This is a genomic window from Aeromonas sp. 84A, assembly GCF_051919345.1.
GTDB classification, from domain to species: domain Bacteria; phylum Pseudomonadota; class Gammaproteobacteria; order Enterobacterales; family Aeromonadaceae; genus Aeromonas; species Aeromonas veronii.
Genome location: NZ_JBQBEW010000001.1, coordinates 2,637,261 through 2,694,616 on the forward strand (window position 1 = coordinate 2,637,261; position 57,356 = coordinate 2,694,616).

General features: G+C 58.2%; 51 protein-coding genes and 1 pseudogene (1 of these 52 only partly in view). 33 read left to right on the top strand and 19 right to left on the bottom strand.

The window, feature by feature from the left end; translation table 11 throughout:
• Window positions 1-551: the end of a serine/threonine transporter SstT gene (sstT, locus tag ACTG20_RS11995; protein WP_005345324.1), read on the top strand. 700 nt of this gene lie to the left of the window's left edge; the window shows 551 of its 1,251 coding nt (coding positions 701-1,251); its start codon lies beyond the left edge, outside the window; it ends in the stop codon at window positions 549-551.
• Window positions 552-1,124: 573 nt separating this feature from the next.
• Here the strand turns inward: sstT and ACTG20_RS12000 are convergent.
• From ACTG20_RS12000 to pabB, 3 genes are all read right to left on the bottom strand, one after another.
• Window positions 1,125-2,423 carry a serine/threonine transporter gene (locus ACTG20_RS12000; RefSeq protein WP_005345325.1) on the bottom strand — a complete coding sequence of 433 codons (1,299 nt, stop codon included), beginning with the start codon at window positions 2,421-2,423 and terminating at the stop codon, window positions 1,125-1,127.
• A gap of 216 nt (window positions 2,424-2,639) precedes the next feature.
• Complete coding sequence (locus ACTG20_RS12005; RefSeq protein WP_047440268.1) at window positions 2,640-3,206, bottom strand: CoA pyrophosphatase; 567 nt, start codon at window positions 3,204-3,206, stop codon at window positions 2,640-2,642.
• 42 nt (window positions 3,207-3,248) lie between these two features.
• A complete protein-coding gene (gene pabB, locus ACTG20_RS12010; protein ID WP_439987885.1) occupies window positions 3,249-4,532 on the bottom strand; it encodes an aminodeoxychorismate synthase component I in 1,284 nt (427 codons plus the stop codon).
• Between the two features lie 294 nt (window positions 4,533-4,826).
• Here pabB and ACTG20_RS12015 point away from each other — a divergent pair, with 294 nt between their 5' ends.
• Window positions 4,827-6,353 carry a fumarate hydratase gene (locus tag ACTG20_RS12015; protein ID WP_194494796.1) on the top strand — a complete coding sequence of 509 codons (1,527 nt, stop codon included), beginning with the start codon at window positions 4,827-4,829 and terminating at the stop codon, window positions 6,351-6,353.
• Between the two features lie 203 nt (window positions 6,354-6,556).
• On the opposite strand, the gene ACTG20_RS12020 is transcribed toward ACTG20_RS12015, so the two are convergent.
• Window positions 6,557-7,135, bottom strand: a complete 579-nt coding sequence (locus tag ACTG20_RS12020) for a PhnA domain-containing protein (protein ID WP_005333203.1) — start codon at window positions 7,133-7,135, stop codon at window positions 6,557-6,559.
• A gap of 183 nt (window positions 7,136-7,318) precedes the next feature.
• Here ACTG20_RS12020 and ACTG20_RS12025 point away from each other — a divergent pair, with 183 nt between their 5' ends.
• From ACTG20_RS12025 to ACTG20_RS12040, 4 genes are all read left to right on the top strand, one after another.
• Complete coding sequence (locus ACTG20_RS12025) at window positions 7,319-8,539, top strand: methyltransferase (protein WP_194494795.1); 1,221 nt, start codon at window positions 7,319-7,321, stop codon at window positions 8,537-8,539.
• A gap of 307 nt (window positions 8,540-8,846) precedes the next feature.
• Window positions 8,847-10,310: a chitinase gene (locus ACTG20_RS12030; RefSeq protein ID WP_194494794.1), complete on the top strand. Its 1,464-nt coding sequence runs from the start codon at window positions 8,847-8,849 to the stop codon at window positions 10,308-10,310.
• Between the two features lie 466 nt (window positions 10,311-10,776).
• Window positions 10,777-11,163, top strand: a complete 387-nt coding sequence (locus tag ACTG20_RS12035) for a GFA family protein (RefSeq protein WP_194494793.1) — start codon at window positions 10,777-10,779, stop codon at window positions 11,161-11,163.
• Between the two features lie 31 nt (window positions 11,164-11,194).
• Window positions 11,195-11,803 carry a histidine phosphatase family protein gene (locus ACTG20_RS12040; protein ID WP_194494792.1) on the top strand — a complete coding sequence of 203 codons (609 nt, stop codon included), beginning with the start codon at window positions 11,195-11,197 and terminating at the stop codon, window positions 11,801-11,803.
• A 133-nt stretch (window positions 11,804-11,936) separates the two neighbouring features.
• Here ACTG20_RS12040 and ACTG20_RS12045 read toward each other — a convergent pair whose 3' ends face one another.
• Both ACTG20_RS12045 and smrB read right to left on the bottom strand, forming a co-directional pair.
• Window positions 11,937-13,232, bottom strand: coding sequence for a sensor domain-containing diguanylate cyclase (locus ACTG20_RS12045; RefSeq protein ID WP_194494791.1), 1,296 nt, complete (start codon window positions 13,230-13,232; stop codon window positions 11,937-11,939).
• A gap of 57 nt (window positions 13,233-13,289) precedes the next feature.
• Window positions 13,290-13,814, bottom strand: a complete 525-nt coding sequence (smrB, locus tag ACTG20_RS12050) for an endonuclease SmrB (protein WP_005333198.1) — start codon at window positions 13,812-13,814, stop codon at window positions 13,290-13,292.
• An 82-nt stretch (window positions 13,815-13,896) separates the two neighbouring features.
• Here smrB and prmB point away from each other — a divergent pair, with 82 nt between their 5' ends.
• Window positions 13,897-14,832: a 50S ribosomal protein L3 N(5)-glutamine methyltransferase gene (prmB, locus tag ACTG20_RS12055; RefSeq protein WP_149152917.1), complete on the top strand. Its 936-nt coding sequence runs from the start codon at window positions 13,897-13,899 to the stop codon at window positions 14,830-14,832.
• Between the two features lie 12 nt (window positions 14,833-14,844).
• A pseudogene (gene aroC, locus ACTG20_RS12060) lies at window positions 14,845-15,932 on the top strand (chorismate synthase).
• A 111-nt stretch (window positions 15,933-16,043) separates the two neighbouring features.
• Here aroC and ACTG20_RS12065 read toward each other — a convergent pair.
• Window positions 16,044-16,874 carry a substrate-binding periplasmic protein gene (locus ACTG20_RS12065; RefSeq protein ID WP_194494789.1) on the bottom strand — a complete coding sequence of 277 codons (831 nt, stop codon included), beginning with the start codon at window positions 16,872-16,874 and terminating at the stop codon, window positions 16,044-16,046.
• Between the two features lie 348 nt (window positions 16,875-17,222).
• Here ACTG20_RS12065 and ACTG20_RS12070 point away from each other — a divergent pair, with 348 nt between their 5' ends.
• Window positions 17,223-18,623: a DEAD/DEAH box helicase gene (locus ACTG20_RS12070; protein WP_194494788.1), complete on the top strand. Its 1,401-nt coding sequence runs from the start codon at window positions 17,223-17,225 to the stop codon at window positions 18,621-18,623.
• Window positions 18,624-18,741: 118 nt separating this feature from the next.
• Here the strand turns inward: ACTG20_RS12070 and ACTG20_RS12075 are convergent, their stop codons facing one another.
• The 5 genes from ACTG20_RS12075 to cra all read right to left on the bottom strand — a co-directional run bounded on the left by ACTG20_RS12075 (window position 18,742) and on the right by cra (window position 23,673).
• The gene (locus tag ACTG20_RS12075; RefSeq protein ID WP_088868985.1) at window positions 18,742-19,392 is read right to left on the bottom strand and encodes a hypothetical protein; all 651 of its coding nucleotides are present in this window, start codon (window positions 19,390-19,392) and stop codon (window positions 18,742-18,744) included.
• 116 nt (window positions 19,393-19,508) lie between these two features.
• Window positions 19,509-19,895 (bottom strand): MAPEG family protein, encoded by a 387-nt coding sequence (locus ACTG20_RS12080; protein WP_194494787.1) that lies wholly within the window; start codon window positions 19,893-19,895, stop codon window positions 19,509-19,511.
• 225 nt (window positions 19,896-20,120) lie between these two features.
• Complete coding sequence (locus ACTG20_RS12085; protein WP_439987679.1) at window positions 20,121-20,678, bottom strand: hypothetical protein; 558 nt, start codon at window positions 20,676-20,678, stop codon at window positions 20,121-20,123.
• A gap of 257 nt (window positions 20,679-20,935) precedes the next feature.
• Window positions 20,936-22,129 (bottom strand): aromatic amino acid transport family protein, encoded by a 1,194-nt coding sequence (locus ACTG20_RS12090; protein ID WP_439987680.1) that lies wholly within the window; start codon window positions 22,127-22,129, stop codon window positions 20,936-20,938.
• 557 nt (window positions 22,130-22,686) lie between these two features.
• On the bottom strand, window positions 22,687-23,673 hold the full coding sequence (gene cra, locus ACTG20_RS12095) for a catabolite repressor/activator (RefSeq protein ID WP_021230150.1): 987 nt from the start codon (window positions 23,671-23,673) through the stop codon (window positions 22,687-22,689).
• Window positions 23,674-23,969: 296 nt separating this feature from the next.
• Between cra and fruB the strand changes: the two genes are divergently transcribed.
• The 3 genes from fruB to fruA are packed head-to-tail and all read left to right on the top strand — an operon-like array spanning window position 23,970 to window position 27,780.
• Window positions 23,970-25,070: a fused PTS fructose transporter subunit IIA/HPr protein gene (fruB, locus tag ACTG20_RS12100; protein ID WP_439987682.1), complete on the top strand. Its 1,101-nt coding sequence runs from the start codon at window positions 23,970-23,972 to the stop codon at window positions 25,068-25,070.
• Window positions 25,070-26,059 carry a 1-phosphofructokinase gene (gene pfkB / locus ACTG20_RS12105; RefSeq protein WP_439987683.1) on the top strand — a complete coding sequence of 330 codons (990 nt, stop codon included), beginning with the start codon at window positions 25,070-25,072 and terminating at the stop codon, window positions 26,057-26,059. The genes fruB and pfkB overlap by 1 nt, the downstream gene beginning before the upstream one ends.
• Window positions 26,056-27,780: a PTS fructose transporter subunit IIBC gene (gene fruA, locus ACTG20_RS12110; RefSeq protein ID WP_194494781.1), complete on the top strand. Its 1,725-nt coding sequence runs from the start codon at window positions 26,056-26,058 to the stop codon at window positions 27,778-27,780. The genes pfkB and fruA overlap by 4 nt, the downstream gene beginning before the upstream one ends.
• Before the next feature lie 731 nt (window positions 27,781-28,511).
• Here the strand turns inward: fruA and rne are convergent.
• Window positions 28,512-31,604 carry a ribonuclease E gene (gene rne, locus ACTG20_RS12115; protein ID WP_194494780.1) on the bottom strand — a complete coding sequence of 1,031 codons (3,093 nt, stop codon included), beginning with the start codon at window positions 31,602-31,604 and terminating at the stop codon, window positions 28,512-28,514.
• 413 nt (window positions 31,605-32,017) lie between these two features.
• Here rne and rluC point away from each other — a divergent pair, with 413 nt between their 5' ends.
• Both rluC and ACTG20_RS12125 read left to right on the top strand, forming a co-directional pair.
• Window positions 32,018-32,962: a 23S rRNA pseudouridine(955/2504/2580) synthase RluC gene (gene rluC, locus ACTG20_RS12120; RefSeq protein ID WP_206692014.1), complete on the top strand. Its 945-nt coding sequence runs from the start codon at window positions 32,018-32,020 to the stop codon at window positions 32,960-32,962.
• Entirely contained in the window at window positions 32,962-33,624 is a 663-nt protein-coding gene (locus tag ACTG20_RS12125; protein WP_194494778.1) for an HAD-IA family hydrolase, read from the top strand. The genes rluC and ACTG20_RS12125 overlap by 1 nt, the downstream gene beginning before the upstream one ends.
• A gap of 101 nt (window positions 33,625-33,725) precedes the next feature.
• Here ACTG20_RS12125 and ACTG20_RS12130 read toward each other — a convergent pair whose 3' ends face one another.
• On the bottom strand, window positions 33,726-34,307 hold the full coding sequence (locus ACTG20_RS12130) for a Maf family protein (protein WP_194494777.1): 582 nt from the start codon (window positions 34,305-34,307) through the stop codon (window positions 33,726-33,728).
• A 119-nt stretch (window positions 34,308-34,426) separates the two neighbouring features.
• Here ACTG20_RS12130 and yceD point away from each other — a divergent pair, with 119 nt between their 5' ends.
• The 15 genes from yceD (at window position 34,427) to ACTG20_RS12205 (ending at window position 46,595) form a co-directional block, all read left to right on the top strand.
• Window positions 34,427-34,948: a 23S rRNA accumulation protein YceD gene (gene yceD, locus ACTG20_RS12135; protein ID WP_194494776.1), complete on the top strand. Its 522-nt coding sequence runs from the start codon at window positions 34,427-34,429 to the stop codon at window positions 34,946-34,948.
• Between the two features lie 19 nt (window positions 34,949-34,967).
• Window positions 34,968-35,135: a 50S ribosomal protein L32 gene (gene rpmF, locus ACTG20_RS12140; protein ID WP_005300935.1), complete on the top strand. Its 168-nt coding sequence runs from the start codon at window positions 34,968-34,970 to the stop codon at window positions 35,133-35,135.
• Between the two features lie 9 nt (window positions 35,136-35,144).
• Window positions 35,145-36,164, top strand: a complete 1,020-nt coding sequence (gene plsX / locus ACTG20_RS12145; RefSeq protein ID WP_194494775.1) for a phosphate acyltransferase PlsX — start codon at window positions 35,145-35,147, stop codon at window positions 36,162-36,164.
• Between the two features lie 7 nt (window positions 36,165-36,171).
• Window positions 36,172-37,131: a beta-ketoacyl-ACP synthase III gene (locus ACTG20_RS12150; protein ID WP_040065495.1), complete on the top strand. Its 960-nt coding sequence runs from the start codon at window positions 36,172-36,174 to the stop codon at window positions 37,129-37,131.
• Window positions 37,132-37,202: 71 nt separating this feature from the next.
• The gene (gene fabD, locus ACTG20_RS12155; RefSeq protein ID WP_064337924.1) at window positions 37,203-38,138 is read left to right on the top strand and encodes an ACP S-malonyltransferase; all 936 of its coding nucleotides are present in this window, start codon (window positions 37,203-37,205) and stop codon (window positions 38,136-38,138) included.
• A gap of 13 nt (window positions 38,139-38,151) precedes the next feature.
• Window positions 38,152-38,886: a 3-oxoacyl-ACP reductase FabG gene (gene fabG, locus ACTG20_RS12160; protein WP_005351850.1), complete on the top strand. Its 735-nt coding sequence runs from the start codon at window positions 38,152-38,154 to the stop codon at window positions 38,884-38,886.
• 158 nt (window positions 38,887-39,044) lie between these two features.
• Window positions 39,045-39,281: an acyl carrier protein gene (acpP, locus tag ACTG20_RS12165; protein WP_005300909.1), complete on the top strand. Its 237-nt coding sequence runs from the start codon at window positions 39,045-39,047 to the stop codon at window positions 39,279-39,281.
• 82 nt (window positions 39,282-39,363) lie between these two features.
• Window positions 39,364-40,605, top strand: coding sequence for a beta-ketoacyl-ACP synthase II (gene fabF, locus ACTG20_RS12170; protein WP_124929459.1), 1,242 nt, complete (start codon window positions 39,364-39,366; stop codon window positions 40,603-40,605).
• 68 nt (window positions 40,606-40,673) lie between these two features.
• Window positions 40,674-41,480: an aminodeoxychorismate lyase gene (gene pabC / locus ACTG20_RS12175; RefSeq protein ID WP_194494774.1), complete on the top strand. Its 807-nt coding sequence runs from the start codon at window positions 40,674-40,676 to the stop codon at window positions 41,478-41,480.
• Window positions 41,470-42,471: an endolytic transglycosylase MltG gene (gene mltG, locus ACTG20_RS12180; RefSeq protein ID WP_005333156.1), complete on the top strand. Its 1,002-nt coding sequence runs from the start codon at window positions 41,470-41,472 to the stop codon at window positions 42,469-42,471. The genes pabC and mltG overlap by 11 nt, the downstream gene beginning before the upstream one ends.
• On the top strand, window positions 42,471-43,097 hold the full coding sequence (tmk, locus tag ACTG20_RS12185; protein WP_194494773.1) for a dTMP kinase: 627 nt from the start codon (window positions 42,471-42,473) through the stop codon (window positions 43,095-43,097). Before mltG ends, tmk begins: the two co-directional genes overlap by 1 nt.
• The gene (holB, locus tag ACTG20_RS12190; protein WP_194494772.1) at window positions 43,082-44,029 is read left to right on the top strand and encodes a DNA polymerase III subunit delta'; all 948 of its coding nucleotides are present in this window, start codon (window positions 43,082-43,084) and stop codon (window positions 44,027-44,029) included. The genes tmk and holB overlap by 16 nt, the downstream gene beginning before the upstream one ends.
• Before the next feature lie 25 nt (window positions 44,030-44,054).
• Window positions 44,055-44,834 (top strand): TatD family hydrolase, encoded by a 780-nt coding sequence (locus tag ACTG20_RS12195; protein WP_194494771.1) that lies wholly within the window; start codon window positions 44,055-44,057, stop codon window positions 44,832-44,834.
• A gap of 286 nt (window positions 44,835-45,120) precedes the next feature.
• Window positions 45,121-46,149 carry a site-specific integrase gene (locus tag ACTG20_RS12200; protein WP_320628405.1) on the top strand — a complete coding sequence of 343 codons (1,029 nt, stop codon included), beginning with the start codon at window positions 45,121-45,123 and terminating at the stop codon, window positions 46,147-46,149.
• A 161-nt stretch (window positions 46,150-46,310) separates the two neighbouring features.
• Complete coding sequence (locus ACTG20_RS12205) at window positions 46,311-46,595, top strand: RepB family protein (protein WP_194494770.1); 285 nt, start codon at window positions 46,311-46,313, stop codon at window positions 46,593-46,595.
• 226 nt (window positions 46,596-46,821) lie between these two features.
• Here the strand turns inward: ACTG20_RS12205 and rsmF are convergent, their stop codons facing one another.
• The 4 genes from rsmF to ACTG20_RS12225 all read right to left on the bottom strand — a co-directional run bounded on the left by rsmF (window position 46,822) and on the right by ACTG20_RS12225 (window position 52,217).
• Window positions 46,822-48,252, bottom strand: a complete 1,431-nt coding sequence (gene rsmF, locus ACTG20_RS12210; protein WP_439987684.1) for a 16S rRNA (cytosine(1407)-C(5))-methyltransferase RsmF — start codon at window positions 48,250-48,252, stop codon at window positions 46,822-46,824.
• Between the two features lie 144 nt (window positions 48,253-48,396).
• On the bottom strand, window positions 48,397-50,949 hold the full coding sequence (locus ACTG20_RS12215) for an MlaD family protein (RefSeq protein WP_439987685.1): 2,553 nt from the start codon (window positions 50,947-50,949) through the stop codon (window positions 48,397-48,399).
• A gap of 55 nt (window positions 50,950-51,004) precedes the next feature.
• Window positions 51,005-51,607, bottom strand: a complete 603-nt coding sequence (locus tag ACTG20_RS12220) for a paraquat-inducible protein A (RefSeq protein WP_005333132.1) — start codon at window positions 51,605-51,607, stop codon at window positions 51,005-51,007.
• Window positions 51,591-52,217, bottom strand: a complete 627-nt coding sequence (locus ACTG20_RS12225) for a paraquat-inducible protein A (protein ID WP_194494767.1) — start codon at window positions 52,215-52,217, stop codon at window positions 51,591-51,593. Before ACTG20_RS12225 ends, ACTG20_RS12220 begins: the two co-directional genes overlap by 17 nt.
• Before the next feature lie 147 nt (window positions 52,218-52,364).
• Here ACTG20_RS12225 and prpB point away from each other — a divergent pair, with 147 nt between their 5' ends.
• Genes prpB through ACTG20_RS12240 form a run of 3 tightly spaced genes read left to right on the top strand, consistent with a single transcriptional unit; the run spans window position 52,365 to window position 55,846 of the window.
• Window positions 52,365-53,252: a methylisocitrate lyase gene (gene prpB / locus ACTG20_RS12230; protein ID WP_194494817.1), complete on the top strand. Its 888-nt coding sequence runs from the start codon at window positions 52,365-52,367 to the stop codon at window positions 53,250-53,252.
• Window positions 53,253-53,262: 10 nt separating this feature from the next.
• Window positions 53,263-54,390, top strand: coding sequence for a bifunctional 2-methylcitrate synthase/citrate synthase (gene prpC / locus ACTG20_RS12235; protein ID WP_194494766.1), 1,128 nt, complete (start codon window positions 53,263-53,265; stop codon window positions 54,388-54,390).
• Between the two features lie 10 nt (window positions 54,391-54,400).
• Window positions 54,401-55,846 carry a bifunctional 2-methylcitrate dehydratase/aconitate hydratase gene (locus ACTG20_RS12240; RefSeq protein WP_439987686.1) on the top strand — a complete coding sequence of 482 codons (1,446 nt, stop codon included), beginning with the start codon at window positions 54,401-54,403 and terminating at the stop codon, window positions 55,844-55,846.
• Window positions 55,847-55,945: 99 nt separating this feature from the next.
• On the opposite strand, the gene ACTG20_RS12245 is transcribed toward ACTG20_RS12240, so the two are convergent.
• Complete coding sequence (locus ACTG20_RS12245) at window positions 55,946-56,674, bottom strand: FFLEELY motif protein (RefSeq protein ID WP_439987687.1); 729 nt, start codon at window positions 56,672-56,674, stop codon at window positions 55,946-55,948.
• A gap of 259 nt (window positions 56,675-56,933) precedes the next feature.
• Here ACTG20_RS12245 and ACTG20_RS12250 point away from each other — a divergent pair, with 259 nt between their 5' ends.
• Window positions 56,934-57,266: a polyhydroxyalkanoic acid system family protein gene (locus ACTG20_RS12250; protein WP_194494763.1), complete on the top strand. Its 333-nt coding sequence runs from the start codon at window positions 56,934-56,936 to the stop codon at window positions 57,264-57,266.
• Window positions 57,267-57,356: the final 90 nt, after the last annotated feature.

Below are 57,356 nucleotides of genomic sequence, written 5' to 3' on the forward strand. Positions count from 1 at the left end.
TGATCGTGTTCTGGAAGATCAAGCGCAACCCCTATCCGCTGGTGCTGACTTGCCTCAAAGAGAGCGGTGTGACCGCCTTCTTTACCCGCAGCTCTGCCGCCAACATCCCGGTCAACATGGCGCTGTGTGAAAAACTGCGCCTGCCTAAAGATACCTACGCTGTCTCCATCCCGCTGGGTGCCACCATCAACATGGCGGGTGCGGCCATCACCATCACTGTGCTGGCCATGGCGGCGGTACATACCCTGGGGATGGAAGTGGACATGGCAACAGCCGTGCTGCTCTCCGTGGTTGCCACCGTCAGTGCCTGTGGCGCGTCCGGTGTCGCCGGTGGCTCCTTGCTGCTGATCCCGCTGGCGTGCAGCCTGTTTGGTATCAGCAATGACATCGCCATGCAGGTGGTGGCCGTCGGCTTTATCATCGGCGTACTTCAGGATTCTGCCGAGACAGCCCTTAACAGCTCCACCGACGTGCTGTTTACCGCCGCAGCGTGCATGGCCGAAGATGAAACCTTGCTGGATGTGGCTCCGGTACCGAGCCGCGAAGCCTGATCTCGCAACGGTCAGTTTCGCAACAAACTTGCGCCCTCTTCGGAGGGCGCTTTTTATTGTCGGCTTTGCTCTCTTTTCCTCTTTGGTCAATCTCATTGGCTGATGTGCCGGACATTCTGTCGCCCTTGTCCAGGGTGCTGCCTTATCTTTATCCCTTTGAGTCGTGCTTCCTCCTTCTGTTGTGCGTCACACATTTTTGCCTGCTCTGCCAAGAGCCGATTGCTATGGCTTACCCCAGCTCTTCAAGACAATCACAGCATCACAGCATCACAGCATCACAGCATCAAAGAAGAATGGAGGTGGCTGGCTGCGGCAGATGAACCCGTCCTATCAGACACGCCATCATGGTTTGGTGAGGGGGAGTAAACGTGTTGGCGATACTGAGCTGCGGGCATGAGGGGTCATGTTGATACCCGATGTGCTCAGTCATGGTGCTGGTGAGCATGCAGATATCCAACAAGGTGAGGAGAGTAATAAGGAGAGAGCAGGGCAATCGCGGATGCAGAGATTGCAGAGATAAAAAAGCCAGCCGACTGTTCGGCTGGCTTTTTGTTATCAGTGGCAGGTGGGGGATTAACCGACCAGCTGATAGAGGATGGCGGAGATGGCGATCATCCCCATCACAGCGACAAATACGTTGCTGATATGACCCTGATATTTCGCCATGGCCGGTACGCGCTTGATGGCGTACATCGGCATGATGAACAGGATGGTAGCGATGATCGGGCCGCCCAAGGATTCAATCATGCCCAGGATGGAGGGGTTGGCAATGGCAGTGCCCCACAGGGTCAGGATGAAGAAGGCGATGATGAACATCTCGACTTTCTTGGCGTTCGGCTCTTTGCCGGACTTGCGCATGTTCTGCACGATCATCCCCTTCAGACCTTCACGGGCACCCAGATAGTGGCCGAAGAAGGAGGAGACGATGGCGACGAACGCAACCAGCGGACCGAAGTAGGAGATAATGGGGCTGGCATGCTGGTTGGCCAGATAGGAGAGCACGGCGATGTTCTGGGCCTTGGCTTCTGCCAGCTGGGCCGGTGTCAGGCTCATGACGCAGGAGAAGACGAAGAACATCACAAAGCCCAGCAGCACCATGGCGGTACGCTTGAGGATGGCATCGGCCTTCTCGACAGCCTGATCACCGTGGTCGCGGCGCTGGGCCAGGGAGAAGCTGGAAATGGCCGGGCTGTGGTTGAAGGAGAAGACCAGTACCGGGATGGTCAGCCACAGGGTAGTGGCGAAATCCTTGGCAGAGGGCACTTGCTCCAGCGCGGCACCGGTCCAGTCCGGAATGAGGTACAAAGAGATACCGGCCAGAATGGCGATCAGCGGATAAACCAGCAGCTCGGTCACTTTCAGCATCAGCTTTTCACCGGCCAGCATTACCGACATCATGCCCATGATCAGCACGATGGAGAGGATCCAGCGCGGCGGGGCACTCATCTGCAGTTGGTTGACCATAAAGCTTTCCACGGTGTTGGTGATGCCCACGCCGTAGATCAGCACGATGGGGTAGATGGCGAAGAAGTAGAGCAGGGTGATTAATTTACCGGCACCCACGCCAAAGTGCTCTTCCACCACTTCGGTGATGTCTGCGTTTGGCTTTTTGGAGGAAAGGACGAAGCGGGCCAGACCACGGTGGGCCAGATAGGTCATGGGACCTACCAGCAGCGCCATGACGACCAGCGGCCAGAAACCGCCCATACCCGCGTTGATCGGCAGGAACAGGATCCCCGCGCCAACTGCGGTCCCGAACAGACTGATGACCCAGGTAGAGTCGCGTTTTTCCCAACGAGTGGTTTGAGTAGAGCTGATCCCTTGCTCTGTTGACGCCGCAACTCCCTGCGTGCCAGTGACTGTGTTTGACATCTATCTCACCCCGAATGTGTGGTTCTTATTAAGTCGGCGCAAGGATACGGTTTTTCTAATCAAAAATGTTGATCAAATTCATCTTTACGGCACGAAAAACCGCACTTTCTTATGGAAATGTGATCAAAACAAGAAAAATTCAATTATTGTTTATCAATTGGCACGTTATTTTAGTGTTAATGATTAAATCTCGCTCAGCCAAATGTAGGTAAATTGTTATTTTGCGAGATGCTGGGCTAGCTGGTTGATCATGCTGGCGGTAGCCCCCCAGATAAAGTGCTGTTGCCAGGGGATCCAGTAGATGGTGTGCGCTTTCCCCCCTCTGGAAAGGGTCAGGGGGATGTGGTTGCGCCGATCCAGCAGATGGGTCAGCGGCACTTCGAAGGCGTGATCCACCTCATCCGGACTCAGGATGAGGGGATAGTTGCCATCGAGCAGCCCCAGCACCGGCAGTACCTCGAATCGTGACACCGTATTGAGCGGGTTGAGGGTGCCGATCACTTCAATCAGTTGGGCCGGAATGCCGAGCTCCTCTTCGGTTTCCCGCAGCGCTGTGGCAATCAGGTTTTCGTCGCCGGGATCCTGTCGCCCGCCGGGGAAGCTGATCTGCCCCCCATGATGACGCAGCCGTGGGCTGCGCCGGGTCAATAACACGCTGAGCCCCTCATCGCGCATCACCACCGGGATCAACACCGCCGCCGGACTGAGCCCGCCGATGGCGAGTCGATGGGCCGGGGCGGGTCGCTGCAACTGGAAGCGGGTCAGCAGTTCGTGGCGATCCATGGCGGGGAGCTCTCCTGTGCGTTGGCCAGACAGTGGGGAGGGTTACAGCGCCGACAGCGGCGGCAGGATTCGGGCGACCTTGTCATAAGTCTCCTGATATTCGCTGTCGGCGTCGGAGTCGGCGATGATGCCGCCACCGGCCCAGCAGTGCAGACGACCCGCTTCGGCAATCAAAGTGCGAATGCAGATGCTGGTGTCCATCCGACCATGCTGGCTGAGGTAGCCGATGCTGCCGCAATAGGCATTGCGGCGCTGGGGCTCCAGCTCTTCGATGATCTCCATAGCCCGGATTTTCGGGGCGCCGGTGATGGAGCCACCAGGGAAACAGGCGCGCAGCAGATCGACCCCTTGCCAGCGTGCATCCAGCTCACCGTGGATGGTGGAGACCAGATGATGTACCGCTGGAAACGACTCCACCGCAAAGAGATGAGGCACGCTGACCGAGCCCGGCCGGCTGACCCGACCGATGTCGTTGCGCAGCAGATCAACGATCATCAGATTCTCTGATCTGTCCTTGTCGGCCTGCGCCAGCTCCCGTGCGACTTGCCGATCGGTGGCCGGATCGGGGTGGCGAGGGCGAGTGCCCTTGATGGGTTTGGTTTCGATATGACGGCCATCGAGCAGCAGGAACCGCTCGGGGGATAGGCTCAGCAGCGCGCTCTCCGGCAGACGGATAAAGGCTGAGAAGGGAGCCTTGTTGGCGGTGGCCAGCAGGCAGTAGGCCTGCCACTCATCCCCCTGATAGGGGGCGCTGAAACGCTGGGTCAGGTTGATCTGGTAGCAATCCCCCGCGGCGAGATATTCCTGAATGCGGGCAAACTTCTCGCCATACTCGGCGCGGCTCATATTGCTCTGCCACGACCCCTGCAAGGCAAAAGTGGGGGCCGGTTTGGCCTGCTGCTGTTCAAGCCAAGCCAGCCGGTTGGCAAGGCCCGCTTTATCCCCCCAGTGCACCAGCTGCCAGTCGCCGGTCGCCACATTGCGCAGTAGCGCCCAGTCGTAGATGCCCACCGCCATGTCCGGTACCGCGATATCGGCGGCGGCCTGCACCGGCAGTCGTTCGAAGCGACGGCCGAGATCATAGCCAAAGAGACCGAGGGCGCCGCCAATAAAGGGTAGGTGAGTGGCACACAGATCCAGCTCCCCCAGCAGCTGTTGCTGGGTATGGGCCAGCAGGGCGAGGGGATCTTCGTGGTGTTTGCTGATATTCGCCACGACACGCAGAGTGGTCACCTCGCCACGGGTTTCGAGGGTCGCCAGCGGATCGGCAGTGATGATATCAAAGCCGTTATCGGCACCGAGTGGTCCCGCTGACTCCAGCAACATGGCCCACGGCTGATGTTGCAGGCGGGCAAAAAGCTGATGGAGTTCAGCACTATGGTCTAGATGATGGATATGAAGTGTTGGCGTCATTTTATGTTACACAGGCAACAGTTTGGTTCCCGAACCCTAGTCGGTGCTGGTGGGCAAGCGTATCATAGGTGTCGGTGACTTAAGAAAAAACTGCCGTGTCGTTCGTTTTTTGCTGGTTGATAGTTTTTAGCCAGCACGTCAGCACGGCCCATCATATGGAAGCCCTTGCCCTGCTCTGTGGCAGAGACAAGGACCAGTGAGGATGATATGAGCATTATAAAAAAACAGGATTTCATCGATTCTATCGCAGATGCCCTCCAGTACATCTCCTATTACCACCCGTTGGATTTTGTTCAGGCTGCCAAAGCGGCGTATGACCGCGAGGCCAACCCGGCCGCCAAAGATGCGCTGGCCCAGATCCTGATCAACTCCCGCATGTCCGCCGAAGGTCATCGTCCGCTCTGCCAGGACACCGGCATCGTGACCTGTTTCGTCAAGATTGGCATGCAAGTCCAGTGGGACAGCGACATGACGGTGCAGGAGATGGTGGACGAAGGGACCCGTCGTGCCTACACCAATCCTGACAACCCGCTGCGTGCCTCCGTGCTGGCCGATCCGGCCGGCAGTCGCAAAAACACCAAAGACAACGCCCCTGCCGTGGTTCATATCGACATGATCCCCGGCAACAAGGTGGAAGTGAGCATCGCGGCTAAAGGCGGCGGCTCCGAGAACAAATCCAAGATGGTGATGCTCAACCCCTCTGACGATATCGTCGAGTGGGTGCTGAAAACCGTGCCGACCATGGGCGCAGGCTGGTGCCCGCCCGGCATGCTGGGCATCGGCATCGGCGGTACCGCCGAGAAAGCGGCGGTGCTGGCCAAAGAGGCCCTGATGGAGCACATCGACATTCAGGAGCTGATCGCCCGTGGCCCGCAAACCACCGAAGAGAAGCTGCGGGTCGAGCTCTACGACAAGGTCAACAAGCTGGGTATCGGTGCCCAGGGGCTGGGTGGTCTGACTACCGTGCTGGATGTGAAGGTGAAATCTGCGCCGACTCATGCCGCCTCCAAGCCGGTGGTGATGATCCCCAACTGCGCTGCGACCCGCCACGTTCACTTCGAGCTGGATGGTTCAGGCCCTGCCGAACTGACTACGCCGAAACTGAGTGACTGGCCGGAGATCACCCGTGAAGCGGGTGGCAACGTGCGCCGCGTCAACGTCGATGGCATCACCAAGGCCGAACTGGCCAGCTGGAAGAGCGGTGATACCGTGCTGCTCTCCGGCAAGATCCTCACCGGTCGCGACGCCGCCCACAAGCGTATCGCCGACATGCTGAAAAATGGCGAAGGGCTGCCTGAAGGGGTCGATTTCACCAACCGCTTCATCTATTACGTTGGCCCGGTCGATGCGGTGCGTGACGAAGTAGTCGGCCCGGCAGGCCCCACCACCTCCACTCGGATGGACAAGTTCACCGATATGATGCTGGGTGAAACCGGCCTTATCGGCATGATCGGCAAATCCGAGCGGGGCCCGAAAACCGTCGAGAGCATTAAGCAGCACAAGGCCGTCTATCTGATGGCGGTGGGCGGCGCCGCCTATCTGGTGGCCAAGGCGATCAAGAAGGCCCGCGTTGTGGCCTTTGCCGATCTCGGCATGGAAGCGATCTACGAGTTTGAAGTGGAAGATATGCCGGTGACCGTAGCGGTCGACTCCGAGGGTAACAACATCCACGAAACCGGCCCGGCCTACTGGTCGGCCAAGATTGCCGAGCTGGACGGCAAGCTCTCCTCCTGAGTGACCATTTCCGCTGCCGGTTAACGACATCGGCCATGTAAACAAGGCGCATCCATCCGGATGCGCCTTGTTGCTTTGGCTGGCCTGTTATGGCTCAGGTTGGCCGTTTGTGGCAAGCGGGCATAAAAAAGGATGGCGTGACGGCATCCTTTTTCGTTGTGCTTGTGCTCTGGTAGTAGACAGCAGAGCAATCGCCCTTGGCTTTAGGCCTTTTTCAGGTAGGCCGCAACCAGAACGATCTGCACGCCGTTGACCTTGCCTTCAATATGGAGCGGGTTGTTGGTCAGACGGATGCCCTTGACTAGGGTGCCGCGCTTGGCGGTAAAACCGGCACCTTTCACGTCCAGATCCTTGATCAGGGTAACGGAGTCGCCCTCTTGCAGCACGGCGCCATTGGAGTCAACAGTCGGTACGCTGTCATCATCTTCGTCAGCAATACCAGCTTCAGCCCAAGCCTTGGCTTCGTCCTCCATGTACATCATGTCCAGCAGATCCTGAGCCCACACCTCACCCTTGCCGGAGAGTGCTTTGAGCTGGCGCCATGCCATCACCTGCACCGCAGGCACCTGGCTCCACATGCTGTCGCTCAGGCAACGCCAGTGGTTCACCACCAGGGTATCCGGTTGTTCCAGCTGACCACGGCAGGTGTCACAGATAGCAACGCTGTGATCATCGTCGCTGGCGGGGGAGTGAGGCACCACGAAGGCGGTCAGCGCCTGCTCGGCGCTGCACAGTTCACACTTGGCGCCCGCGCGCGCTTGCAGAATGGCGTTGATGGTCATGTTGTTGGTCCCATAGCTAGTGTAAAGCGACCCGCGTTGGACGGGGCGCGTGAGAGAGGGGGCGGAATATAGCATAAAACCCCGCACTTTGTCAGGTCTGCCCTGGCTCACAAGGTTGGCTGTGCTGTTGCGCGGCGCTGATCGTTTGGTATTGAGAGTGCAATTTGAAGCGGGATCGCTAGAATGAGCCTCCTTTTTGACTGTAAGGCAGGGGCATTCGTGCTGGCTCAACGTTTTCAACAACTGGATCGACTGCTCACCCGCTACCGACGCTGGTGGCAATATCAGCCATATCATCATCTGACCATGGCCTTTGCCGATGAGGCGCCCGAACTGGCGGCGCTGCTCAATGGGCTGACCCTTGCCCAGTTGGCGGAGCTCGATGCGGATATGGATGCACTCAGCAGTCTGCTTGCCCCCTGGATTGCCGAGGGAGCCGAGCTGCATCAACTCAGCCAGCTTGCCCCGTTTACCCCGGAGCCCATCACCTGCAGCAAGGAGATGGCGCTGCATATGCCGGGGCGCAAGCAGGCCCAGATCGAGTCGTTCACCGCCTGTCTGCCTGCCCATCAGGGCCCCTATCTGGAGTGGTGTGCCGGTAAGGGCCACCTTGGGCGGCTGGTATCACTTCATCGACAGGCTCCGATCCTCAGTCTGGAGTTGCAAGATCAGCTTTGTGACGATGGTCGGCTGCTGGCCGAGCGGGATGGTGCCAATATGACCTTTACCTGCGCCGATGCTTTTGCCCCCGAGTCGGCGGCGCTGATCGCCCCTGAACATCACGCTATGGCACTCCATGCCTGCGGCGAGCTGCACACCCATCTGCTGGAGCGGGTGGCCGAGCGCAGTGCCCGCGGAGTGACCATCTCTCCCTGTTGTTACCACCTGATCCGTACCAGCCACTATCGCCCGCTGTCAGCCGCGGCCAGCGCCAGCGAGCTGGTGTTGAGCAAGGCGGATCTCAAGTTGCCGCTACAGGAGACGGTGACTGGCGGTGCGCGGATCGCCCGCCTGCGTGAGCAGGAAGTGGTGTGGCGGCTCGGGTTTGACTGCCTGCAGCGTCAGGTGCGCGGTGTGGATGAGTATCTGCCGGTGCCCAATATGCAAAAGAGCCTGTTGACCGGCACGTTTGAGGCATTCTGCGGCTGGGCTTCCGAGCGCAAAGGGATTGTGCTGCCCGCCGGGCTGGACTACCCCGCCTGGTTGGAACACGGGGAGCGCCGCTTTGGTGATGTCGCTCGCATGGAGCTGGTGCGTCATTTGTTTCGCCGTCCCCTCGAGATCTGGCTGGCGCTGGATCGCGCGCTCTTTTTGCAAGAGCAGGGCTATCGGGTCGAAGTGGGGGAGTTTTGTGCCAAACCCATGACCCCGCGCAATATCCTGATCCGTGCCGTGCGTGCCTGACATCCGGCTATTTTGAGCATTTTTCTTGAACATTGATGATGGCTGACAGCTTGAGCCTGTCAGCCATTTTTTTCATCACGAACAATGACTGTATGGCATGCCACCCGGCCGTCTCAACTGTTCTAAAAATGGGCGACAGATCACGCTGTGTCGTTTTCGTTTGGGTTCTTTTTCTTTGTTTCAACTGCACTGAATATCACAAGGTGAAATGGCTCACAAATTCTGCTTATTTCTTAATTCTCATCGTGAATTTAGTTGTTGAAACACCTACTCTTGGAACGCATTAATTCAAACAAGGACGGTACACATGTTCAAACCCAAGCGTTGTGCCTGGCTGATCGCTGCCACCTGCACATTGCCAAGCTATGCCGCAATGAGTGCAGCCATGAATATTCAACCCGATCCGCAAAATGCGGGAGGATATGTGATTGCGGCCCCGGATCTGGCTGCCGTGGAAAAGGCCAAGACGGCCAATCCCATGTATGCAATATGGGCCAAGGCATTGGCCACCCGGTCCAATAAAATCGTTGATGCCATTGAACCAGGTCTGGCAAGCAATCCTGACAACGTAAAACGGGTTGAACGGGTATTTCCCCAATCTGAATGGGAATATTTAACCCAGATGGCTGCGCCGGAATATACTTATGTCCGCTTCTTGCGAGCCATCGGTAAATTCCCTGCGTTCTGTGGCGAATATACTGACGGGCGTGATTCTGATGCGATCTGTAAAAAATCCATCGTGACCGCCTTTGCCCACTTTTCTCAGGAGACCGGTGGCCATATTGCCAAGGAGAACGTCTCTGATAACCCGCTGGGGCTGGAGGAGTGGCAACAGGCGCTGGTGCATGTGCGGGAGATGGGCTGGTCAGAGGGACAGACCGGCTACACCACAGGCTGCGGCCAGAACGACTGGCAGAACAAGAAGTGGCCTTGCAGCACGGGTCAGGGGTATTTCGGCCGCGGCGCCAAGCAGCTTTCTTACCACTTCAACTACGGTGCCTTCTCCGAGGCGATGTTCGATGGCGATGCCTCCGTGCTGCTCAACAACCCGGGGCTGGTGGCGGACTCCTGGCTCAACCTCGCTTCTGCCATCTGGTTCTTCCTCACCCCGCAGGCCCCGAAACCGGCCATGCTACACGTAATTGATCGCACCTGGGTACCTTCCAAACGGGAAGTAGATGCCGGTATCGGCTACGGCTTTGGTACCACCATCAACGTCATCAACGGCGGCATCGAGTGTGGCGAGCAGAACAAGGACAAGGGGCAGCCTGTCAATCGCATCCGCTACTGGGAAGGGCTGGCCAACCACTACCAGATCCCGCTCAAGGCGGATGAGAAGAACACCTGCTGGCAGCAGACTCCCTATGGCAGCCTCAATCTTAACGGCGCTACCGACGTGCTTTACACCAACTGGGATGGCAACTGGAAATACTATCCAGATCGCCCGGGCGGTTACTCCTTCGAGTGCGAGCTGGTAGGCTTCCAGACCGCTTATTCTGCATTGGTGCCGGGTGATTACGAGAAGTGCGTGACCAACTTCTACGGCTCCCACGCCAACTGGCCGAAAGTGCGTATCGTGGACAAACTGACTCCACCGCCGGTCGATCCGAGCGAACCCCCCATCGGTGGCAACCCGGCCTGGGAAGCGACCAAGGTCTACACCGCTGGCAGCAAGGTGAGCTACAAGGGCGCCGTCTACCAGGCCAAATGGTGGACCCAGGGGGATGATCCCGCCAAAGGTGGCCCCTGGGTTGTAGTTCCTGCCAAATAAGATGGCGTAATTTAACTCCCAAAGAGGAGAGGGGGGATAACTCCTTCTCTTCGTTAATTATCAACAGTGCATCACTGAATATTATCTTGTATTTTCAACGGTGCTTATGTTCTAACTGATAAGTTGAGTTTTTATCTGAAAATTGAAATAAAATAGTATTGAATCAAAGTTGAGAATAAAATTTTATTCAGGTTCGTTAGCCCTCATAAACTAGCGTCTTCTGATGAGCGTAGTGCGCTACTTGAGAATTCATTTTCCACCATAAAATGAAACCCTCATTGCGAATATGAGAAGTATATTCTCTATTCGTAAACTGTCATTTATCACCTGAAATGGTGAGGTCTTGCTATATCACTCAGCTTTATCTCGGTACATTGTCGCTTATTCCCTTGAGAAAATAGATGTAAACGGCCGGTTTATATTGGTAATCTCTTTGGCTTGTGCAAAATTGCAACGAGGGGGCAAGATGAAGGGGGGTTGTCATTGCGGGGCGATCCGTTATGAGGTGCTGACTGCACCTTTTGCGGCCGATTTTTGTCACTGTCGGGATTGCCAGCGCACCACGGGTGCACCGGTCGGGGCCTGGATGGACTTTCACGCCGAACAGGTGCAGTGGTTATGCGGCAAACCGACCGAGTATGCGTCTTCAGATTTTATCCGACGGGGATTTTGCGCCGAGTGTGGCTCCACCCTCACGTATCGCAGCACCCAGTACCCTGACTATCTCACGTTGGCTATCGCCTCTCTCGATAATCCAGAGGTTGTTGCGCCAACCTATCACATCCATACCGACAGCCAGCTGCCCTGGTTGTCGATCCAAGACGAGCATCCCCGTTATCGCAAAGGGAAGTAAAACCAAGGTAGCCCCAACAAGGGAGGTTGACATGGAGCTGGTAGTTATCCGCCATGGCGAGACGCAGGCTAATGCGGAAGGGCGTTATCAGGGCGCGCTGGATATCGGGCTCAATGACGATGGCGTACGCCAGATATCCCGGCTGGCTGAGAAGGTAGCAGTGACAGAGCCGCCGTTCGATCGGCTGCTGGCATCTCCCCTGCTGCGAACAAGGGAGAGCGCTGCCATCTTGTCTCGCCAGTTGGGATTGTCAGTGGAGCTTGTGCCTGCCTTTCGTGAGCGGGATGTCGGCCTGTTTGAAGGACTGACGCAGGTAGAGGCAAGAACACGCTATCCCGAGCTGTGGGCGCGCAATATCACCCGGCGCTGGGCTGAATCTCCACCCGGTGGTGAAACCATTGATGAGGTGATAGCCCGGATCTCGCAGGGACTTACGGAACTTGCTTCGACCATGCAAGGGGATCGGATACTGCTGGTGGCGCACGGTGTGGTCGCCAAGGTGATCCGCGCCGTAACGATTGCCGGTTTTGATGACTTCTTCGACTGGCAATTGCCCAACGGCGGCATGCTGTCGGTGAGGCTCTCTCTGGCTGATGGCGGTCCACTGCGCTTTAGCCGTCCCCTTGATGGTTGTGATTGAAGAGTGCACCAAAAGCAGAATGAAAAAAGCGGCGCTACCGAAGAGAGTCGCGCTGCTTTATTGTGTTCGCTGCGGTTGGTTATCTCTGCAGGCACAGGTTAGCAGTGTCACCAGAGGGCAGGGGCGCGCGCCATCAGGTCGGCTCCGGTTCCTCTTTGCGGCAGCAGTTGCGTCCCTGTTTCTTGGCCAGATAGAGGGCGGTGTCGGCTCGTCTAACCATCTTCTCTACAGTGTCATGGCTGCCCTTGCTGGCACTGATACCGATACTGATGGTGAGGGAGATCTCAAGAGCCCCGTCCAGTGCATGGTGCTGGGATTCGATGGTTAGCCTGATCCGCTCGGCGCTGGCCCAGGCGAGCTCGAGGGAGGTTTCCGGCAGCAGCACGATAAACTCTTCGCCACCCCAGCGACCCAGCATGTCCACCTCACGCAGCTGTTTGCTGATCCGTTTCACCAGACTCAGGATCGCCAAATCTCCCTGTTGATGGCCAAAGGTATCGTTTACTTCCTTGAAGTGGTCGATATCGATCAGCAGCAGGCTCATGGTATGGCCGAAACGCTGGCAGCGCTGCATCTCGGCGTTGACCAGCTCGTTGAAGCGGCGCCGGTTGGCAATGCCGGTGAGGGGATCCGTGGTAGCCGCGACCTTCAACTCCTCCACCAGTCGGGCTCGCTCCGAGATATCCCGCAAGATGGCGGTCATCTCGGTGGTCGGGCCCAAATTGATCTTGGCGATGGTCACCTCCAGCGGAAATTCGCTGCCGTCTCGGCGCAGACCCATCACCGAGGCGCGAGCATGCATTGGGCGCGAATTGATGGGGGAGCTGCTGAAGGCTTTGAAATAGGTCTCGTGATTGGCGCGAAAACGCTGGGGAAGCAGGGTTTCCAGCCGCTTGCCGAGATAGCTCTCGTCGATGCCGAACATCTCGCAAGCGGCGGTATTGATAAGCTCGATGCGCGATTCGCTGCTGACACTGATGATGCCGTCATAGGCGGAGTTGACCACTGCCTCGAAGCGGCGGCGACTGGTGGTGAGCGCCTCTTCCAGCTGCATCCTGGCGGTGATGTCGATGGCGGTGACGATGATCCGGTTGATCCGTGCCTGCTCGGGGATGATTGGGGAGAGAATAAAGCGCCACCAACTGGTACGCGAGAGGCTGTCGATGGGCAGCTCGCTCTCGAGCCCGGTCTGCATGCGCACACATTCGTGCATTGGCGGCTCGATGGTATTGGTGATGTAGCGGGGAAACATCTCGCTCAGCTGTTTGCCAATGCTGCCAAGGACATCCAGCTCGAACGCCTTGGCAAAGGTATCGTTGGCAGAGACCAGCACAAAGTGATCATCCTTGTCGAGGCTGAACACCGCCACGGCTGCGCCGATGGCGTCGAGAGATGACTTTATGTCGGCATGGGAACCCTGTGTAAACATGCGACCTCCACGGCGAATAACATATTGATATTCAGTATAGTGTGGTCGTTTGGCTAACTACTCTTCGATATCCAGCAACACCAGAATGGCGCTGTCGCCGCCCCATTCGCGGGGAGCCTGATGGAAGGCGCGCACATTGGGGTGCTGGGCCAGCCAGCTGGGAATGCGCTGCTTGAGAATATGTTTGCCGATGCCGTGCATCACCGAGGCGACGTGAATGTTCTCTTTCTGGCAAAGGGTGAGCAGGGCGGCCAGCTCCTGTTTTGCCTGCTGCTGGTTCATGCCGTGCAGATCGAGGTAGATCTCCGGCGGATAAATGCCCCGCTTGAGCTTTTTCAGCTCAAATTTTGACACATCTTCCCGCACGTAACGGGTCGGCCCATCATCGTCGAGATGGGGCTGATACTCATCGCTGAAATAGTGGTCAACCCCAAGCTTTTCGCGGGTTTCGCGCAATTCGCGTTTCTGCTTGACCGGGCGTAACTCGGCCCTTATGGTATCTTGCTTGATTTTCCGGGTACCTTTTATCGCATCGCGGAACAGCAGGGTTTCCTCGTCTGTCGGTGAGGGCGTTTTTTTCATCAGATGCTCATGTATTAGGTATGCGTCTTGCCCGCAACGTAAACGGGGCTCGGGCCGGATATTACTCGACTTGGAGGTGGATTTGGACAAGATATTTATCGATGAGGTGGTTGCCGAGATGCACACCATCCAGGACATGTTGCGTTGGGCCATGAGTCGTTTCAACGACGCCGGGATTTTTTACGGTCATGGAACCGACAACGCCTGGGATGAAGCTGTGCAGCTGGTACTGCCCGCGTTACATCTGCCACCGGATGTAGACCCGGCCATGCGCCACTCCCGTCTCACCAGCAGCGAGCGTCACCGTATCGCCGAGCTGATTATCCGCCGTGTACAGGAGCGGGTACCGGCCGCCTACCTGACCAACAAGGCCTGGTATGCCGGTTGGGAGTTCTACGTGGACGAGCGGGTGCTCATTCCCCGTTCCCCCATTGCCGAGATGGTCGCCAACCGTTTCGCGCCCTTCCTCAAACATGAACCGACCCGGATCATGGACCTGTGCACCGGCTCCGGTTGCATCGCCATCATCATGGCCCACGAGTTCCCGGAAGCGGAAGTGGATGCCATCGATATCAGCATCGATGCGCTGAACGTGGCCGAGCGCAATATCAACGATCACGGGCTGGAGCAGCAGGTCATTCCGATCCGCTCCGATCTGTTCCGCGATCTGCCGGCGGGCGACAAGTACGATCTCATCGTCTCCAACCCGCCCTATGTGGACTCCGAAGACATGTCGGATCTGCCGGACGAGTTCCGTCACGAGCCCGAGCTGGCGCTGGCGTCCGGCACCGATGGTCTCAAGTTGACCAAGCGTCTGCTGGCCCATGCGGCCGATTTCCTCAAGGATAACGGTGTGCTGGTGGTCGAAGTGGGCAACAGCATGATCCATCTGGAAGCCCAGTTCCCCGAGATCCCCTTTACCTGGGTTGAGTTCGAAAACGGCGGCCACGGCGTCTTTGTGATGACCCGTGACGAGCTGGTGCAGTATCAGGATCATTTCGCCATCTACAAGAACTAAGCAGGAGCGCGCATGGCAGGGAACAGTTTTGGTCAACTCTTTCGGGTCACTACCTTTGGCGAGAGCCACGGCCTGGCGCTGGGCGCCGTGGTCGATGGTTGCCCGCCGGGGCTGGAGATCAGCGAAGCGGATCTGCAGGGGGATCTGGATCGGCGCAAGCCGGGCACTTCTCGCTACACCACGCCGCGCCGTGAGCCGGATGAGGTGAAGATCCTCTCCGGGGTGTTCGAGGGCAAGACCACCGGCACCTCCATCGGGCTGCTCATCGAGAATACCGATCAGCGCTCCAAGGATTACTCCGACATCAAGGATCTGTTCCGGCCGGGTCACGCTGATTACACCTACCACCAGAAGTATGGTCAGCGGGACTATCGCGGCGGTGGTCGCTCCTCGGCACGCGAGACCGCGATGCGGGTAGCGGCGGGGGCGATCGCCAAGAAGTACCTGAAACAGGTGCATGGCATCGAGATCACCGGTTTTCTCTCCCAACTCGGCCCCATCAAGGCTGAGGCGTTTGACGCTGCGCAGATCGAGCAGAATCCCTTCTTCTTCCCCGATGCGGGCAAGCTGGAAGAGCTCGATCAATACATGCGTGACCTGAAAAAAGAGGGCAACAGTATCGGTGCCAAGGTGCAGGTCATTGCCAGTAATGTGCCGGTGGGCCTGGGTGAGCCGGTGTTTGATCGCCTCGACGCTGATATCGCCCATGCCATGATGGGCATCAATGCGGTGAAAGGGGTGGAGATCGGCGATGGCTTTGCGGTGGTGGAGCAAAAAGGCTCCGAACATCGCGACGAGATGACCCCGCGGGCTTTGCCAGCAACCATGCGGGCGGAATTCTGGGCGGCATCTCATCCGGGCAGGATATCGTGGTGAGCATGGCGCTCAAGCCAACTTCCAGCATTACGGTGCCGGGCAAGACTATCAATACCGACGGTGAGGCTATCGAGATGATCACCAAGGGCCGCCACGATCCTTGTGTCGGCATCCGCGCCGTGCCCATCGCCGAAGCCATGCTGGCGCTGGTGTTGATGGATCACCTGCTGCGCCATCGCGCCCAGAACCAGGGGGTGTTGACCCATACCCCGCAGCTGCGCTGATCGCTGTTGCTGCTTATCGACTGATCGCTCCCTGTTTGGGGAACAAGTTCGACAATACCAAAAAGGCGACCTTCGGGTCGCCTTTGCTATTTCAGGTGGCGGCTTATCCCGTCAATGCTTGCGGAGGGTGCGGGTCAGCAGATCCGCGGCGCCCGGATCGGCATTGAGGCGACACCTGGGGGGTGAGAACTTGTTGTGGGGTTTGGGCAAGGCATGAATGGCCTCGTTGACTTTGAGGATCTGTTCTTCGCTCACGCTGTTCTTGGCAAACATCAGACTGACTGGCTGGTGGTGTAGCAGCAGTTGGCAGCTGATAAACTCTTCGGCCCCCAGTTGGGCCAGCCGGTAGCGGGCATATTGCCACTCCATGATGATGCCATCGAGGCGGCGAGCCAGCAGCAGATCGATCATCCGCTCATCGGTGTTGTATTCGGTCGCCATTTTAAGCGCCGGGCAGCTATCCATCTGATGCATGGGGCGGGTGCCGCGCAACTTGCCTATCTTGAGCCCTTTCTCGTTGCACAACGCGGACAGATTATCGAGCTGCGCCCAGCGATCCTGATGGCCGGGGATAGGGTCATTGCTCAGCAGCACATAGGCACTCTGGCGGTAGGGGGTCGAGAAGCGGGCATAGCTCTGGCGCTCCGGCAGAGGGAGGGCGGCCATCGCCACATCCAGCTGATCGTGTTCTACCAGATGCAATGCCCTCGCCCAGGGAAGCTCGCGAAACTTGGGGGCAAAGCCAGCCTGGGTGAGGATCTGGCGGGTCAGGCTGACATCCAGCCCATCCAGCTCACCTCGGTTGTTGATTTGGCTGAAGGGGGGCCAGTGACTCCAGGCCACGGTCAGAGTCTGACTGGCCTGCAGCGCAGGGCTTAGCAGCAGAAGCAGCAGGCCAATCCTTGCCTGCCAGCTGCCGCGGGGACGATATGGCGTGGTCATAGCTAAACCTCGTTATTGTGTTCTTCAATCCCGTGCTTTTGCCCCGCGAGCCATGCCTGCGAGGGCTGATATTGTGTTGCCAGTTAATAGTGTGGTGTGTGCTACATCAATCAACGGGATTATTCGGGGGGCAGAAGGGGGATTTTCTGTTCGTGCTGGGAGGAGCATCACATTTTTCTCGTTTATCCCGGGCAACTCCGTTAGACTGCGCCTCTATTCTTTCCCCTTTGCTCTGCTCCCCGGGGAAATCGTTGTTTTCTCAATAGGCCCAGATCTTGTGAGATGGCATCGGCTCAGCAGAGGAGCCCCACCACAAATCCCCGGCGCCCCTATCTCTAGCAGGTAATTATGAGTTTTACTTCCCTCGGTCTGGCCGAACCCTTGTTGCGTGCCGTTGCCGAACAAGGCTACGACACCCCGTCTCCCATTCAGCAGCAAGCGATCCCCGCCGTTCTGGCTGGCCGCGATCTGATGGCGGCGGCCCAAACAGGGACCGGCAAGACCGCAGGCTTTACCCTGCCGATGCTGCAACGTCTGATGGAGAGCAAGCGTAAGGTTTCTCCGAACCGCATTCGTGCGCTGGTGCTGACCCCGACTCGCGAGCTGGCCGCCCAGGTGGGCGAGAGCGTGCGTAACTACGGCAAACACCTGCCAATGCGCAGCCACGTGGTCTTCGGCGGCGTCAGCATCAATCCGCAGATGATGGCGACTCGCCGTGGTCTGGACGTGCTGGTGGCCTGTCCTGGCCGCCTGATGGATCTTTACAACCAGAATGCCGTCAAGTTCGACGAAGTGGAGATCCTGGTACTGGACGAAGCGGATCGCATGCTCGACATGGGCTTTATCCGCGACATCCGCCGTATCCTGGCTCTGATGCCGAAGAAGCGTCAGAACCTGCTCTTCTCCGCCACCTTCGCCGACGAGATCCGCGAACTGGCCACCGGTCTGCTGGATAACCCGGCTGTCATTGAAGTCGCCCCGCGCAACAGCACTGCCGAGCGTATCGAGCAGATGGTGCATCCGTGCGACAAGGCCAACAAGATCGCGCTGTTGAGTCATCTGGTCACCAGCAACAACTGGCAGCAGGTACTGGTGTTCACCCGTACCAAGCACATGGCCAACCGTGTTGCCGAGACCCTCGACAAGAACGGCGTCAGCGCCGCCGCCATCCACGGCAACAAGAGCCAGGGTGCCCGTACTCGCGCACTGGCCGGTTTCAAGGATGGTAGCGTCAAGGTGCTGGTGGCGACCGACATCGCCGCCCGTGGTCTTGACATCGACAAGCTGCCGCAAGTGGTCAACTTCGAGTTGCCCAACGTGGCGGAAGATTACGTGCACCGTATCGGTCGTACCGGCCGTGCCGGTGCTGCCGGTCACGCCATCTCGCTGGTGGCTGCCGATGAAGGCAAGCTTATCAAGGCGATCGAGCGTCTGACCAAGCAGAACATTCCGTGCGAGCAGGTGGCCGGTTTCGAAGCTTCCCGCGAGACCCTGGACAATATCGCCCGTGGTATCGGCGCGCCGCTGCGCAAAGAGCCCCGCGATCCGAGCGAGCAGCGCCGTGCGCCGCGTCCGCAAGGTCAAGGCCAGCGTCAAGGTGCCGGTCGTTCCGCCTCCAATGGCAATGCGGGTGGTGCGCGTACCGGTAATGGTGGCAAGCCCAAGCCGCAAGGTGGTCAGCGTCCGGCTGATGGCGCTGGCAAACCGGCTCAGGCCCGTCGTCCACGTCGCTCTACCCACAACCAGTAAGCGGCTCGGGAGTTTGACTCCCCAGCTATGCGGTTGACTGAAAAGCCCTGCCAATCTGGCAGGGCTTTTTGTTTTTTCAGCCATGTAATCGGCCCGGTGTGGTGCAGCGAGAGCAACGCTAGATGGCGGAGAGGTACTGCTTTTGCATTGCCAGCCAGCGGCCGTTATTGATAAACGCCAGCTGTACCTTGAGCAGGGCCGCAATTTCCGCCCGGTGCTTTTTATCGAGATAGAGAAAGACCTGCTCTTTGGTGATCTTCTGCCAGGGGGACGCCAGTGCAGGTTGAGAGGCGGGGCGCATCTTGATGAGCCAATCCACTTTGCCTCGATGCAGTTGGGCAAGCCCCTGCTTCTCATCGTTCAACCAGATGACCTGATAGTTGCCGAGGAAGCGCTCGCACCACTGGATGCCACGCAGGCAGCCAATCACGGTACCCTCGGCAGGGGGCCAGCTCGGGTTATCCCGTGGCTGACCATAAATCGCTGCCTCCGAGATGGGGGCACCGATCTGCAGCAAGTGGGGATAGGTCTGATCAAAGCCCTTGATCCGGGCCATATCGCCATCGACGGCATGGTCTGCCTCAATCAACTTTTCGCAGCGGGCATAGGTGCAGGGGATCAACTGAAAGTCGATGCCGGCCCGGCCAAACCAGTCATGAATAAAAGGGCGCAATATCGCAGTGTGTTCGACCGCTGCCGCCAGCTTTAGCGGGGTTGCGTGGGCAACGGGAGTCAGCCCGACAAGCAGTAACCAGCCAATCCACTTCATATAGCACTCCTGAATCGGGCTTGTTTAAGCAGCACTGTTGCGACTATCTGTTCAGTGAAGAATAGCCGATGGGGATGGCTGCCAGACCGCTTCGCCAGCTATTCGTGACGGCCGGGTCAGGGGAGCAGCGCAGTGATCAGGATATGGACGGTGCTCACCAGGATCACAGTGAAGGTCAGCCCCATTCCCGCCACCCGATAACGGAAGTTCTCCGGTGTGCGGCTCATGCCAAAGGCGTGGCAGAGACGGCCAAGCAGCAAGGCACTCCCCAGCAAATGAACCAGCCAGGGGGAATGGCTGCCGGTTTCGACGAAATAGATGAGCAGCAGGGCTAGGGGGACATACTCGGCAAAGTTGGCGTGTACCCGCATGGCGCGCAACATGGTGGGGTCATCCCCATGCCCTAGCGCCACCTTGCGGCTATGGCGGGTGCGAATGGTACGAATGCTCAGCAACACAAACAACAGGGCGAGCAGGGCCGCGTAAACAGGCAGTATGGTCATGGTATCTGGCTCCCGGAGCGATGATATCGAGTGGCTGGTGTTCAGAGACGCGATATTGCTCGGCATCTCAATGGCTTGCCTTGAGGGTAGCAGCAAACAGCTTTAGCACGACCGTCATCCACTCACACGCCATCGGCCAAGCGCAGGCACAAAACAAACAGCCCTGCCGAGGTGGCAGGGCTGTTTTTTGATCATATTGATGGTGGGCAGAGCAGGGCCCCGTCATTACCCCTCATAAGGGAGAGAGGAGTGGTGCAGCACGATGCGCACCTTGCCATCATCCCCCTTCTTGAAACCCAAGGTCTTGTCTACCGTGGTCTCCTTGTTGTCGCGATCTACCAGATGCACCTTGCCCATGGTCAGCGCCATGTCGCCGTTGATATAGACGGCGGCATTGTCATAGCGATAGCTCTGCCAGTTTTTCAGGGCGAACCCTTTGTCGGTGGGGTAGGCGCTGTTGTTGCCGACAAAGTAGGCCAGCGCCCCCTCGCGGTTGGTGCGAAAGGTCTGCTCGCCACCGGCCAGGGTGGGTTTGAACAGCACCGGCCCCTGCTGGTAGCCATAAGCGCTGTCGAGCACCGACTCGGCGGTCGCCTTGGCGCGCTCAATCCCACCGGCGCGATAATCATCGCTGATCTTGATAAGCGCCGCGCCCCAACCATCCTGCGCGGCCTTGATCTCCGCCTCGGTAATATTGTTGTTGGCGACTTCGGCGGCGCTAAGTGCGCCGCTGGCGGAAAGCAGGACGAGGGCAAGGGTGCTCCTCTTGAGGTGCAACATCATTGTTTTCAAACTCCTAAACGCGATAAACGAGCGGGCAGTGTAACGAAGGGGCATGAACGGTTTTTGAACTGATTATTCAGGGTTGGGTAGTAAAAAGGTCGGTATATAGCTGAAGGTTAGGGTGTTTGTTTGGTAAGGGGCGCACTCTTAATTAATGGCGCATGCCTGTATCCAACTTGATTTCTTTTCCAACAAAAAGCCCCGCCAATCTGATTGGCGGGGCTTTGTTATTTTAGGCATTCCGTATCGGCGAGGGCTTATAGGGCGGGCAGCAGTCCCATGCTGACGCTGACCTGGACGCCGACAATCAGTAAGCCCATGGCGGCGGCCACTCCCAGCGCCACCACGCCACCCGGCGCGCGGTAGTGGTGGGCGGGGGCTTGCTTGCGGCTCTGCCACACCAGCGCCACCGGCAGCAGTACCGCGAGGATCGCCAGCGCAATGGCAGCGTAGCCGAGGGCCATGATAAAGCCCTGCGGGAAGTAGAGGGCAAACAGCAATGGCGGCACGAAGGTGATGAGGCCAGTCTGAGTGCGGCCCTGCCAGTTGTCCTTGCGGCGGGTTGCCTTGGCCATAAAGTCGAACAGCCCCAGCGTCACCCCGAGGAAGGAGGTGGCGAGCGCCAGATCGGCAAACAGGTGTATCGCCTGATTAAACGCAGGCCAGCTCACCAGCTTGCCGACGTTGGCCAGCAGGCTGTCCAGCGCGCCGCCGGTTTGCAGCAGTGCTTGCTGGCCGAGCAGACCGAGGATCGCCACCTGCCACAGCACGTAGAGGATCAGCGGCAGGGCTGAGCCCCAGACAAAGACCCTACCAAGCTGTTTTGGGCAGTCACCGAGGTAGAGCATCACGCTCGGAATGGAGCCGTGAAAGCCGAACGAGGTGAAGATGACCGGCAGGCCCGCCAGCAACAGGCCCTGACCCAGCGGCATCGAGAGCAGATGCTGCCCTTCGGTGCGGGGTAGCAGCAACGTCAGCACCACCACCATGATCACCAGTTTCACGGTGAACATCAGCCGGTTGAGGTAATCCACCGAGCGGGTGCCGACACAGACCATGCCGCCAAACAGCAGAGTAAAGGCCCAGGCAGCCTGCTCCTGGCTGAGAGTCATGCCCGCATCGGCCAGCGCCTGTGCCAGCAGGCTGCTGCCACCGCTGATGTAAGCTGAGGCCAGCGAGTAGAACAACATCAGGATACAGAAGGAGGCGATGCGCTTGCCCCAGGGGCCGAGCAGATGGTCCGCCAGTTGGTGCAGGTACCACTTGCCGGTGGCAAGGCTCGCTTCCACCTGCAGCATGGCGGTGAAGGCCATCAGGGCCCAGAGGCCGACCATCAACATCAGGGTAGCGGGGCCGCCGAGGGACGAGGAGGCCAGCGGCAGGGCCAGCATGCCGGCACCTATGGTGGTGCCGGCAATCAACAGGGTACAACCCAGGGTTTTGGTATTCATGTTATCCATCCGAACGTAGCGGTGTCAGTGCAAACAGGCGACGCCAGCAGTGACGTCAACAAGAGGGGGCTAATTGGCGTTATCAGAAGGTGCCTCCGGTGATAGGGCCGGAGGCTAGCAATATCGGAACGGGAACATCTGTACCTAAAACCTGTCAGTTGTAAAAGATGGTTGCCACGTTAGCGGATCAAAATAGCCGAAACAACCCCTTTTATACGGATCTTGTGCTGGCTTGTGGCAATAAGTGGAAATAAATGATGACAGCGGTAGCTAATTGAAGAAAAAAGCACCAAAAAATGACTGGCAGGGGCTCATTGATACAGGTCAGCCAAGTGGTTGCTGCACGGATGGGGGAGTGCCTTGTCGTGGCGTTGGCGTTTAGTTGTGGGGTGAAGGAGTGTGGAGGCCAGTTGTTTAGTCGGCCAGACGGTAGAGAAAGCAAAGCGGGCGGGTAGGGTTGTGGGGGAAAACAATAAGGCTGCCGATGCTGGCAGCCTTATTGTCATCTGCTTTCTTTACCCACCCATTGATAGCAAATCGGGTCTGGTTCGAGCAGGTTAGCGACGGCGCTTGAGGGTGCGGCTCACATAGTGCAGCCCGCTCTGGTAGTCGCCGTTCACCGCCTTGAGCGCTAGCTCCAGCGCCTGACTCGCCAGCGCGTCGTGCTGCTGGGGCAGGGAGTTGATGCCAAAGGGGAGGAAGTCGAGCAGCCGATCGTCCCCGAAGGTAGCCATGGCGAGCTGGCTCATATCGATCTCTTGCTCCAACAGGTAGTCGAGTACCCCCTCCATCAGGATATAGGAGGTAGTGATTAGCGCTTCGGGCAGTTGACCCAGCTGCTGGTGCAGATCTTTGATCAGGCGATACCCCTCAAGGCGAGAGAAGTGATCCCCCTCGCACAGGTGGCGAGCCGCGCTGTGACTGGCGACCGCCTGCTCGAAACCGGCTTTGCGCTCCTGACTGATCGTGAGTGCCGGCAGCGCGGTGATCAAGGCGATATGGCGCAGAGTCGGGGTGAGCAGGGAGCTGGTGAGATCAAAGCTCGCCTTCTCGTTTTCACTGGCGACGGTGACAAACTTGTCGGCGGCCATCGCCCGGTCGATGGCGAGGATCTGGCTGCCTTGCGCCTGCAATTTACCGTAGAAGGGGTCGTCCGGCGGCAGGCAACTGGCCACCAGCAGGGCGTCCACATGGCGGCTCACCAGCATCTGGGCCAGCTCTTTTTCTGTGGCGGGCTCATCTTCCGAGCAGACGATGAGCAGCTGATATCCCTGTGCCCGGGCCCCCTGTTCCAGCCGTTTGGCCAGTTTGGCGTAACTGGCGTTCTCAAGGTCGGGCAGGATAAAGCCGAGGGTCTTGGTTTGGCCGCCGCGCAGGGAGGCGGCGCGGCTGTCCGGCTGATAGTTATGGGCGGTGACAACGGCCATCACCTTGTCGCGGGTGGCCTGACTGATGCGGTATTGATCGGCCTTGCCATTGATCACATAGCTTGCCGTGGTGCGCGAGACACCGGCGAGGGCGGCGATTTCATCCAGTTTCATCATATTGGCTCTGTTTGAGTTGCAAGGCCCACGGTCACTGCCGGGTGAGGGCACCGAAAAGTGTGCGCGGGATCATATCATTGAAAAGCACTCTTTGTGGGTACTTGATCAATTCGCTGAAACGATTCAGTCTGAGTGTAAGTGAAACGATTCAGCCTGTCAGCAACGAAGAGACCCAGCGGCCTGAAAATCAGGCTCCGATCACAGTCAACCGTGTTCGGGTCTATTGTCAGCTGGCGAGTTACCCGAATGTTCAATTGTGACGTACCGGCGCGGCCGGAACCTGATGGAGAGTCTCTATGTTGAAGTTGGCGCGAGAGCAGATCTTGCTGGGACAGTCGGTGGCAACCAAGTCGGACGCCATTGCCCTGCTGGCAGGCAAACTGACCGAAGCCGGTCTGGTGGAAGCGGGCTATGTGGATGGGATGCTGGCTCGGGAAGCGCAGCATGCCACCTATCTTGGCAGCGGCATCGCCATTCCCCACGGCACCACCGATACCCGTCATCTGGTGAAGAGCACCGGCGTCATGGTGGCCCAGTTCCCCAATGGTATCGAGTGGGATGAGGGGCAGATCGCCTATGTCGCCATCGGCATCGCCGCCAAGTCAGACGAGCATCTGGGCATTTTGCGCCAGCTCACCCATGTGCTGGGTGACGAGCAGGCGGCAGCCCAGCTCAAAGAGGCCACCGATGCCGACACTATCATCAACATCCTGACTGGCTCCACTGCCGCCAAAGAGGTGCAATACCTGACCCTGGCTGACTTCCCGGCCGATGATCGCGACCAACTGCTGCTGGGAGCAGCCGCCCGCGCCAAATCGGCGGGCTGGGGCGATGCCGCCATGGTGAGCGCCCTGCTGGCAAGCGATCCCGCCTATCTGGGCGAGGGCGTCTGGCTGGCCCGGGCGCAAGCGGCCCAGACTGGCTGGGTGCTGGCCACCCCGAGTAGCGCCCTCACGGCAGGGGAGCTGCCGGTCAGCACCATGCTACTGCTGTGCGCCGCAGATAGCGGCCATCTGCCGCAGCTGGAGAATCTGGCCAAACTGGCTGCTGCCGGCCAACTCGCTACGCTGGCGGGCGGCGAGGGACTGGCCATGCTGCAAGCAGGTCCCGCGAGCGGTCTTTCCGAAACCTTCACCATCATCAATCCCCACGGCTTGCACGCTCGTCCCGGTGCCATGCTGGTCAAGGTGGCCAAAGAGTATGAATCAGACATCCGGGTTGCCAATCTGGATGGCAGCGGCGAGGTGGTCTCCGCCAAGAGCCTGATGAAGGTGATCGGCCTTGGGGTCAAGTGCGGTCACCGTCTGGCATTTCGCGCCGAAGGTGCAGATGCCGAAGCGGCTCTCAAGGGGATCGGTGAGGCGATCGCCGCTGGTCTCGGCGAGGGGGCGCATTGATGAAGATTGTTACCATCACCCTCAACCCCGCCCTGGATCTCACTACTCGCCTTGAGGCGATGAGCCTGGGCGAGGTCAATCTGGTGAGCGAGGCCAACCTGCGTGCCGCAGGCAAGGGGATCAACGTCGCCATGGTGCTCAAGGACTTTGGCCGCGAGGTGGGCGTCACCGGCTGGCTGGGCGCAGACAATGAGCAGAGCTTTGTCTCCCTGTTTGCAGAGCGTGCGCTGGATGATCACTTTGTCCGTGTCGCGGGCAGCACGCGCATAAACGTCAAGATTTCCGAGCAGTCCGGTCGAGTCACCGATCTCAACTTGCCGGGGCTCACCATCCTGCAAGGGGAAGTGAGCGCGCTGGAGCAGGCCATCGACGAGTTGGCTTCGCATGCAGAGTGGTTCGTGCTGGCGGGCAGCCTGCCCAAAGGAGTGGCCCCGGATTACTGCGCTCATCTGATCCGCCTGCTCAAGGCCAAAGGCAAGCAGGTGATCTTCGATTGCAGCGGCGCGGCGTTAAGCGAAGGGATCAAGGCGGCGCCGACCCTGGTCAAACCCAATCTGGAGGAGCTGAGCCAGTGGGCGGGTCGACCCATCAAGACCCTGAGCGAGCAGGCCGAGTGTGCCCGCGCGCTGCAGGCAAGCGGCATTCCCAACGTGGTGATCTCCAACGGCGCCGATGGCCTCATCTGGTTTGCCCCGGATGCCGTCTGGCAGGCTATTCCGCCGCGGATGCAGGTGGTCAGCACTGTGGGTGCCGGCGACTCCCTGGTGGCCGGTCTCGCCCATGGTCTGAGCCTTGGCTGGGCGCCGGAGCAGACCCTGCGGCTGGCCACTGCCGTCTCGGCCTTGGCGGTCAGTCAGGTCGCGGTCGGCTTTGACGATATCAGTGTGCTCAACCCCTTACTTGAACAGGTGCGCGTAGAGCGTCTGGATGCGCTGGCACCGGTTCAGTGCAATACCCCTTCAATGGAAAACTCAGGAGATGCCCAATGAAAGCAATCTTGGTTACGGCTTGCCCGGCGGGCATTGCCACCAGCTTTCTCGCTGCAAAACGGATAGAACAGCAGGCCAAACTGGCTGGCTGGGAACTCACCCTCGACGTCGGCTCCAGCGTGCAACCGCGCCAGGTGCCGAACAAGGAGCAGATTGCCGCCGCTGACCTGGTGCTGGTTGTCGCAAGTGCCCCGGTGGATCTCGCCGCCTATGATGGCAAGCGAGTCTATCAGGGCAGCATGGATCTCGCCCTGCAGGATCCGGCTGCCTTGCTGGAAGCCGCAACCAGCGGTGCCAGCGTCTATCGTCATCAAGCCGCGCCCGCTGCCGCCAAACCGGCCGCCGCTGGCAAGCGCATCGTGGCAGTGACAGCGTGCCCGACTGGCGTTGCCCACACCTTTATGTCGGCAGAGGCGCTGGAGACCATGGCCAAACAGCTGGGTTATCAGATCCGTGTCGAAACCCAAGGCTCGGTCGGTGCCCAGAACGCCCTGACTGCCGAGGAGATTGCATCTGCCGATCTGGTGTTCCTCGCCACCGATATCGAGGTGGACATGGCCCGCTTCGATGGCAAGCAGGTCTATCGCACCAGTACCGGTGCGGCGCTAAAGAAAACCCGCGCCGAGCTGGACAAGGCTTGGAGTGAGGCGAAAACCTATCGCCACAGCGGTGCCAGCCAGCCCAAGAAAGAGGAAAAAGCAGGCCCCTACAAGCACCTGTTGACTGGTGTCTCCTTCATGCTGCCGATGGTGGTGGCAGGCGGCCTTATCATCGCGCTCTCGTTTGTGTTCGGTATCGAAGCGTTCAAGGTGGAAGGCACTCTGGCCGCCGCTCTGATGAAGATCGGTGGTGGCTCAGCCTTCGCCCTGATGATCCCGGTGCTGGCCGGTTACATTGCCTACTCCATCGCTGACCGCCCGGGTCTCGCTCCCGGCATGATCGGCGGTATGCTGGCAAGCTCGCTGGGAGCCGGTTTCCTTGGCGGCATTGTGGCCGGTTTCTTGGCCGGTTACAGCGCCAAATACCTGAGTGACAAGGTGCGCCTGCCGGTGACCCTGGAAGCGCTCAAGCCGATCCTGATCATTCCGCTCTTTGCCAGCCTCTTTACCGGTCTGGTGATGATCTATGTGGTGGGTGGTCCGGTGGCTGGCATCATGAATGCCATGACCGAGTTCCTCAACAACATGGGCTCTGCCAACGCCGTGCTGCTGGGTGTGATCATCGGGGCCATGATGTGCTTCGACATGGGCGGCCCGGTCAACAAGGCGGCTTACGCCTTCGGGGTAGGCCTGCTGGCTTCCAAAACCTATGCCCCGATGGCTGCGGTAATGGCCGCTGGTATGGTGCCGGCACTGGGGATGGGGATCGCCACCTTCCTGGCCCGTACCAAGTTCATCAAGGCGGAGCAGGAAGCGGGCAAGGCCTCCTTTGTACTGGGACTGTGCTTTATCTCCGAGGGGGCCATCCCATTTGCCGCCAAGGATCCGATGCGCGTTATCCCGGCCTGCATGGTCGGCGGCGCCCTGACCGGTGCGCTCTCCATGCTGTTCGGCTGCGAGCTGATGGCACCCCACGGCGGCCTGTTCGTGCTGTTCATTCCGCACGCCATCAGCAACGTCATGATGTATATCGTTGCCATTGCCGCAGGCTCGCTGCTGACCGGTGTCTCCTACGCCATGCTCAAGCGCGGTGAAGAGCAGGCCAAGCTGGCCACGGCCTGATAGCTCATCCTCGATAACAGAAGATGATCAATGCCGCCTGGTTGCAAAACCGGGCGGCATTTTTATATGCCTTTTAAACAGAATCGTTGAGCAGCGGTGATTTAGGTTTCGCGTATCAAGGCCAAATACTTAACTCTATGGGGAAGGGCCGTAACCAATATCCCGTGTATAGATTGTGCTGCCGCTAGGATAGGGGGAAACTGGCGAGCATTCGGGAAGCAAATCTGTATCAGCGACAGTTACCTATATGTACATCTGTGTAGATGCAACCTGAGTTGATCATCAGTTAAACAAGACCTGAGGCAGGTTTGCTATATGACAACCCCCCTCATTTCTGCGAAAAGGGGGGATTCAGGTTTCGGTACAACCGAATGCCCTGGTTGGCAAGTATGCATTGAACCAGAGGGTTCCATATCAAATGGATCTTGAAACCCACACCAGACCATTGTAGATCGTCATATATACAACTTTTTGTATGCCAACAAACGAGATTTTACACAGACAAACTCAATTCGCATCATGCTGAACATAGAAGTATAAAATGGACTTTCTCTGTTACGTCAAAAAGTAAACACGAGTTAGCGCAGTGTTCAATGATAGAGAGATAACAGACAAAGCTGCTTTGCAGAACATGGGTATTAATGTGTCTGTGAGTGCACAGGGGAAAAGAGAAATAAAAAAAGCCACACCGGTTGGTGTGGCTTTTTTTTTAGGGGGTCAACCCGGGTTGCTTAGGGGCGACCGGCCGGGCAGGTGGCCACGTTGACGGCGGCAGTGCTGCCACCGTGACGACCTGATGTGCTCACTTCGTTGCGTACCAGCGGCGGGTAGTTAACCGGCTCACGAACAGGCAGGGCAGGGGCTTCGGCAGGGGTTGCCATCGGGGCGGATGCTTTGCGGGCACGAGCCAGCAGGCCAGCACCGTGAGCTACCTGTTTGGTCACGACCGGAGTCTCTTCCACCGCAACCGCAGCGACAGGAGCCGGGGCTTCGACAACAGCAACTGGCATTTCGACTGCAGCCGGTGCAGCTTCCACGACAGGAGTGCTGACAGCCGGGGCTTCTTCAACAACTGAAGCAGTTTCAACGACTTCAGTGGCAGCCATGTCGACAGCCGGAGCGGCGACAACGACAACTTCCGGCTCTGCTGGCACCACTACCTCAGCGACAGCGTCAACAACCGGGCTAGCGATCACATCGGCTTGAGTTGCTTCGACCAGGGCAGCAGCCTGCTCGGCAGCTTCTTCAGCAACGGCTTCGACAACCACATGCTCGGTCAGTGCAGCAGAGGCTTGCAGGGCAGCAGCGACGGCTTCAGCGCTCGGGATGGTAACAACAGGCACTACCGGCTCTTCAACCTGCGCTTTGGCAATATCTGCCTGGGCTGCGGTGGTCAGAGTGGTGGTATCTTGCTGTTCTTCGTCACGTTGGCTGCGGGCATCTTCGTTGATGCGCTTGCGGCGCTGACCTTCGATACGCTGGCTGCGCGGAGTGCGGCGTGAGCGGCGCTGGCCTTCACTCTGCTCTTCCTGCTCGTTGCCCACAGTGCTATCGATCACGTCAGCTTGCGCTGGTACTTCGTCAACTGGCAGGGCAGGGGTGTCAGCAGCGGCGACATCGACGCGGATCTGCTTGCGCAGTTGGCGACGTTCGCGGCGCTCGGCCACTTTCTGCTCTTTTTCCTGACGTGGCTGGGCGGCAGTTGCATCAACGGCGTCTACCGCTTCAACAACGACTTCGGCGCGCGGCTCACGGGGCGCACGAGGTTCACGGGCCGGACGTGGTGCACGTTCCTGGCGCGGTTCGCGAGGCTCGCGCTCCTGACGGGGTTCACGTTCCATGCGCTGTTCGCTGCGCACTTCGCCACGAGCTTCACGCTCCTGACGAGGCTCGCGCTCTTTGCGGGGACGGCGATTGCGGTTTTCACCGGCTTCGCGGTTGCCACCTTCACGCTTCTCGCCAGCTTCCGCATTGTTGCGGTTGCCACGATTGTCATCACGACGAGGACGCTGACCACGGCCACGGCCTTCTTCGCGCTGGTGACGTTGACCTTCATCCTTGCGTGCTTCACGAGCTGCTGGTTTCTCGGCGGGCGCTTTCACTTCGGCAGGGGCTGCATCGCTGCTGAACAGGCCGGTAATGCCTTTGATCAGCTTGCTGAAGAAGCCGGCTTCGGCAGGGGCCGCAGCAACGGGAGCCGCCGGCTGTTGCGGTGCAACAGGGGCCGGTTGTGCCGGTTGGGCAAAGCCTTGCAGCAGCGGTTGCTCACGCTCGATCACCTGAGCTTGCTTCGGTTGGTAGACCGGCTTGGCAATCTCGGTTTTCAGCTCGTAGCTGGCCGCTTCCGGGATCTCGTTCTGACGAATGCGAGTCACTTCGTAGTGCGGGGTTTCCAGATGCTGGTTCGGAATGATGTAAACACGCACATCATTGCGCTGTTCCAGACTGGCGATGGCGGCACGCTTCTCGTTAAGCAGATAGGCGGCAACATCCACCGGCACCTGGCCGTGAACCTGCTCGGTGTTGTCCTTCATGGCCTCTTCTTCGATGAGACGCAGGATGGACAGAGCAAGGGATTCGTTGTCACGGATCACGCCCTGACCCTGGCAACGGGGGCAGATATGGCTGCTGGATTCGTTGAGAGAGGGGCGCAGACGCTGGCGAGACATCTCCAGCAGACCGAAACGGGAGATCCGACCCAGCTGGATGCGGGCACGATCCTGATGCACCGCTTCACGCAGACGGTTTTCCACTTCGCGCTGATGGCGAACCGGCGTCATGTCGATGAAGTCGATTACGATCAGGCCACCCAAGTCGCGCAGACGCAATTGACGGGCAATTTCGTCGGCCGCTTCTAGGTTGGTTTGCAGCGCCGTCTCTTCGATATCGCCGCCCTTGGTGGCGCGGGAGGAGTTGATATCGATGGAGGTCAAAGCTTCGGTCGGATCGATAACGATGCTGCCACCGGAAGGGAGGCGCACTTCACGCTGGAAGGCTGATTCAATCTGGCTCTCAATCTGGAAGTGGTTGAACAGGGCAACTTCACCCTTGTACAGCTTCACACGGTTGAGGAAATCGGGACGTACCAGCTCGATATGGGCCTTGGCGCGTTCGAAAATCACCGGATTGTCGATCAGGATCTCGCCCACATCGCGACGCAGATAGTCACGGATGGCACGCACGATGACGTTACTTTCCTGGTGGATCAGTACCGGCGCAGCGCGCTCCTGGGAGGCTTTGTGGATGGAGTCCCAGTGGTTGAGCAGAACGTTCAGATCCCACTCCAGCTCTTCTGGCGACTTGCCCACACCTGCGGTACGTACGATCAGGCCCATGCCTTCCGGCACGGTCAATCCGCTCAGGGCTTCTTTCAGTTCAGTCCGCTCATCACCCTCGATACGGCGGGAGATACCACCGGCACGGGGGTTGTTGGGCATCAGTACCAAGTAGCTACCTGCCAGGCTGATAAAGGTGGTGAGGGCTGCACCCTTGGTGCCACGCTCTTCCTTGTCGATCTGGACGATAACTTCCTGACCTTCGCGGACCACTTCTTTGATGTTAGGACGACCCTGATAGGAGTAACCGGAGGGGAAGTAATTGCGGGCGATCTCCTTCAACGGCAGGAAACCGTGGCGCTCGGCGCCGTAGTCAACAAAAGCAGCTTCAAGGCTGGGTTCTACGCGGGTGATCTTACCCTTGTAAATGTTCGCTTTCTTCTGCTCGTGTCCCGGACTTTCAATATCCAAATCGTAGAGCTGTTGTCCGTCAACCAGCGCTACGCGCAACTCCTCTTCTTGAGTTGCGTTGATAAGCATTCTTTTCATTGAGTTCTCATTATTGTGTCATTTTGATTTCCTCCATCTGGGTCCTGCCAGCGCCGGCCTCGGGTCTTCAGCATACTGGGGCAACCTCCCGGTTGGGGTATGCATGAGGCGCAAACTAAGGGCGTTCTGGTCATCACTTCTCGAGAAGGAATGAATAAGGATGCCGAAATGGAGACAAATAAACGGTGATGTTTGTGTTCTCCATGCGTTGTACCTCGCACCCGGGAACCGTCATGTTCTTGTATACACGGTGTTTCGGGATTGGGTGGCATACATTTTGGCCACTTAGTACAAGGCTTGAACACAATGACAAAACCTTGTTTATTATCCCATTTAAACCTCTTTTATAGCAAGGCGCCATTTTTCAACAAACCATGCAGCCAAGGGGCGCTGGCAGTGTTAAAATCCGCGCCATGACACAGATACAACAACAAGTGCAGCTGCTCACCATCGAAGCTGAGCATGACGGGCAGCGCATCGACAATTTTCTCAAGACTCAGCTAAAGGGCGTCCCCAAGAGCCTGATCTATCGCATCCTTCGCAAAGGTGAAGTGCGAGTAAACAAAAAGCGCATCAAACCGGAGTACAAACTCTGCGCAGGTGATGAGGTGCGGGTGCCCCCCGTACGCGTTGCCGAGAAGAATGAGCTGCCTTCAGCCAACCTCGGGGTTATCCAGCGTCTGGAGAGCCAGATCCTGTTCGAAGACGATGCCATGATCGTGCTGAACAAGCCCTCCGGCATGGCAGTACACGGTGGCAGCGGTCTGAGCTTTGGCGTGATTGAAGGGCTGCGCGCCCTGCGTCCGGAAGCCCGCTTCCTCGAACTGGTTCATCGACTGGATCGCGACACCTCCGGCGTGCTGCTGGTTGCCAAGAAGCGCAGCGCCCTGCGCAGCCTGCATGAGCAGTTGCGCGTCAAGACCATGCGCAAACAGTATCTGGCGCTGGTGCGTGGCAAGTGGCAGGCTCACGTCAAGGTGGTTAATGCGCCGCTTCGCAAAAACGATCTGCAGTCTGGCGAACGGGTGGTGCGGGTCAGTGCCGATGGCAAGCCCTCCGAAACCCGGTTCCGCATCGTGCGTCAATTTGCCGAAGCGACCTTGGTCGAGTGCAGTCCAATCACAGGTCGAACTCACCAGATCCGCGTGCACACCCTGCATGCCGGTCATCCGATCGCCTGTGACGATAAGTACGGTGAAGCGGCGTTTGACGAGAAAATGCGCAGCCAAGGGCTGAAACGGCTCTTTTTGCATGCCTGGAAGCTCAGCTTCACCCATCCGGCCGATGGTCGCGAGATGCAGGTCGAAGCGCCGCTTGCATCTGAACTCGACAACTTCCTCAACGGCTTGCCACGCTGATGCAGGATATCCGGCTCGCCATTTTCGATTGGGACGGTACCCTGATGGATTCGGTGGGCCGGATTGTGGCCTGTGTGCAAGGGGCCGCTAGAGATTGTGAGCTGGCGGTACCTGCACCAGCCCAGATCCGGCAGATCATCGGATTGAGCCTTGATGTTGCCATGTCCCGCCTGTTCCCTTTACGTAGCGACAGTGGCACCGCCATTGATGAGCGCCAGATTGCCATGCTCATCGATCGCTATCGTCATCACTATCTGCACGACACCACCCCCAGCCCGCTGTTTGCCGGGGTGGGGGAGCTGCTGCATGACTGGCGGTCACGAGGGCTGCAACTGGCCGTCGCTACCGGCAAATCGCGCCGTGGGCTGGATCGGGTATTGGATGAGACCGGGCTGCGCCCGTTGTTTGTGACCAGCCGAGGGGCCGATGAGGCTCGCTCCAAGCCTGATCCGCTGATGCTTGAGCAGATCCTGGACGAGTTGGAGCTTTTACCCCGGCAGGCGGTAATGATCGGCGACTCTGTTCACGATATGGCGATGGCCGAGGCAATTGCCATGCCGCGCATTGGAGTTACCTGGGGTGTGTATAGTAGTGATGCTCTCAGTCGTCACGGACCTGTAGCGGTGGTGGACTCCATGACGGCTCTTCACGCGCTGTTGTAGACGCCTTTCTTTTAAGAGACATCAATCTGATTGATAACAGAAGCCCGGTCTATTGACCGGGCTTTTTATATGCTCGATCTAGCTTATCTATTCGTCCGCAATCAGGGCAGGGCAATACCGTGGCGCTCCAGCAGCTCGATCAGGCCGATCAGTGGCAGACCGATCAATGCGTTAGGGTCGCGCCCCTCCAGCCCCTTGAACAGCACGATCCCCATTCCTTCACATTTGAAGCTGCCCGCACAATCGAGGGGCAATTCTGCCTCTACATAGCGGCGAATGGCGGCTTCATCGAGGTTGCGAAAATGGACGGTGAAAGACTCCACCAGTTGATGAGCCTCACCGGTTGCGGCATTCACCACGCACAGGCCGGTGTAGAAGGTGACGCTGCGACCTTGAGCCGCCATCAGCTGGGCGATGGCATTGTCGATGGTGCCAGGTTTGCCGAGGATGTGATTATCGCAGACACACACCTGATCAGATCCGATGATCAAACCGTGATCACGATGTTGGGCGACAGCATCAGCCTTGGCACGAGCCAGTCTGGCCACCAGCGTCTCGGCGGATTCGCCAGCCAGTGGTCGCTCATCCACATCGGGGGCGGCACATTCAAAAAGGAGACCGAGCTTCTCCAGCAGGGCTTTGCGATAGCGAGAAGTTGAGGCGAGGATCAGATTCTGTGGCATAATCGAGTTACCGATGAAAGCAGGTACCGGCATTCTAGGGACTTGTGACGTTAAAATCATCGGCGGTAAGGACTTTTTCCTTTGACTATCAGTTGTTGGACCTATATTATTCGCGCCCTATGCAAAAGGTGAAGTTGCCCGTTAAGGTTGATCCAGTCCGTAGTGCCTTGAAGCTGCTCGATTACATCGGGATAGTGGAAAAGTCGCAGATGCCCAGGCTGGAGGAATCAACCGCTGGCTTGCAGAGTGATATCGATGTATCACTGCACTTTGGCAAAGATGTCCAGAAGTTGACCGTTATGAAAGGCACTGCCCATGCCAAGGTTGATCTGGTTTGCCAACGTTGCGGAGAGACATTCGAACACCTCTGTGAAGCTGAATTTATCTACACTCCGCTGTTCGAAAGAACAAACGAGGAAGAACTGCCGGAAGCTTATGAGCCCATTGAGTTGGACGAAAACGGCGAGATAGATCTTCATCAAATCCTGGAGGATGAACTCATCCTCTCGTTGCCTCAAGTCGCAATGCATTCTCTGGATGCATGCCCGAGAGGAAACATGGAGATGACCTGGGGTGAAATCGAACCTGCTGATGAGCAGCCGAATCCCTTTGCAGTTCTTGAAGAGCTTAAACGTAAGTGAATTTAGGAGTTAGCCTACAATGGCCGTACAACAGAACCGTAAAACCCGTGCCAAGCGTGGCATGCGTCGTTCCCACGATGCGCTGACCACCGCTGCCCTGACTGTTGATCAGACCAGTGGCGAAATTCATCGTCGTCACCACGTGACTGCCGATGGTTTCTACCGCGGTAAAAAGGTAATCGCTTAAGGATTGCCTTTGTCTACGCAAACTGTCGCGCTAGACATCATGGGGGGAGATATTGGCCCCTCGGAAACAGTGCCTGCCGCCGTGCAGGCACTGTCTCTTTTACCCCAGCTAAAACTGATCCTGGTCGGCGACCAGCACCAGACCTCCTCTCTGCTACAGCGACATGGCTTGCTGAATCATCCCCGAGTCCGTTTCGTACATGCATCCCAAGTGGTTGGCATGGGCGATAAACCGATCGTGGCGCTGCGTACTCTGAAAGACTCCTCCATGCGGGTGGTACTCAATCTGGTGAAAGCCGGTGAGGCCGATGCTTGCGTCAGTGCTGGCAATACAGGTGCGTTGATGGCGATGGCCAAGTGCGTGCTCAAATCCCTGCCCGGGGTAGACAGACCTGCCCTTATCAAGGCGCTGCCGACATTGAGTGGCAAACGTACCGTGATGCTGGATCTAGGCGCCAACGTCAGTTGCGATGCGGATACCCTGTTGCAGTTTGCCGTGATGGGCTCCGTCGTGGCCGAAAAGGTAGAAGGCATTGCGTCACCTCGTGTTGCCTTGCTCAACATCGGCGAGGAGGAGATCAAGGGCAACGATCTGGTGCGCCACAGCGCCGAATTGTTGCGTCAGTGCCAAGCGCTCAATTATGTCGGGTTCGTCGAAGGGGATCGCATCTTCAGCGGCGACAGCGATGTGATCGTCTGCGACGGTTTTGTCGGCAATGTTGCCCTCAAGACGGCAGAAGGGGTGGTGCGGATGATGGCCCAGCTGGCCGGATATCCCCACAAGAAACGCACTTTTCTTGGCCGGATCGCCGGATTTATGTTCAAACGGCGTTTTTCTTACCTGAACCCCGACCAGTATAACGGAGCAAGTCTGTTAGGATTGCGCGGCATTGTGGTAAAAAGTCATGGGCGGGCCGAACGGCGCGCTCTGTGTAATGCGATCCTGCTGGCCGCACAAGAGGCCAAACATCAACTTCCACTGCAAATAGCAGATCGCCTTGAAGCTGTCTTCTCTGACAGGGATCTATAAGAACTCTATGCATAGCAAAATTCTGGGTACTGGCAGCTACCTGCCGAGTTCAGTGCGTACCAACGCCGATCTCGAGCAGATGGTTGAGACCAGTGATGAGTGGATCGTGGAACGTACCGGTATCCGTGAGCGCCGTATTGCCGGGGCTGACGAGACCGTTGCCACCCTCTCTTACCAGGCCGCTCTGCGCGCCCTGGATGCAGCCGGTTTGACCGCTGCCGATCTCGATATGATAGTGCTGGCCACCACCAGTGCTGAAAATGCCTTCCCGGCTGCCGCCTGCGAGCTGCAGGGGCTGCTCGGCGTACCGGGCATTCCTGCCTTTGACGTGGCAGCGGCCTGTGCCGGTTTCACCTACGCACTCTCCATTGCCGATCAGTTCGTCAAATCCGGCGCCGCCCGCCATGTGCTGGTCGTCGGGGCCGATGTGCTCTCCCGCATGTGCGATCCGCAAGATCGCGGCACCATCATCCTGTTTGGTGATGGGGCAGGGGCTGTGATTGTCGGTGCCAGCGAGACGCCGGGCATCCTCTCTACCCATCTCCATGCCGATGGCCGTTATGGCGAGCTGCTCAAGCTGCCGCACCCTCGTCGCGGCATGCCGGGTGCCGAGCTCGAAGCCTACATGTACATGAAGGGCAATGATGTCTTCAAGGTCGCGGTCACCCGTCTGAGCGAGATCGTCACCGAAACGTTGGCCGCTGCTGGCATCGAGCCGAGCGAGCTGGATTGGCTGGTGCCTCATCAGGCCAACTTCCGCATCATCAGCGCCACCGCCAAGAAGCTCGGTATGAGCCTCGATAAAGTGGTGCTGACCCTCGACAAGCACGGCAATACCTCTGCCGCTTCTGTTCCGGTTGCCTTCGACGAAGGGGTGCGGGATGGCCGGATTAAACCGGGTCAGCTGGTACTGCTGGAGGCCTTCGGCGGCGGTTTTGCCTGGGGCTCGGCGCTGGTTCGCCTCTGATCTTCGACGGGATGGTGCGCCCATCATCCCGTCACCGATTTCATTTTTGTCTTATCTAAAAGGAATCAATGATGACCCAATTTGCCATTGCCTTCCCGGGACAAGGTTCCCAGTCCGTTGGCATGCTGGCCGAGCTGGCCGAACAACATGCCGTGATCAAGGAGACCTTCGCCGAGGCGAGTCAGGTGCTGGGTTATGACCTGTTTGCCCTGGTGATGGATGGTCCGGTTGAAGATCTGAACAAAACCTGGCGCACCCAGCCTGCACTGCTGACAGCCTCTGTCGCCCTGTGGCGCCTGTGGCAACAGCTGGGTGGGGCAACTCCTGCCATGATGGCGGGTCACAGCCTGGGTGAGTACTCCGCGCTGGTTTGCAGCGGCGCACTCGATTTTGCCGATGCGGTCAAACTGGTCGAGCTGCGTGGTCTGGCCATGCAGGAAGCGGTACCGGAAGGCACCGGCGCCATGGCGGCCATCATCGGTCTGGATAACGAATCCATCGCCGCCAACTGCGAAAAAGCGGCACAAGGGCAGGTCGTCTCTCCGGTCAACTTCAACTCCCCGGGCCAGGTGGTTATCGCCGGTCACAAAGAGGCCGTTGAGCGAGCCAACGTGCTGATGAAAGAGTCGGGCGCCAAGCGTGCGCTGCCGCTGCCGGTCTCCGTGCCGTCTCACTGCGCACTGATGAAACCTGCCGCAGAAAAACTGGCAGCTGCGCTGGACGGGATCGAGATCAAGGTTCCAGCCATCGCGGTCATCAATAATGTCGACGTATCCTGTGAACAGGATCCGGCCGCCATCAAGCAAGCGCTGGTACGTCAGCTGTTCAGCCCGGTTCGTTGGACCGAGACTGTCGAGCGGATGGCCAACGAGGGGGTTACCCTCGAGATCGAGATGGGACCGGGCAAAGTGTTGACCGGGCTCGCCAAGCGCATCGACAAGCGCGTGGAAGGTATTCACGCCAACGATGCCGCCTCTTTCGAGCAGGCGCTGGCCCAGATCAAGTAAACAGGAGCAAGTGATGAGCTTTACCGATAAGGTTGTGTTGGTGACCGGTGCCAGTCGTGGCATCGGCCGTGCGATTGCCGAAACATTCGTGGCCCGTGGCGCGAAAGTGGTCGGTACGGCGACCAGCGAGAGCGGTGCCGAGGCGATCAGCGCCTATCTGGGCGACAATGGCTGCGGCATGGCACTGAACGTGACCAGCCAGGAATCCATCGAAGCCGTCTTCGCCGCCATCAAGGCGCGCTTTGGCGACATCGACATCCTGATCAACAACGCGGGGATCACCCGTGACAACCTGTTGATGCGGATGAAAGATGACGAGTGGAACGAGATCATCGATACCAATCTGACCTCGCTTTACCGTCTGAGCAAACCGGTGTTGCGTGCCATGATGAAGAAACGTCACGGTCGCATCATCAGCATTGGCTCCGTGGTGGGAACCATGGGCAATGCCGGTCAGGTCAACTATGCTGCCGCCAAGGCCGGTCTGGTTGGTTTTACCAAATCGTTGGCGCGGGAAGTGGCATCCCGTGGTATCACAGTGAACGCGGTTGCTCCCGGTTTCATCGAAACCGACATGACCCGTGCCCTGAATGACGATCAACGTGCCGGCATCATGAGTCAGGTGCCTGCCGCCCGTTTGGGTGATCCAAAAGAAATTGCCGCAGCTGTGGTATTCTTGGCTTCTGATGAAGCAGCCTATATCACCGGCGAAACCCTGCATGTTAATGGCGGGATGTACATGGTGTAATCAATTTGTCGTAAGATCTGTTCAAATTTGCGATAGTACGCCGAAGTTTGGCACATTTCGTGGTTTGACCAGCGGCAAGCTACTTGCAAACTCACGTCAATTGAATAAACTACCCCAACCAGACGCAAATAGCGTATTTTTAAAGGAAAATTCAGGTCATGAGCAACATCGAAGAACGCGTAAAGAAAATCATCATCGAACAACTGGGTGTTAAAGAGGAAGACGTTAAGAACGCTGCCTCCTTCGTCGACGACCTGGGCGCTGACTCTTTGGATACCGTTGAACTGGTAATGGCGCTGGAAGAAGAATTCGATACCGAAATTCCTGATGAAGAAGCAGAGAAGATCACCACTGTTCAAGCGGCTATCGACTACATCACCGCTAATCAGGAATAAGTTCCTGTTCTGAAAGAAGCGGCCCAAGGGCCGCTTCTTTTGTATTTGTTCCCTTTCAAAACACCTCTCGGAGACTACCTCAGTGTCAAAACGCAGAGTCGTGGTGACCGGCTTGGGGATGCTTTCCCCGGTGGGTAACACTGCCGAATCCAGCTGGCAAGCACTGCTCAACGGGCAGAGCGGCATTTCCCTTATCGAGCACTTTGATGCCAGCGAGTTTGCAACCCGCTTCGCAGGTCTGGTCAAGGATTTCGATCCCGAGCAGTACGGTATCAACCGTAAAGACGCTCGCAAGATGGATCTCTTCATTCAATACGGCATCGCGGCCGGTATGCAGGCGCTGGATGATTCCGGCCTGACCATCAATGAAGAGAATGCCGAACGTGTCGGCGTGGCGATTGGCTCCGGTATCGGCGGTCTGGGTCTGATTGAACAGAACCACGAAAGCTTGGTCAACGGCGGCCCGCGCAAGATCAGTCCCTTCTTCGTTCCGTCCACCATCATCAATATGGTGTCCGGTCATCTCTCCATCATGAAAGGTCTGCAAGGGCCGAACATCGCCGTGACGACCGCCTGTACCACGGGTACCCATGCCATCGGCATGGCTGGCCGGATGATCGCTTACGGTGATGCCGACGTGATGGTCGCCGGCGGTGCCGAGAAAGCTTCCACCGCGATGGGGATGGGTGGTTTTGCTGCTGCCAAGGCACTCTCCAACCGCAACGACGAGCCGCAAAAAGCGAGCCGTCCGTGGGATAAAGATCGCGATGGTTTCGTGCTGGGTGACGGTGCCGGTGTACTGGTACTGGAAGAGTACGAACACGCCAAGGCCCGTGGCGCCAAGATCTACGCCGAGCTGGTCGGTTTTGGCATGAGCGGTGACGCGTACCACATGACTGCGCCTCCTGCAGATGGCAACGGTGGCGCTCGCGCCATGAAAAATGCCATCAAGGATGCCGGCATTGCCCCCGAGCAGATCGGCTACATCAACGCCCACGGCACCTCCACCCCGCTGGGTGATGTGGCCGAGCTGCGTGGCATGAAGTCGGTGTTTGGTGAGCATGCCAAATCCCTGATGGTGAGCTCCACCAAGTCTATGACCGGTCACCTGCTGGGCGCCGCCGGTGCCATCGAGGCGATCATCACTGTGTTGGCCCTGCGTGATCAGGTGGCGCCGCCCACCATTAACCTGGACAACCCGGATGAAGAGTGCGATCTGGATCTGGTACCCCATGTGGCCAAGTCAGGCAGCTTCGAGTACGCCCTTTCCAACTCGTTTGGTTTTGGCGGCACCAATGGCTCACTGATCTTCAAACGCGTATAATTTGCCGCAGGGCAAAGACACAGGCCCGATACTGCCGGTATCGGGCCTTTTTTATCGGAGGGATCCCTTTGCTTATCAATGGCATGAAGCTTGATACGATCTCGGCCTATGATCGGGGGCTGGCTTATGGTGACGGTCATTTCACCACCATGGCGGTCAGGGAGGGGCGCGTGTTGCAGTGGCCTGCCCATCTGGCACGGTTGCAGCAGGCGAACAACCGGTTGGGATTGGTTGAACCGGACTGGGATCTCTTGACCCGGGAGGTTGAAGAGATGGTGGCCGAGCAGCCACAGTGCGTGGCCAAGGTGATCCTGACCCGCGGCGAAGGGGGGCAGGGCTATGATGGCAGCGTATGTCAGCACACAACCCGGATTGTCACTCTGGCGTCATTTCCCACTCACTATGGCCAGTGGCAACAGGAGGGGATCGAGATGGTGGTGTGCCGCCAGCGGATCGGCGATGCGCCCATGCTGGCCGGGCTTAAAACTTTGAATCGTCTGGAGCAGGTATTGCTGAAAAGCGAACTTGTCAGTCGAAATGCAGTCGAAGGGATAGTGCTTAACAGTCGCGGTTTTCTCATTGAAGGTGTCAGTGCCAATCTGTTTTGGCGTCGGGGCAAGACGGTGTTTACGCCCGATCTCGCCCGCGGTGGTGTCGATGGCATCATGCGCCGCCAGGTGATGGCGATGCTGAAACAGATGAGTATTGAGTTGCGTGTGGTAGAGGCTCCGCTGGAGTCACTATGGCAGGCTGAAGAGGTGTGGCTCACCAATACCCTGATGGGGATCGTGCCGGTCAATGGCATAGAGGATATTCACTATCCCCCAGCGGTATTGAGTCGCCGTTTACAGGAGCGTTTGGTCATTGAAGTTTAATCGGCTTTACACCCTGCTCGCGGGGGCGGCACTGACGGTAGCCGCTGCCGGGGGCTATGTACATTACAAATGGCAACAGGTAGAGACGCTCACCAACAAGGGGCCGACCCGGCTCTTTACGGTGGAGAAGGGCGCCCATGCGGCGCGCCTGATCGCCGAACTGGGGGAGGGGGAAACCAGCCCCTGGGCGGTGCGGCTCTGGCTGCGCAGCCATCCCGAACTGGTGGCCATCAAATCGGGCACCTATGAAATCAAGGAAGGGGCCCCTCTCAAGGAGACCCTCTCTCTGTTCGCATCGGGCAAGGAGTTTCACTTCAGCCTCACCTTCGTCGAAGGTTCCCGTTTCGAGGATTGGCAGAAGCAGCTCTCCAGCGCCCCATACCTTGAGCGATTGACTGTTGAGCAATCCGAAGCCGACTTGGCGCAGGAGCTCGGCATCGAGAATGGCAAGCTGGAGGGGTGGTTCCTGCCGGAAACGTACGCTTATACCACCCATGCCAGCGATCTCTCGATCCTGCGTCGCGCCCATCAGGATATGGAGACCTTCCTGCAGCAGAGCTGGGAGAAACGTCAGGCCAACCTGCCTTACAAAACGCCCTATGAGGCGTTGATCATGGCTTCCATCATCGAGAAAGAGACCGGCCAGCCGGACGAGCGGGCGCAGATCGCCTCGGTGTTTGTCAATCGACTGCGTCTGGGCATGAAGTTGCAAACCGATCCCACCGTCATTTACGGGGTGAAAGATCGCTACGATGGCAACATTCGCCGCAGCGATCTGACCGACAAGAATCCCTACAACACCTATGTGATCGATGGTCTGCCGCCCACGCCTATTGCCATGCCGGGCAAGGCCTCCATCGAAGCAGCGCTCAACCCCAAATCGACCGACTATCTCTACTTTGTCGCCAAGGGGGGCGGTGCCCACTATTTCTCCAAGACCCTCGATGAACACAATCGGGCGGTTCGCGAATACATATTGAAGAAACCCTAATGTCTAAATTTATTGTGATCGAAGGATTGGAAGGGGCAGGGAAGAGCTCGGCCGTGCGTTATGTGACCGACTATCTGCAGCGCCACGGCATCAACCGGATCGAGTGCACCCGCGAGCCGGGTGGTACGCCGCTGGCCGAGCGGATGCGGGCCATCGTCAAAGAGGTGCACGACGAGCGCCTCACCATCGAGGCGGAACTGCTGCTGATGTACGCCTCCCGGGTACAACTGGTGGAGACCCGCATCAAGCCGGCACTGGCCAACGGTGTCTGGGTGGTGGGAGATCGCCACGATCTCTCCTCCCAGGCCTATCAGGGTGGCGGCCGTGGTATCGATGCCCAGCTTATCGGAGCCATCAAGCAGGCGGTGCTCGGCAACTTCAAGCCGGATCTCACCCTCTATCTCGATATCGATCCCGCCCTTGGCTTGCAGCGCGCCCGCCATCGCGGCGAGCTGGATCGGATCGAGCTGGAGCAGCTCAGCTTTTTCGAACGGACCCGCAGCCGTTATCTCGATCTCGCCGCCAAGGATGATTCCATTGTGGTGATCGAAGCGGGGCAAACCCCGGATCAGGTAAAAGCGGCGATTGAAGCTGCGCTGGATACACACCTATGTATCCCTGGCTGATCCCCGACTGGCATGCCCTGAGCCAGACTGCGCAGTCCGGTCGTCTCGGCCACGCCTGGTTGTTGCTGGGCGATCCCGGTCTTGGCAAGGAGCAACTGACCGAGCGGCTGGCGCGTTTGCACCTTTGCCAGCAACCGGATCGCGGAGAGCCGTGCGGCCACTGCCACTCTTGCCAGCTGTTTGACAAGGGCAACCACCCGGATCTCGGCACCATAACTCGCGACAGCAAGACCATCGGGGTCGAGGCCATTCGCGAGATCTGCACCCGGCTGCAGGGCTCTGCCCAGCTCGGCCGTGGCAAGGTGGTGATCATTCCTGATGCGGAGCGGATGACCGAATCGGCGGCAAATGCCCTGCTGAAAACCCTGGAAGAGCCGGCCGGCGACAGCTTGCTGTTGCTGATCGCCTCCCAGGTTTCCCGGTTGCTTCCCACCATTCTCAGTCGCTGTCACAAACATGTCTGCCAGTTGCCAGCGGAAGGAGAAACAGTACGCTGGTTGGCCGAGCAGGGTCATCAGGCTACTCTGGCTCAGGTGCGGATCTGTCAGGGGGCCCCGCTGCGGGTACTCGACTATATCGAGCAGCAACAGGACGGTACTCGCCGCGAATTGCTGGAGCAGTTTGTCGCCCTGAGTCAAAGTCCGGTCAAGGCGACGGCACTGTGCAGCCAGCTTGGTCAGGAGACGCAGGTCAGGTTGCACTGGTTGCAGCTCTTCTTGTGCGATGCCCTGAAAACCCAGGCAGGATGCGGTCACCATCAGCTGGCAATGCCTGATCTGGCCATCTTGAGTCAACGTTTGGCGGAGCAGCACTCCAGCGAAAAACTGCTGGAGGCAGAACAAGATCTGGTTGCCCTGAAAGCGGCATGCCAGCCGGGTCAGCTCTCCAATCCCACCATCCATCTGATGAACTGGCTCAGTCGCTGGTTATAAGTACCGACAAGTAGAAAGGTTTTATATGTTACTCGTTGATTCCCACTGTCATCTTGATCGCCTCAGCTATGGCAGCAAGCAGACCAGCTTGGCTGATGTACTGGCAAAGGCCGCGAAACTGGACGTGGGATATTTTCTCTGTGTCAGTGTGACTCAGGCACAGTTCCCGACCATGCTCGAGGCGATCGCTCCCTATCCCCAGGTATTTGCCTCCTGCGGGGTACACCCGCTCAATCAGGAACCCGGTGTCGATGCCGAGTTGCTGCTCAAGCAAGCTGCCGATCCACGGGTGGTGGCCATCGGTGAGACCGGTCTCGATTACTTTTACTCGCCCGAGAACAAGGACGTTCAGCAAGCCTCTTTCCGCGAACATATCCGGGTTGCGCGCGCGTTGAACAAGCCGCTGATCATCCATACCCGCGATGCCCAGCAAGATACCTTGCAGATCATGCGCGAAGAGGGAGCGGATCAGGTTGGCGGTGTGCTGCACTGCTTCACCGAATCCCTCGAAATGGCGCAAGCTGCGATGGCGATGGGGTTCTATATCTCCATCTCCGGGATCGCCACCTTCAAAAATGCGTCTGCATTGCAAGAGGTGGTCAAGGCACTTCCCCTCGACAGATTGCTGGTCGAAACCGACTCGCCCTATCTTGCACCCGTGCCGCATCGGGGGAGGGAGAACGAACCAGCCTTTGTACGAGACGTTGCGCAGTTTATTGCTGATCTGCGCCAGATGGCGCTGGCTGAATTGGCAGAAGCGACCAGCCGAAATTTCTTTGAACTATTCAAACTGGCGAAAAAATAACACAGAAGCCCCTTTTCTCGGGGCTTTTTATATTTCAAATGCCAAGCTGATTACCCACCTAAATATCAACACCGAGCCGTGTTATCTCTTACATTCACCCAGTCTATGTAACCTGTTCATCCATACAAACCGAGTCGAATCATATTCCGATGTTTCGTTTATCTAATGTGGCCAAAGGGTACAAAAACAACAAGCCATAAGTATCGATAATATTCATTATCGATACTTGATGTATGGGAAGGATCCTGTAAGATCCTATCAAACTTCATATGAATCATAGAGTTCCGTGGCATATCCAACCTTGTCCAATCCGGCTCATCAGTCACTGCAGACTGTTTTCGATGCGCAGTTAAATAGTCGGGCACGCCGCTTTTTGCGCAGTGCAAAAGCGGATTCCACCCTCAATGCCTATCAGGCGGATACCCGTATTTTTGTCTTCTGGTGCCAATCGCACGGGCTGGATCCGCTACAAACCACTCATCACGACATAATGAACTTTCTCGCTGATCAGGCCGATGGCGTATTGGCCGACTGGGTATGGCTGGATAAAGAGGAGGGAAAAGGGGAGCTGCGCAACGGTGAACCTCGTAAACCGGCAACCCTGGTGAGACGGCTTGCCGGGATCCGTTATGCCTTCAAGCAGAAAGGAATTCACCCCATGCCCACCGAACATCCCGAAATCAAGGAGATGATGCGCGGTATTGTCAGGTTGGGGGATAACCGCAAGCGCAAAACCGGTGCCCTGACGTTGCAGCCATTGACCCAGGTGCTCGATGGCATCGACACCCATGATCTGGCGGGCTTGCGTGATTACACCCTGCTGCTCCTGATGTTCAGTGGCGCCTTGCGCCGCTCGGAAGCGGCCCGAATTGAGGTGAGCGATCTCGATTTTGTGGGGCAGGGGATCCGCCTTCGCCTCAAACCGAGCAAGCATCAGCTGCACGAAACCGAGATAGCCTTGATTCCGGGCAAACACTATTGCCCCGTGTCGGCACTGCAAAAATGGCTACACAAAAGCCGGATCAGCGAGGGGTCACTGTTTCGGCGCATGAACCGCTGGGGCCAATTGATGACCGAACCACTCGGCCCACAGGGCATCAACCTGATGATCAAGCGGCGAACCGGCCAAACCATCGACGATCTTTACGTCAGTGGCCATAGCCTGCGGCGCGGGTTTATCACCTCGGCGGTGACTGCGGGCAAGCCGATGAACAAGATCATTGAAGTCACTCGCCACAAGGATATGCGAACCCTGCAGGAGTACTTCGATGACGCCCATAAATTCTCCGATCATGCCCTTGATGGTTTGCTTTGACACTACTGCGTCACTTTGTTTTTTTATGTTAAATGATATCCTGTTGATCTAATGATATATTTGTCGCTCAGCCAGCAGCCCAAAGGGGAAGGGCATCTTCCAATGGATAATGGCATGTGATGAGAGATAACAAACTCGGAAACGTAATATCGCAAGGACATATGAGCCAAGAAATGACAGTGCGTGAAGAGCAAGAGGCGGTGCCCCAAAACAATGCCGAGCGGCAGCGCCAACATGTAAAACGCAAGCAGGAGACCCATACCCGGCTGCAATGCTGGATCAGCAATCGCCACGCCGAACGATTGGCCGCACTGGGTCTTCATCTCGAAGACAGTCAGGCATCACTCATCGAGCAGGCGATCGATCTGCTCTACCAACATGAGCTGGGTAGAGAACCTCTGTTTGAGAACAGAGTCGCCACACAGGTCGAAGAGACCGTTGAATAGACACAAGAGTGAAGTAACAGCGATACGTGAAGAGATAAAAAAAGCCAGGTACGAATTCCTTGTACCTGGCATAGGGGAATTGGCTCCTTGCAGAGCCGTGCGCTAACTGGTGTTCGGATTGCCTTAAGCTTAGACAAGGCTCAAGGCTTTTCAAGATCCGAAGAAAAGTTCAACCAGAGTGTGGGTATTTCAGACTCGTTCAAGTGCTTATGCACCGAACGGCCCACTACACATTGAACAGATTGTTGTCACGCACCAGCTCGCGGGGGAGGGCATTCTTGACCCGACTCCCCACCCATTTCCCCATCCCCAGGGTATGCCCCTGATAGCGGACGATCACCTCGCCAGTACCATCAACCTGTTCTGGCCAGACATCCCGCCCCATCATGAATTCCCGCGCATTGGCGCTATCCAGCTCGACCACGCCCTTGCTCGCTTTATCGCCATAGGCCAATGCCCACTCATGAGTGAGGCGATAACCTTTCTTGAAGGTTTCGGCCAATTTGATGCCGATGCGATCGAAACGCAACTTGCCCTGCACCTGATCAAACCGCTGAGGGAAGAGCCAGATCTCGTCATTGCGGCCAAACAGCTGACCCTGCGGTGCCACCCCGAAGTTGGCTTCAATCTCGCGCAGCATGGGCTCTGACTCTTTCGCTGCCAGTGGCAGGAAGGGGAATTTGCCCAGCTTGCCCGGCTTGAACATGGTGTTGGGCACCGAGTGATGCTTGCGTAATCTGGCGACGAAAAATCCTTCACTATCGAAGATCTGGGGCCAAACGTGCAGGTATCCTTCGGATGTACAGGCCTGCTCTGCATGGGGGAACAGGTCTGTCAACGAATCAAAACTCAAGGCATCGCCAAACTTGTCCAGCAGGGATTGGCAGACCGCCTGATTCTCCTGCTCACTCAAGGTACAGGTGGAGTAGACCAGTACGCCACCCGGTTTCAAAGCATGGAAGGCGCTCTCCAGTAATCCTTGTTGCACCGCCGCAATCTCGTAGATGCTCTCGATGCTCCAGTTGCGCAGCGCATCTTCATCCTTGCGCACCGTCCCTTCACCGGAGCAGGGGGCATCGAGCAGGATGGCATCGAAGGTCTCCGGCAACCACTGGCCAAATACCTTGGCATCAAAATGGGTCATGCCCACATTGGTCACGCCGCAACGCTGGATATTGGCGCTGAGCACTTTCAACCGGCTGCTGGAGAACTCGTTGGCAACTAGCATCCCCTGATTGTTCATCAGGGCGGCTATCTGGGTGGTCTTGGAGCCGGGGGCCGCCGCCGCATCCAGCAACATACCATCCGCTTTGATCTTGTCGCTGGCAAAGAGTGCCGTCACCGGCAGCATGGAGCTCGCTTCCTGAATGTAGAAGAGCCCGCTCAAGTGCTCGGCGGTGTTGCCAAGGGGGACAATTTCATCGCTGCGGGTCAGCCAGAAGCCGGTATCACACCAGGGCACAGGGTCGAGCTGCCAACCCAGTGGCTCCATCAGGGCGACGAAGTCTGAGACGGCGATCTTCAAGGTGTTGACCCGAATGCTGCGGCGCAGCGGACGTCGACAACTGGCCACAAAGTCATCCATCGAGAGATGGGCCGGCATGATGGCCGCAATGTGGCGTAAAAAGTAATCGGGAAGGAAGGTGTTGTCGTGCACTGTGCCGTCTCGTTGACCGAAAATGAGGGGCGATATCCTACCACAAGGCTAAGAATATTCTGAATCTGAACCCTATCAACAGGCACCGGAATATAAAAAAGCCCGGCACTGTGCCGGGCTTGGATGAGATACAAAGGGAAGAGATCAGGGCTGGATACGTGGACTCCACTCCAGCCACTCTTTCTCGGCCTTGCCGTAGAGCGCATAGCTGTGGCCCGCTTTGACGGTTGGACCCATCTCTCTCTCCGGCGTATTGAAAGCAATGCCGCCGGCCAGCAGGCTCTGCACCGTCTCCACTTCGATAGTGCCGCCGGTCAGCCCGATATCCGCCTTGACCCCGGAGACATTCCAGAAACGGGAGTTGGCCCGCACCAGATGGGCATACTCCTGATCCACGTTGACATCGATCACCACCTCGCTGCCATCCCGAGCCAGCGCCACCTTGGTGACACTGCCCACCACCATCTTGCGAAACAGCAGCGGACTGCCGACGCTCAGGCCATTGACGGAGGGGCTCTTGAGGGTCAGGGCCAGACCCAGAGGACCGGTCTGACTCAAAGGGAAACGATCTTTGCCAGCGCCTTTACCGGGTTGTGCTTCTACAAACGCCCCCTTGATCAGGGTATCGAGGTGAGCGACACCGCCCAGCCCCAGCTTGGCCTGCACCAGAGTAAAGCGGGCGCCGGACTGCAGGAAACGCTCGGCGTAGTGGCCATCGAGTTCCGCCTTGAAGATCACCTGACCCAGTGACGGCTCCAGCTCGATCTCTTCAATTTTGCCGATATCGACACCGCGATAGCGGATCGGGCTGCCAATCCCGAGCCCCGGATTGCTCTCTGCCACCAGTGACAGCTGGCGCACCTTGGCCTTGGCTTGCTCCCTGGAATCGAACAGTTGATGGCTGCTGCGGCCATTGGCCAACCGATCGAACTCGATAGCACCGCGCAGCAGGGTACCGAGGTTGCCCACCTTGACCTGCACCCCATCGACCCGCACCTTGGTGTCGATGGCCGGTTTTTTCCAGAACTGAGGTTGCTGGGCGAGGAGGGGAGCATAGACCCCATCAATCTCGAGTTCGATCTCGACCCCCTCTTTGGCGGCGCGCAGCTGTTTGACCTTGCCCGCTTCCAATCCCAGATAGAGCACAGGCGAGCCAATGCCGATGCCATCGGCCTGATCTGCTTTGAGCAACCAGCGCTGCGGCTTGGCATCACGGGTACCGAGTAGTGCCAGCTCCTGACTCGGGTAGAGACGGTTAATCCGCTCTCCACTACTGGCTTGTATCAGCTTGATCCCGCCTCCCAACCAGGCACTGGCCGGACTGGTTTCTACTTTGATGCCGCTCAGATCGGCATCGATCTGCAACGGGGCGGCGCGATAGAAGCGGGCACGATTGAGCAGATGGCCATAGTTCGGCGCCATCATCAGCTCAACGCTGGTATTGCCGCGCGCATCCAGGGTGAGCTGGCTGATGCGGCCCACCTGCAATCCCTTGTACCAGACAGGTGCATCCTGATTGAGCCCCGCCAGATCGTCAGCCTGCAGCACCACCTTGGTGCCGCTTTGGGGGGCGCGATCGGTCAGGGTCATCTTCTGTACCGGTTTGCCCGCCACATAGTCGAGGCGAATGGCCGGGCCGGAGAGCAGGCGATCTGCATGCTGCACGCCGGTCGCGGAGAGGGAGACGCTCTCCCACACCAGTTGACTCTTGTCGGTAATGCGATAAGCCTGCTCCGGGTTGATCAGCGCTGTGACCATCCGGCCTTTATCGGTAAGCCGAATGGGGTCGATACGACCGATCTCGATCCCCTCATAGAGGATGGGCATCCCCTCTTTGACAGGAAGATCGCCAGCCGCAATGTCGATACGCTCGCCACGCGCCGCTTCTGCCAGCCCCTTGTAGAGGACGAAGGTTTGCCCTTTCTCCGACTCGGGAGACGCTTTGGGGGAGTCAAAGGCGATACCGCCGCTCAGAATGGAAGTGAGGCTGCCTGCCTCAACGCTGACGCCAGCCAGACTGAAAGAGCCCTTGATACCGCTGATATTCCAGAAGCGGGTATCGGCTTTGACCAGATGTTCGAAACGCGGCTCGATCACCAGATCCAGAATGACGTTCTGGTTGTCCTGACCCAGACGGGTATTGATGACGCTGCCCACCTCGATGCCGCGGAAATAGAGCTTGGCGCCAATCCCCACAGAACCCAGCGAATCGGCAGTCAGGTGCAACATCCGCCCCTGAGCCTGATAACCGGGAGGAGGGCCCTCCAGGGCATCGAAGGTCTCCTCCAGCGGATTGCTTTCACGCCCCGGTTGCAGGTTGATGTAGTTGCCGGAGACCAAGGTATCGAGACCGGAGATCTCGGTGAGCGACGCTTTGGGGCTCACCAGCCAGAAGTCGGATCCCTTGCGGATCAGCGGTCTGGCACGGCTGTCAATCTTGGCCATCACCGCAATCTTGCGGCCATCTTCAGCCAGCTCCAGCTCTTGCACCACGCCGATGGCCACCCCCTGATAACGAACCTGGGTTTTACCCGGCAAGATGCCGTTGCCTTGCGCGAAGTTGATCTGGATAAGCTGGCCACGGCTCAATACCTGCTGATAGAGAAAGCCACCTGCCAGCAGCAGGGCTATCAGGGGTAACAGCCAGACCGGCGATAACCAGCGACGCTTTTCAATGACGGGTTCAGCCCCGATCATACCGACTCCTTATTGGCTGGATTAAACAGCACATCAGACAAAAACAGAGAAATCATTAACGGGCCGCCTTGTCCCACAGTAAACGGGTATCGAGCATGCGGGCAGACATCATGGTCAGCACTACCACACCGGCAAAGGCGGTGGCCCCCGGGCCTGCGCGAACACTCAGCAGCACACCACGATCGACCAGTGCCACCATCAGCGAAATCACGAACAAGTCCAGCATCGACCAGCGACCGATAAAATCGATCACCCGATACATCACCAGCTGGCGCTTGCGCCGCACCGGCTTGGCCCGCTGCAACTGCCAGCAGATCCAGCCCAGCCCCAATATTTTGCCCACCGGCACCAGTATGCTGGCGGTGAGGACTATGGTGGCAATCCCGCTCATTTTGCTGCGATAGAGCATCATGATACCGCTGAAGATGGTATCTGACTGCAGTAACCCCTTGTTGTAGAAATGGGTAATGGGCAACAGATTGGCAGGCAGCAACATGAAGGTGGCGAGCGCCAGCAAGCCCCACGACCAGGCGAGGGAGCGGGGAATGCGCACCTGCAACTTGCTGCTGCAACGGGGGCAGACAGCCCCGGCTTGATAACGCACCAGCAGACCGCAGGTATGGCAGCGGCAGAGCCCCATCTCACGGGCGCTGGTCATGTTCCGGCTCCTTTAACGGGATCCGCGCCCAGTAGGGGGCGGGGTCAAACAGGATCAGCAGGGTCATGTTGAGCAGCATCAGAATACCGAGGCTGAGCAAGCCGCCACCGAGGCGCACATCGGCGATGTCGATCAGTTTGAACAGGGCAACCAGCAGGCTGACGATATAGACCTCCAGCATGGCCCAGTGGCGAAACACCTCGACCAGCTTCAAGGTGACGGGAAGAATGTGCCAACGTTTGGCCAGACCCGAAGCCAGCGCAAAGATCCCTGCCAATAACCCCACCGGCGCCAACACGGCGCACCAGAACACCAGGCTGGCCACCCACCATTCTCCCTCGCCAAACAGCACCAGAATACCGCGCAGCAGGTCGGCGTCGGTGTTGACCCCCGCCAGCCGCAGATAGATCAGCGGCTCAAAAAAGGCGGAGGGCAGCAGCAGAAATCCGGTGATGGTCAGGGCCATCAACTGGGAGGGACGAAAGGCATAACGGCCATAGAGATGTTGATGACATCGCGGGCAGTGGGCATGGCAACGCAGCGGCAGTGCTTTGCGCTGGATCAGCAAGTCGCACGCCGGACAGACAATTACGGAACCGGGCTCCATCATACAATTCAACCTGTTGAAGGAATTGGTGAAATTTACCCTAAAACCGGTTTCCTGTCTTGCCTGCGGCCGGAATGTTACGAAAGTATGATTGACGTTAACGTAAACGTGATATTAGATAGCCAGACTAGACAGGTGAAAGGAGTCATGATGTCCAGTTTGTCCCCCTCGGCAGGCCTGCGCTTTCGCACCGCCCTTGCCAATGAACATCCCCTGCAGATCGTCGGCACCATCAATGCTTATATGGCGCTGATGGCCGAGCGCAGCGGTTTTCAAGCCCTCTATCTCTCCGGCGCCGGGGTAGCCAATGCCTCCTACGGCTTGCCGGATCTCGGCATGACCTCCCTCAACGATGTGCTGATCGATGCCGAGCGGATCACTGCTGCTACCCGTGTGCCGCTACTGGTCGATATCGATACCGGCTGGGGCGGGGCATTCAATATCGCCCGCACCATTCGCGCATTCGAGCGAGCCGGGGTTGCCGCCGTCCATATGGAAGATCAGGTGGCTCAGAAGCGTTGTGGTCATCGCCCCAACAAGGCGGTGGTCACGCTTGAGGAGATGTGCGATCGCATCAAGGCGGCAGTAGATGCTCGCGTGAATAGCGAGTTCGTCATCATGGCCCGCACCGATGCACTGGCGGTGGAAGGGATAGAGTCTGCTCTTGAACGCACCGCTGCCTATGTGGCCGCCGGTGCCGACATGATCTTCGCCGAGGCGGTGACCGAGCTTGCCCAGTACGACCAGTTCAAGCTGGCGGCCAAAGTGCCGATCCTCGCCAACATGACCGAGTTCGGCAAAACCGCGCTGTTTGACAAAGAGCAACTGGCCGCCCACGGGGTCGACATGGTGCTCTACCCCTTGAGTGCCAACCGGGCCGCCAATCAGGCCGCCCTCAACGTCTATCAACATATTCGCCAGGATGGCCATCAGCGCGCTGTCGTGGAGACCATGCAGACCCGGGAGTCACTCTACGACTTCCTCGGATATCACCACTACGAGCAGACACTGGATCGTCTGTTTACAGCCAAGGAATAGGAGGCAGCTTATGGGACAGCAAAAACCGTTGGGCGGGGCCGGTCTGCGCGGTCAAAGCGCAGGGGAGACCAGTATCTGCACAGTAGGCAAGAGTGGCACCGGTCTTACCTATCGCGGCTATGACATCAAGGAGCTGGCCGACAGCGCCCAGTTCGAGGAGGTCGCCTATCTGCTGCTCAAGGGGGAGTTGCCCGGTGAGCAGCAGCTTGACGCCTACAAGCGCGAGCTGCGCCGCCTGCGCACCTTGCCCCAGCCGCTGCTGGAAGTGCTGGAACGCATTCCCGCCGATGCCCATCCCATGGATGTGATGCGCACTGGCTGCTCCATGCTCGGCGATCTGGAGCCGGAAGATGGTTTCGAGCATGAGCATGAAGTGGCGGATCGGCTGCTAGCTGCCTTCCCGGGCATTCTGATCTACTGGTACAAGTTCAGCCATGAAGGTATTCGTATCGCCCTCGACAGCGACGAGGAGTGTATCGGTGGCCACTTTCTGGCGCTGCTGCACCAGAAGGCACCGAGCGAGCTGGAGCGGCGGGTGATGCATGTCTCCCTTATCCTCTACGCCGAGCATGAGTTCAACGCCTCCACCTTTGCGGCGCGGGTTTGCGCCTCGACGCTCTCTGACATGTTCTCCTGCATCACCGCGGCCATCGGCACCCTGCGCGGCCCGCTCCATGGCGGTGCCAACGAGGCGGCCATGGCGATGATCGAACACTGGCAGGATGAAGAGCAGGCAAGGCGCGAATTGCTGGCCAAGCTGGCGGCCAAGGAGAAGATCATGGGCTTTGGCCACGCCATCTACCGCACCTCGGATCCACGCAACGTCATCATCAAGGAGTGGTCGGCCAAGCTAGCCGAGGCGGTGGGAGATGATCGCCTCTATCGCGTCTCCTGCGAGGCGGAGAAGGTGATGTGGGAGGAGAAAGAGCTCTTTCCCAACGCCGACTTTTTCCACGCCAGCGCCTATCACTACATGGGGATCCCGACCAAGCTGTTCACGCCTATCTTCGTCTGCTCGCGGGTCACCGGCTGGTGCGCCCACGTGATGGAGCAGCGCGAGCACAACCGGATCATCCGCCCGAGCGCCGATTATGTCGGCCCGGCCCCCCGTCACTTTGTCTCTCTACAACAACGATAAGGAAGTCACGATGTCCGCCAACGTCGACGTCAACCACAGACCAGACCCCGATCAGGTGCTGGTCGATATTGCCGATTATGTCTGCAACCACCCCATTACCAGCGAGGCGGCTCTCGACACCGCCCGCTACTGCCTGATGGACACTCTTGGCTGTGGCCTGCTGGCCCTACGCTTTCCCGAGTGCACCAAACACCTTGGCCCCATCGTACCCGGCACCCTCGTACCCCACGGCGCCCGGGTGCCCGGTACCCAGCTCTGCCTCGACCCGGTCAAGGCGGCTTGGGATATCGGCGCCATCATCCGCTGGCTCGACTACAACGACACCTGGCTGGCCGCCGAGTGGGGTCACCCATCCGACAATCTGGGGGGTATTCTCGCCACTGCCGACTGGCTCTCCCGTACTCGCGTGGCAGAGGGCAAGGCACCGCTCACCATGAGCGATGTGCTGGTGGCCATGGTCAAAGCCCACGAAATTCAGGGGGTGCTGGCGCTGGAGAACTCCTTCAACCGGGTGGGTCTCGATCACGTGGTGCTGGTCAAGGTCGCCAGCACCGCCGTGGTGACTCACATGCTGGGTGGCACCCGTGATCAGGTGATCGATGCGGTCTCCCAGGCCTGGGTCGATGGCCAGAGCCTGCGGACCTACCGTCATGCCCCCAATGCGGGTTCCCGCAAGAGCTGGGCGGCGGGGGATGCCACCTCGCGCGCGGTGCGCCTCGCCCTTATCACCATGAGCGGCGAGATGGGCTATCCCGGCGTACTGAGCGCGCCCAAGTGGGGCTTCTACGACGTGCTGTTCAAGGGCAATCAGTTCGCCCTGCATCAGGGGTACGGCAGCTATGTGATGGAAAACGTGCTGTTCAAGATCTCCTATCCCGCCGAGTTCCATGCCCAGACTGCGGTAGAGTGCGCCATGAAGCTGCACGGTCAGGTGAAGGGACGGCTGGAGGAGATCGACCGTATCGAACTCACCACCCATGAGTCGGCCATTCGCATCATCAGCAAGGTCGGCTCCCTCAACAACCCGGCCGATCGGGATCACTGCCTGCAGTACATGGTGGCGGTGCCGCTCATCTTCGGTCGCCTGATTGCCGAGGATTACGAGGACGATGTTGCCGCCGATCCCCGCATCGACGCGCTACGCGGCAAGATGGTGGTGCAGGAGGATAAACGCTACAGCCGCGAATATCTGGAGGCAGACAAGCGCTCCATCGCCAACGCCATCCAGATCTTCTTCAAGGACGGCACTCACACCGCCAAGGTGGAGGTGGAGTATCCAGTCGGCCATCGCCGTCGCCGGGAGGAGGGGATCCCGCTGCTGGTGGAGAAATTCCAGCACAATCTGGCCACCCGCTTCCCGGCCAAACGGGTCAACGACATTTTGGCCCTCTGTCAGGACGGGCCGCGCCTTGCCGCCACCCCGGTGCACGCCTTTATGGATCTGCTGGTGATCTGACCGGTCTTGCATTGGCCAACATATCGGCAAACAGTGATAAACGAAAAGCGGGCTCATCGGCCCGCTTTGTTATTCTGGCGGCTTATCCCTCGATAAGCCTTACCCCAGCGCACGGCTGTCGCCGTTAAAGAGCGCCGTCATGATGGCCGTCTCGCGACTGGCGATGGTTTCGAGAAACTCGTTGGCACGCCCCATCTGATGACACACCTGATAGCCGCGCTCGACAAAGGAGAAGAGCTCGCCAAGCCCCGCCAGATGGGCGGGCCCTGACACCAGCTTGAGGGTCGCCCCCAGCAGTGGCTTTCTCGCCAATCTGTCCAGCGTCATCCCAAGCTCGCTCACCAATGCAATCTGATGTTCCCGGCGCGCCTGTTCACCCACGGCACGATAGGCGATGGTGTAATGGTCCTGCGTGATGGGAGCTATGCCATCAATGCGCCGCAGCGCCACCACCATCAGATAGTCCAACTCTTCGGAGAGGGCATCAAGCTCGATCGCCTGCGCCAGCACCTTGAGACCGGACTCCGGCAACAGCCGCTCGGCGGTCGGCATCACCCGCATCACATCTGCATCGCGGCGGGCGCAATCCCCCGGGCCATAGAGATCGGTCAGGAAAAACTCGGCGGCAGGGCCGTAGCGGTCACTCTCCAGCAGATCACGATGGGTCCGCCCCAACCGGTCGGCCTGCCACTGGCGCAACAGGTCCCGATCCTGCTGATCTTCCGGGTGAGCACGCATCTGCTCGCGCAAGGCTGCAACCCGCTTGAGCTGGCGGTAGAGCCGACCCAGGGTGCTATCGTCGTCGTGGGCATGTTCTTGATGCGTCATCTACAGCTCTCTGGCCTTGGGCCCATTGATGGGTATTCGGTGATACGAAGATACAAGTGAATGAAAAACAAGCAGCTTTTGCTGACCGTTCCGTGACAAGTGTAGCGCGCACGAGGGAGGGAATAAATGCCATGCCCCGCTGATGGCCTGCATCCCTCTCGACTCTGTTAAGTGAGTCCCATTTATGTGAACCATCCTTTCATTTGTTGTGAACATGTGTTTAATATCAATAACTAACTTATGACCCAGAGTAACGACCATGTTCTTCAACTCGCTCGCTGGCCGCAGCGCACTCTCTATCATTCAGATCAGCCGTCAGCATCCGCTGGGATTGGCCGCCGCCCGGCTCGCGGCAGAAGCCATCGCCGCGGACATGAGCGAGAGCTATCAACTCGATTGCGAATGGGCAGATGAAGAGGAGACCGAGCTTCGTTTTCGCGGCTCAGGGGTACATGGCACTCTCACCCTGGACGATGAAACCCTGGAACTGGAAGTGCATCTTGGTTTGATGCTGTTGCCGGTACGCAGCGTACTGGAGCAAGAGATCCTCGATTATGTCGACAATCGCTTACCTTGCCCCAAACGTGTTTGAAACTTTTCGTTGTACTGGCTTTAAATAAACCAGCTGTAGACGATGGCTGTTTGAAATAAGTTGGCAAGCCATATGGTTTGTCAGATTTAT

Coding starts and splice junctions, on each gene's coding strand:
- ACTG20_RS12000 (WP_005345325.1), bottom strand. CDS start 2,423: ATGTCAAACACAGTCACTGGCACGCAGGGAGTTGCGGCGTCAACAGAG.
- ACTG20_RS12005 (WP_047440268.1), bottom strand. CDS start 3,206: ATGGATCGCCACGAACTGCTGACCCGCTTCCAGTTGCAGCGACCCGCC.
- pabB (WP_439987885.1), bottom strand. CDS start 4,532: ATGTTGCTGGAGTCAGCGGGACCACTCGGTGCCGATAACGGCTTTGAT.
- ACTG20_RS12015 (WP_194494796.1), top strand. CDS start 4,827: ATGAGCATTATAAAAAAACAGGATTTCATCGATTCTATCGCAGATGCC.
- ACTG20_RS12020 (WP_005333203.1), bottom strand. CDS start 7,135: ATGACCATCAACGCCATTCTGCAAGCGCGCGCGGGCGCCAAGTGTGAA.
- ACTG20_RS12025 (WP_194494795.1), top strand. CDS start 7,319: ATGAGCCTCCTTTTTGACTGTAAGGCAGGGGCATTCGTGCTGGCTCAA.
- ACTG20_RS12030 (WP_194494794.1), top strand. CDS start 8,847: ATGTTCAAACCCAAGCGTTGTGCCTGGCTGATCGCTGCCACCTGCACA.
- ACTG20_RS12035 (WP_194494793.1), top strand. CDS start 10,777: ATGAAGGGGGGTTGTCATTGCGGGGCGATCCGTTATGAGGTGCTGACT.
- ACTG20_RS12040 (WP_194494792.1), top strand. CDS start 11,195: ATGGAGCTGGTAGTTATCCGCCATGGCGAGACGCAGGCTAATGCGGAA.
- ACTG20_RS12045 (WP_194494791.1), bottom strand. CDS start 13,232: ATGTTTACACAGGGTTCCCATGCCGACATAAAGTCATCTCTCGACGCC.
- smrB (WP_005333198.1), bottom strand. CDS start 13,814: ATGAAAAAAACGCCCTCACCGACAGACGAGGAAACCCTGCTGTTCCGC.
- ACTG20_RS12065 (WP_194494789.1), bottom strand. CDS start 16,874: ATGACCACGCCATATCGTCCCCGCGGCAGCTGGCAGGCAAGGATTGGC.
- ACTG20_RS12070 (WP_194494788.1), top strand. CDS start 17,223: ATGAGTTTTACTTCCCTCGGTCTGGCCGAACCCTTGTTGCGTGCCGTT.
- ACTG20_RS12075 (WP_088868985.1), bottom strand. CDS start 19,392: ATGAAGTGGATTGGCTGGTTACTGCTTGTCGGGCTGACTCCCGTTGCC.
- ACTG20_RS12080 (WP_194494787.1), bottom strand. CDS start 19,895: ATGACCATACTGCCTGTTTACGCGGCCCTGCTCGCCCTGTTGTTTGTG.
- ACTG20_RS12085 (WP_439987679.1), bottom strand. CDS start 20,678: ATGATGTTGCACCTCAAGAGGAGCACCCTTGCCCTCGTCCTGCTTTCC.
- ACTG20_RS12090 (WP_439987680.1), bottom strand. CDS start 22,129: ATGAATACCAAAACCCTGGGTTGTACCCTGTTGATTGCCGGCACCACC.
- cra (WP_021230150.1), bottom strand. CDS start 23,673: ATGATGAAACTGGATGAAATCGCCGCCCTCGCCGGTGTCTCGCGCACC.
- fruB (WP_439987682.1), top strand. CDS start 23,970: ATGTTGAAGTTGGCGCGAGAGCAGATCTTGCTGGGACAGTCGGTGGCA.
- pfkB (WP_439987683.1), top strand. CDS start 25,070: ATGAAGATTGTTACCATCACCCTCAACCCCGCCCTGGATCTCACTACT.
- fruA (WP_194494781.1), top strand. CDS start 26,056: ATGAAAGCAATCTTGGTTACGGCTTGCCCGGCGGGCATTGCCACCAGC.
- rne (WP_194494780.1), bottom strand. CDS start 31,604: ATGAAAAGAATGCTTATCAACGCAACTCAAGAAGAGGAGTTGCGCGTA.
- rluC (WP_206692014.1), top strand. CDS start 32,018: ATGACACAGATACAACAACAAGTGCAGCTGCTCACCATCGAAGCTGAG.
- ACTG20_RS12125 (WP_194494778.1), top strand. CDS start 32,962: ATGCAGGATATCCGGCTCGCCATTTTCGATTGGGACGGTACCCTGATG.
- ACTG20_RS12130 (WP_194494777.1), bottom strand. CDS start 34,307: ATGCCACAGAATCTGATCCTCGCCTCAACTTCTCGCTATCGCAAAGCC.
- yceD (WP_194494776.1), top strand. CDS start 34,427: ATGCAAAAGGTGAAGTTGCCCGTTAAGGTTGATCCAGTCCGTAGTGCC.
- rpmF (WP_005300935.1), top strand. CDS start 34,968: ATGGCCGTACAACAGAACCGTAAAACCCGTGCCAAGCGTGGCATGCGT.
- ACTG20_RS12150 (WP_040065495.1), top strand. CDS start 36,172: ATGCATAGCAAAATTCTGGGTACTGGCAGCTACCTGCCGAGTTCAGTG.
- fabD (WP_064337924.1), top strand. CDS start 37,203: ATGACCCAATTTGCCATTGCCTTCCCGGGACAAGGTTCCCAGTCCGTT.
- fabG (WP_005351850.1), top strand. CDS start 38,152: ATGAGCTTTACCGATAAGGTTGTGTTGGTGACCGGTGCCAGTCGTGGC.
- acpP (WP_005300909.1), top strand. CDS start 39,045: ATGAGCAACATCGAAGAACGCGTAAAGAAAATCATCATCGAACAACTG.
- tmk (WP_194494773.1), top strand. CDS start 42,471: ATGTCTAAATTTATTGTGATCGAAGGATTGGAAGGGGCAGGGAAGAGC.
- holB (WP_194494772.1), top strand. CDS start 43,082: ATGTATCCCTGGCTGATCCCCGACTGGCATGCCCTGAGCCAGACTGCG.
- ACTG20_RS12195 (WP_194494771.1), top strand. CDS start 44,055: ATGTTACTCGTTGATTCCCACTGTCATCTTGATCGCCTCAGCTATGGC.
- ACTG20_RS12205 (WP_194494770.1), top strand. CDS start 46,311: ATGAGCCAAGAAATGACAGTGCGTGAAGAGCAAGAGGCGGTGCCCCAA.
- ACTG20_RS12215 (WP_439987685.1), bottom strand. CDS start 50,949: ATGATCGGGGCTGAACCCGTCATTGAAAAGCGTCGCTGGTTATCGCCG.
- ACTG20_RS12220 (WP_005333132.1), bottom strand. CDS start 51,607: ATGACCAGCGCCCGTGAGATGGGGCTCTGCCGCTGCCATACCTGCGGT.
- ACTG20_RS12225 (WP_194494767.1), bottom strand. CDS start 52,217: ATGATGGAGCCCGGTTCCGTAATTGTCTGTCCGGCGTGCGACTTGCTG.
- prpB (WP_194494817.1), top strand. CDS start 52,365: ATGTCCAGTTTGTCCCCCTCGGCAGGCCTGCGCTTTCGCACCGCCCTT.
- prpC (WP_194494766.1), top strand. CDS start 53,263: ATGGGACAGCAAAAACCGTTGGGCGGGGCCGGTCTGCGCGGTCAAAGC.
- ACTG20_RS12240 (WP_439987686.1), top strand. CDS start 54,401: ATGTCCGCCAACGTCGACGTCAACCACAGACCAGACCCCGATCAGGTG.
- ACTG20_RS12245 (WP_439987687.1), bottom strand. CDS start 56,674: ATGACGCATCAAGAACATGCCCACGACGACGATAGCACCCTGGGTCGG.
- ACTG20_RS12250 (WP_194494763.1), top strand. CDS start 56,934: ATGTTCTTCAACTCGCTCGCTGGCCGCAGCGCACTCTCTATCATTCAG.